Origin of the sequence: Parapedobacter lycopersici (genome assembly GCF_024643285.1) — a bacterium.
Classification (GTDB): Bacteria; Bacteroidota; Bacteroidia; order Sphingobacteriales; family Sphingobacteriaceae; genus Parapedobacter; species Parapedobacter lycopersici.
On the sequence record NZ_JAMSLW010000007.1, the window covers coordinates 115344 to 168126 of the forward strand.

Below are 52783 nucleotides of genomic sequence, written 5' to 3' on the forward strand. Positions count from 1 at the left end.
TCTTTCATATTCATCAGGATGACGATGGAAAGCAGGGCAAAGGCCGACGAGCAGTAAAACAGGACATCAAGGGAGTAGCGCTGACTGATGGCGCTGCCCACTGCCGGCCCAAGTGCCATGCCCATGCTGAAGCACAGGCCATGGATACCGGCTGCCTCACCCCATCGTTCACGAGGGACAATATCAGCCACATACGCGGCCGTTGCCGTGGGCTTGAACCCGGTGGAAAAACCGTGGATCAGCCGAAGAAAAAGAAAACCCGCTACGCTTCCCAGCACCGGATATAGAAATCCGCAAATAAAGCACACAATGGACCCAACGGCCATTACCGGTACACGTCCCACCGTATCGGTCAGCTTGCCACTGAATGGCCTGGAGATGCCGGCCGTAAGGGTAAATAGCGCAATGATCAGCCCCTTATACTCCGCACCTCCCATACTGCTCAGGTATGCAGGCAATTCCGGTATCAGCATATTGAAGCTGGTCGAGAAGAGCAGTGAGCTGAGGCAGAGTAAGGCAAATGGCAGGTTATAAATGGGATGCTTTCCAGTATGCATATCGTGAAACAGGGTTCCGCACCCCTTAGCCGTGAATCTGCTCTTTCCTGCCGTACGACTGGATCAGCTTCCCTTCGAAATCGAGCCATTCCACCCAGCGCGGATCAGTCAGCAATTTAAGTCCAAGCATAGCGACGTCGTTTTTGGGTAAGCCGCAAAATTAAGCTATTTAGTGTAATAAAAGGCGTTTATTCATCTTATTGAAAATCGCTACTTTTGCTTGATAACCAATGAGCGCTATGATTCACGCTATTCAAGCCTACAACGACACCCAGGATACGGAATACCGGAAAGTCTGTGACCTACTGTGCCGTGAGATTAGCCGCCACCTGCCTGATGCTGAACACAAGATCTGGCACGGACATCCGGTCTGGTTTCTCGAAGGCAACCCTATCGTTGGATACAGCAAACTTAAAAATTGCATCCGTCTGCTGTTTTGGAGTGGTCAGTCATTTGATGAGGACCGGCTGCAAAAAGGAGGCAGCTTTAAAGCCGCCGAGGCCTGCTATAATACAACGGATGAGGTCAATCTTTCCGACCTGGAGCGATGGCTCGGGAAAGCGCGGACCATTCAATGGGACTACAAACACCTGGTTAAGCGCAAGGGAGTGCTCGAACGATTAAAATAGTTTTTCCTTCCGTATTACAAACAATTTGTTTTCTTTGCTATCTAATTGCTTATATAAATTAAATTCAAGTCAGGGTATGAAAACAAAAATTTATGCTTTACTGGCCGTCATGATGTTGGCATTTACATTCAGTGCACCGGCATCGGCCAGAACGGAGGAAGAAAACCCGGGTAATAAAACGGAACTTACCCAAGCGGAAATTGACGCAAGACTAACCGAGATGCGTGCCCGCGTAGCCGAGATCAAAGCCATGGACCGCTCAAGCCTGAGCAAGGAAGAGCGCAGGGCCCTGCGAAAAGAACTGCGGGAAATGAACAGGCAGGCGCGCAGCTGGGGCTCTGGTGGCGTTTACCTGTCCGTGGGTGCCATCATTATCATCATACTGGTATTGATTCTGATCTTATAAAACCCTGAATTTCCTACCTGCCGGCCCACTACATCGTATTGAACCGGCAGGTAGGAATTCTTCGGGCCGCTTGCCGTCACTGCAGCACCTCAGCGCAACGCGCCTGTGCCGCAATACGAAACGGCTTACCGCAATGCGGCATTGATCTCATCCAGCAGGTATTCTTTCGGGTCGGAGCTGTATTCCCAGAACATAACACCGGCCATCCCGTGTTTTTTCACGTAATTACATTTATTGCGTACTGACCATTCATCGTCATACGTGATAAATTCCTGTGTTTCCTTATTGTAGATATAGGGAGCCTTGGCCTGGGCATCCCGGTATTTTTTATAGCCCTGCTGATTTTCCACGCTGTCTTTGAGCAACGTAAACCCGCCGCCCGACAGCCGCGATACCACACTGTCGCCCAGGCCATGTGCGGCGTCATCAGGGAGTTTATATTTACGGCCATAAAACGCGATCCCCATCACCAGCTTTTCGACTGGTACGCCCGCCGCCACAAACTCCTGAACGGCTTTATCAGCTGAATTTGTGCTGTTCGCCTTATCAGAAGCGAATAAGTTGGTGTGGTGCCCCGCCGTCCGGCCGGAATAATCATATGTCATCAGGTTTACGAAATCGAGGTACCGCTCAGCACGGCCCATCTCCGTGCTCTCCAGAAAGCTACTGAATGCCCCCACAGCCGTGGTGAGTAATTTCTCCTCACCGGTTTCGCGTTCCAGGGCATCCAGCTCCTTCCGTAGCTCGGCGAACATGGTTGTGAAATTCTCCTTATCCTCCGGCCGGTATACATTACCCTCATATCCTGGGCGGCCCGGATATTCCCAGTCAATGTCGACACCATCCAGGTTATGCTTCCGGATGATATCCACGGCACTGGCCGCAAAAGCCCGGCGCGCGGTATCGGAGCGCACCGCATCTGAAAAATTGCCGCTCCAGGTCCATCCCCCCAGGGAAATCAGTATTTTCAGGTCGGGATTCTGTAACTTAAGCGCCCTCAATTTCCGGAAATTAACGGTGTCCGTCTGCTCATTGGTAAGCACCGCACGGTTATTCACTACATTGACAAAGGCATAGTTGATGTGAGTAAGCTTATTAGCTGCAACGTTTTCGATATCGGCCAGGCCCCTGAAGCCACCGACGTAGCCGATGATTACGGGCAGTTTGCCATCCGCCGGAGGCGGGGGAGTGGTCATCGGGCGGCTCTCCGCAGCCGATGCGAGCAGCAGCGAAATGCCAAACAAAGTACTTTTAATCAGCATGGTATTCATTGGTTAGTTAATAAGTTAGTTAATATAGGCCATGGCAACAGGAGTCTGTACCGCCACGTGGAGTAAAGATAAGCGTTAGTTCTGGCTTGCCCTATATTTTTAGCCAAATTCTGTCGTAACGGCATCGTACCCAGCCCGATGGACAGGAGCATTGGCCATGGTCCGGGTTACCGACGGGATCGTCGTGTACTAAGGGAATACTATTGCACGACCTTATTGGCGCAGGCCGAGCTTGCAAAGGCTTCCGGCTTGGCTTTAAACACAAAACCCATGCTGAGGATATAACCCATGGCATCGTGAAGTGCCTGATTGGATTTGAACATGGGATTGGTATTGATATCGGCATGCACCTCCAGGTCCACATTATAACGGTCGAGCAGGTCGCACAGCGGATACGCAATCTCAATCGACCGCTGCACTTCAGCCAGCATACGCTCCTTGATGGTCATTTTAACGGATGTCCGGTCCTGATGAATGTACATGAAGCCGCCCTTTTTCTCGCGGACGAACACGATGACGGTAGCAAACTCGGTGGTGCCGCTTTTTACTTGGGAATCGGTGCCAATGCAGACTTTAAGTTTGTTGCCCAGGGCATATTCACGGGCGATACTGTTGGATACCTCATCGGCAATGGGTTGGCGCAAAGGTTCTCCGCTGAATTTTTTCCAGGTCATAAGATGGGAATTGGTGAAAGAACAAAATCAGGATAAAGATAAGCGCAAAGCTGCTTGTTATTAACAACTTAGTGTTATGTTTTTATTAACAACAATGAGGTTGTTAACATGTGTGGCTGTGGCTGCCGGCCCCTTTAACCTTCGGTCACTCCTTTGCCCCGTAGGCCAGGTCGCCGGCATCGCCTAATCCGGGTACGATATAGGCCTTGCTGGTGAGTTCACTGTCAATATCGCCGACCCACAGGTGCGCTTCCGGCAGAAATGCCCGTACATGGGCCACTCCCTCCTCACTGGCGATCGCTGTAGCGATGTGCAGGGTGTCAATACGGAACGCACCGAGCAGCTCCTGGCAGATCAGCACCATCGTTTTCCCGGTGGCCAGCATGGGGTCGGCCACAATTACCGTTTTCCCGGTGAGGTCGGGTGTGTTCAGGTACTCCCTGCGCAACTCAAATGTACCGCTCTTCTTCGCCTTGCGGTACGCCGCGATAAACGCGCATTCGGCACGGTCAAAAACGTGGAGCATACCCTGGTGCAGGGGCAGCCCCGAGCGGATGGCCGCAACCAGCACGGGCTGCGCGTTAAGCAGGGCGGTTTCAGCCGTACCCAACGGGGTTTCAATTTCCGTAGGTTCATAGGTTAGCGTCTTACTGATCTCATACGCCAGCACTTCGCCCAGCCGTTCCAGGTTACGCCGGAAACGCAGGCGGTCCGACTGTATTGCTACGCTGCGCAGCTCGGCGAGGAAATGATTGGCAATGGTATGTTGCTCGGTTAAGACATGGACCATGGGCGGTGCTATTCGTTGTTTTTGCTATCTTTGTATCTTGCCTTGCGGAGGAACGGGTTCCTGCCAGCTACCTGTCCGTTCATTTGTTCTTCCGCGGCGCACACAGCCGGCGGCCGTGTGTAAATAACGATCATTATGGCGCGTTTTCCGGCAATTACTTAAACAATTATGCGCCCATATGGTTTTTGGTTTAATCGCGATTTCCCATACCTATGAAATTTAAACTGACTTCGGAATATGTGCCCACGGGCGACCAGCCGGAAGCCATCCGCCAGCTGGTGGAGGGGGTTAATGCAGGTGAATTGTATCAGACACTGCTCGGGGTAACTGGATCGGGCAAAACGTTTACTGTCGCCAACCTGATCGAACAAACCCAGCGGCCGACATTGATCCTAAGTCACAATAAAACACTGGCGGCGCAGCTATACGGTGAGTTCAAGCAGTTTTTCCCCGAAAACGCCGTCAACTACTTTGTTTCATATTACGACTACTACCAGCCCGAGGCATACATCGCGTCGACGAACACCTACATCGAAAAAGACCTTGCCATCAATGATGAAATAGAGAAACTGCGCTTACGCACCACATCGGCACTCATGTCCGGAAGGCGTGATGTCATTGTTGTTTCCTCGGTATCCTGCATTTACGGTATGGGCAATCCCGAAGATTTCTCCCGGTCGGTATTCCGGTTCGGTGTAGGGACCGTCATTAGCCGGAACGCCTTTCTACACCGCCTGGTGGAGATTCTTTATGCCCGCACGACCACCGATTTCAAGCGGGGCACATTCCGCGTCAAGGGCGATACGGTTGACGTATTTCCCGCATACATGGATGAGGCCTACCGGATTTCCTTCTTTGGGGATGAGATTGACGAGCTGACCATCATCGATCCGATATCGGGCAAGACGCTGGAAAAAATGGAGACCATGTCGCTATTCCCGGCTAACCTCTTTGTGACCCCAAAGGAAAAGTTTACCCAATCGCTGTGGGCCATTGGCGAGGAGCTGGAACTCCGCAAAGAGCAACTGCTGCTGGATGGAAAACCACTGGAAGCCAAGCGGCTGGAGGAACGGGTGAATTATGATCTTGAAATGATGCGCGAACTGGGATATTGCAGCGGCATTGAAAACTATTCCCGGTTTTTCGACGGCCGGCAGCCGGGCATGCGCCCATTCTGCCTGCTGGATTATTTCCCCGAAGATTACCTGATGGTGATCGATGAAAGCCACGTAACCATACCGCAGCTCCGCGCCATGTACGGCGGCGATCGCTCACGGAAGATCGCACTGGTGGATCACGGCTTCCGGCTTCCTGCCGCCCTGGATAACCGGCCACTCAACTTCCCTGAATTTGAGTCGCTGGTGACGCAGACCATCTACGTCAGCGCCACACCGGGGGATTATGAACTGCAGCAGACGGAAGGCGTGGTGGTAGAACAGGTGATCCGGCCGACCGGGCTGCTGGATCCGCAGATTGAAATCCGGCCGGTCACCACACAGGTGGACGACCTGTTGGATGAGGTGGACCTGGTAACAAAAGAAGGCGGGCGGGTATTGGTAACCACCCTGACCAAACGCATGAGCGAAGAGTTGACGAAATACATGGCCAAACTGGGTATCCGCGTGCGTTACATCCATTCAGAAATCAAGACGCTGGAGCGGGTGGAGATCCTGCGTGGGCTCCGCCTGGGCGAATTTGATGTCCTGGTCGGCATCAACCTCCTGCGGGAAGGGCTCGATCTGCCCGAAGTGACGCTGGTGGCCATTCTGGATGCCGATAAGGAAGGGTTCCTGCGTTCAGAGCGTTCCCTGATCCAAACGATCGGCCGGGCTGCCCGTAACGATAAGGGCCGGGTAATCATGTATGCGGATTCCATCACGCAAAGCATGCGCGTTACCATCGATGAAACCAACCGCCGCCGTGAAAAGCAGATCCGGTATAACGAAGCCCATGGAATTACGCCGCGTACGGTGGGCAAATCCCGTGAAGCGATACTAGAACAGACGTCCGTGGCCGACTTCCGTGGCGGGGAAGCCAAAATCTATGTGGAACCCGAACCAACCGCCAGTATCGCTGCCGACCCGTTGGTGCAGTACATGAGCAAGCCACAACTCCAACAGGCAATAGATAACGTGCGGAAAGGCATGGAAAAGGCCGCCAAGGATATGGACTTTCTCCAGGCTGCCAAGCTGCGTGACGAGTTGTTTGCCCTCGAGAAAACGTTTGTGGAGTTGTTTGGCGAACGCTAGCCGCCGACAATCCTGCTCCGTAAGAAGAACACTGGAAATAACCTACAAACGCATTGCCGCATGCCTGTGCTATAACCCCGCTTGCCCGCAATTCAAATAGCCCGTCCGGTTACAGGGGTATCATATTGTACATAAAGTGTACAACATTGTCCACAAATCCCAATTCCCCAATGAATGGAGGCTAGGTTCTTTTCAATCAGCAAAATAAACAAAACACACTGATAATAAGCTAAATAAATATATTAATCACGCAAGTATGAATTAACATTGTAGCGTTTCGGCATCATATTTCGTAGTATACCTAAAACGATGTTTAACCGGGTCCGACCGGAGCCGGTCTTGCAGATACGATGTTCATTTTAGCGCAACGATTATGATCAGTGAAAAGGCAAATTACATTTTCGAGCAGGCCATAGCCGACTACCACGTATACGACGCGACGGACCAGCCTATAATCAGGCCCTACTTTAATCACCCGCTGGAAAACCTATTGTATAAAAAATGCTGGATTGACACGGTACAATGGCACTTGGAAGACGAGATACGCAATCCGCATATCGATCCCATTGTCGGGCTATCGCTGAAACGCCGGATCGATGAATCCAATCAGCTGCGCACAGATGTCGTGGAAGAAATCGACAGCTTCTATTTACACTATTTCACTCACGTAAAGCCCAGCAAAGACGCCCGCGTCAATACCGAGAGCCCGGCGTGGGCACTCGACCGCCTTTCAATCCTCTCCTTGAAAATATACCACATGCGGGAAGAAACCGAGAATACGGACGCTTCACCGCAGCACATTGCGTCCTGCATGGACAAGCTGATGGTGCTGCTCCGGCAGCGCAAGGACCTCTCCCGCAGCATCGATGAGCTATTGGAAGATATCCAAGCCGGACGGAAATACATGAAGGTATATAAGCAGATGAAGATGTATAACGATCCGATGTTGAATCCGGTGCTGTATGCCCAGGCCAACTCCAATGCATGAACAGGCCAGCATCGTCGTGTTCCGGTTTTCGGCGATGGGTGACGTGGCGATGGCGGCAGCCGTTGTCCGTGATTTTTGCGCTCAATATCCGCAGATTACCGTTATATTCGTGAGCCGGCCGACCTATCAATCTTTTTTTTCCGGAATCCGGGGCGTTACATTTCATCCAATACACCCAGGTACCGACCACCGTGGCGGACGTGGCTTATATCGGCTGTTCCGGGAATTAGCCGCTTACCGCCCCCTTGCGGTGGCCGACCTGCACCACAATATCCGTAGCCGTATATTAGCGGCATTTTTCCGTTTAGGGGGCATTCCTGTTCAGCACATCGATAAGGGCCGCAAAGAAAAAAAGGCGCTGACACGCCGCAAACAACGGATTCTGCGTCCGCTGAAACCAACGGTTGAGCGCTATGCCGATGTTTTCCGGGCACTCGGATACCCCGAATTTACTCTGCCTGCGAAACTGCAAAAGCAGTCGCGCCCGCTTCCTGAGCTGGCAAGGCGACTGTTTGCTGATCCGCAGTCCGCCAAGATTGGAATTGCACCATTTGCCCAGCATGCCGCCAAGACTTACCCGCCCGAACGCATGGAAACCGTGATTGCTTATTTGACCAAGCAGGGGCACGACGTTTTTATTTTCGGGGGCGGGGCGACAGAACAGCAGGCCGCAGCGGCCTGGGAAATCCGCCATCCCGGGGTGACCAGTTTAATTGGTCGGTTTCCCCTGCAGCAGGAGCTGGATATCATTGCACACCTCGACCTGATGCTGACCATGGATTCTGCCGGTATGCACCTCGCGTCGCTGATGGGTGTGCGGGTATTATCGGTTTGGGGCGGCACGCATCCCTATACCGGATTCCTGGGGTACGGACAGCGGATGGAAGACTGCATCCAGGTAGACCATCCCAACCGACCCAGTTCAGTGTATGGCAATAAGCCCTGCATCTGCGATGGCAAGGACAGCATGGAACTTATCGAACCACAGCTGATTATTTCACGCTTAAATGCATTGGGGTTATGAATATCGGTTACGATGCAAAGCGGATTTTCCACAATCGGACGGGGCTGGGCAACTATGGTCGCGACCTGATCCGGATATTGAGCACGCTCCACCCGGAGCACCGGTACTGGTTGTATAACCCAGGGCCAGCGGACCCGCCATTATACTTACCGGATGATGCGCAGGTAATCCAGCGGCAACCAGTTACATTTCTTGACCGGAAATTCCCGGGGTGGTGGCGGCGCAGCCGGATTGGCAGCGACCTGCAATGCGACGGGATATCCCTGTTTCACGGGCTGTCGGGTGAATTACCGGCCGGATTGCGTCGGAAGGGCATTCGCCAGGTGGTCACGGTGCATGACCTTATTTTTATGCGGTACCCCCAGTGGTACCGATCCCTCGACCGACAGATTTACTGGAAGAAATTGCGCCACGCCTGCCGGAATGCCGACAAAATCGTAGCCATCAGCGCACAGACCCGGGCTGACCTGGTGGAGTTTCTCGGCATCGATTCAGCCAGTATACAGGTTATTTACCAGGGTTGTGATCCCATATTCCGGCAACCGCATGATGCCTCCGGCCAGGCCGACGTCATACGCAAATACCGGCTTCCCCAAGACTTTATCCTGAATGTAGGGACAATCGAGCCTCGTAAAAACGTGCTTTCAGTCATAAAAGCGCTGGAAGGTACCGATGTACACCTGGTTATCGTCGGCCGGGCCACCACGCCGTATGCCAACGATGTGAAAGCATATGTGCAGCAGCATGGGTTAACGAGCCAGGTAACGTTTATCCACGGCGCATCCACGGCAGAGCTGGCCATGCTGTACCAGGCCACCAGCTTGTTTATTTACCCTTCGTTGTTTGAGGGATTCGGTATTCCCATCATTGAGGCTTTATCGGCCGGGACACCGGTTATTACCACGCGGGGCGGTTGCTTTCCCGAGGCCGGTGGTCCGCATACCTGGTATATCTCGCCGGATGATGTGGAAGAAATCCGACACGCCATTAGCACCCTGCTGACAGATACCGCACTGCGGCGGGAGGTGATAGCGGGTGGATTGGAACACGTGCGCCAGTTCGAAGATCATACGCTGGCCGACCAGTGGGTAACGCTGTATCAGGAAATCATTTCGGCGTAAAATCAACATTTTCTTATATTCGCGCTGACGATGACCCACTAACCAGGACACGCATGGCGGACGAAAAGAAAAGCATCTCGGTACTTATTCCGAATTATAATGGGCGTCAGCTTCTGGAAAAGCACCTGCCCTATACCTATGCAGCACTGGAAAATGCAGGCATCCCATTTGAAATCATTGTGGTGGATGACTGCTCCACCGACGACTCGGTATCGTTCCTCCGGGGGTGCTATCCGGATATCCGGTTACTGGAAAATCCGGTGAACCGGGGCTTTTCCGTTACCTGTAACCGCGGTATTGCGGCAGCGCAGCACGAATTGCTGCTGTTGCTGAATTCGGACATTCAGCTTACAGTCGATTATTTTGCCAATCAGTGGCCCTGCTTTATGCATGAAAATACGTTCGGTGTTGCTGGCCAGATCATCGACGCGACAACCGGCACAACTGGTAATGCTGGCCGGCTGCTGAAAAAATACCGGTACCGGATCAATACCAAACGTTTCTTTAAAACCACCACGCCCGGAAAACCCGTACCCACGGTGCAGCTTTCGGGGGCCAATGCCCTGGTCCGGACCGACCGGATCCGGCTGTTAGGCGGGTTCGACGAAATCTTTTCTCCCTTTTACTCCGAAGACACGGACCTCAGCCTTCGGGCATGGCGGATGGGCTGGGCCTGCTACTATGATTTCGGGTCAACCTGCACACACCTCGGCGCTTCCACCATCAAGGCCAAGCACTGCAGGCAGGAAATCAAAAAAATCTATTACCGCAATAAATTTATACTGAATGCCATCCACCGGCGGGGAGTCCCCGGCACCGGGTTCAGTATCCAACTGGTCTGTTTTGACGTGCTGCCCAAGCTCCTTGCGGGCAAGACCTGGATCTGGGATAGCTTTACTGCCTACAGGCGTTACCGGGCGGCCGTTATGGGTTCCCGTGAGCATCTGCGGGAGCTGATGCAGCGACAGGGTCGGCAAATTGAACTCGCTGACATCAACCGGCTGGTACTGGACGCTATCGCTGCCGAGGGACATACGATAGTCCGGTTATAACCGGGCGGCCGGCAGCAATCAAATACCAAAAAACGAGTGGGCATGTCCGGCCGGCTTCAGGTTCAGCCACTCCCTTCGCGAACGATCGAAATCCGCATAAGTAAAGTCGGCAATTTCTTCTGGTGTATAAGACAGCATCGATTCCGGTGTACCTTTCGTAATCACACCAAGGCCATGGTCGCAATCCAGCACAAAGACGTGGACATCCGGCCGGGTACTCCGGAGGTAAAGGATGGCTTTCCAGACATCACCGTTCCACTGACCGGTGAAATCACGGGCCTTCCATGCTTCGAACGAACCCGCTGCTTCCGGGGTAAGCGGGTTACAGTCATGCATAATAATCACCCCGTTATCGTCCAGGTAACGCAAAGTATTTTCCACATCACGCAGCGCAAACTGATACTCGTGCATGCCATCGACCAGCGCAATGCCTATTTTCCGATGTGCAAAAAGAGCGGGGGCATCCTCCGCGAAAAACCGGTCGCTGGTTTTCCGGAAATACCGGTTAAAGAGGTTGTAAGGGTTCAGGAAGGTCTTGCCCAGCTTCCGAAGGGCATCAAATTTAAATGCCGGATCGACGGCAATTTTAAAGGTGGCTTTCACACGGAACAATACTTTGCCGTTGAACACGCCAATCTCCAGGTAATTGTTTAGCTTATGCTTCTTGATCAGAAGCCGGATCAGGGATATTCGATTCATTGTGGTTGGTTAGTGGCCTAAAGCTACACAATATCATTTAAGAATACGTCATTTCGATTATTTATGTAATTTCGCTGCACAGTCGTCCACCCATGTGCAAAGCAATTGTCATTACGCCGGTAAAAGATTCCATTGAAAATACATTGGAAACGATTAAGGCTATTTATGCCAGCCAGACCAGCATAAAACATTTGGTTTACAATGACTTCAGTACTGCAGAAACCAAGCATACACTCGAAGAAAACCAGGCGTTATACGGGTACGAGCTGATTCACCTCGAAGACCTCACCGACACCCCCTCCCCGAACTATAAACTGGTGCTGCAGGATGCCCAACGGCGTGCGCTGGAAGCCGGACTGCCACTGATCGTTGTGGAGTCGGACGTGGAAGTGCAGGGGGCCACCTTTACGGAGCTTCTCGATTTCCTCAGCCAGCACACCAGCATCGGCCTCTTGGGGGCAATCACCGTGGGGCGCGAAGGGGAGATCAATTTTCCTTATCTGAAATTCAGGCGTTACACCAACCACCGGGGGTATATTGATACCCGGAAAAGCCTCAGTTTTTGCTGCACCCTGATGTCTGTCGAGTTGCTCAGGCGATACGACTTCGGCTTGCTTAAGCCGTCCAAAGACTGGTTTGATACGTTTATTTCCAAGCAATCACTCGCGCTTGGGTTTAAGAATATCGTGCTTACCGGCACGCGGGTGCTGCACAAGCCGCACGGTAGCCGGCCGTGGAAGCAACTCAAATACAGCAATCCGATTAAGTACTATTTTTTTAAATTCATCAAACGGCGCGACAAAATCTGATGAATCTTGAAGCCATTACAACGGTAAACGGTGTCCGTTTTGTGGTGTGGTGCTACTGGTCGGGCAGCGCAATGACCCCGAACCGCGCCCGGAGTTTCGACCTGCTGAAGCAGCACGTGGGGGTGCCGGTTTTTCTGGTTACACCGGGGAGCATGAATGAATTGGAAGTGGATGGACACCCCATTCACCCCGCATTCCGATACTTAAGTGCCGTTCATCAGTCAGACTACCTCCGCATTTACCTGTTACATCACTACGGTGGCGCATGGCACGACATCAAAGCCACCAATGTATCGCTGGAACCGGCATGGGCACATTTCAGCGACCCTGCGGTTTACCTGGTAGGTAGACCCGAGCGGGCAGGCGGACCGGCAACTGTATACGATGCGGAAGGGCGCTGGATGCCCGATTACTGGCAGGACCTCGTTTCCGTGACGGCATGGGTCGGCCGCGCAGGCACCCCGCTGACGGAGGCATTATACCGGCAACTGCATCAACTGCTGGATGCGCATCTTGCGCAGTTAAAGGCCCATCCGGCGAAACATCCGCGGGAAAAAAAGATAACCCCCCGGAATCCGTTGCATGCACTCTTCATCTGGGCAAAATGCCAGTTTACCGGCAGGAACAGCCGTTACCCGTTACCCTGGACCGTCTTTGGCAATATTTTCCATCCGTTGAATTACCGGTTCAGGGAACACATCCGGCGCGACTTACCCCGGGATGAGGTAAAAAATGCAGGCGTTTACCACCGGTAGGAAATGCAGTACGACCGGACCGCTATATGTCCCCCCCCGGACAAACAGCGACACCGTATTGTAGTGTGTGCACCGTTGCCTTAACCCCGCTTTAACAACCCCAGTGCCTTTAACAGGGTATTATACCGCCTGGAAAGCCGTTTCTGAAAACGGAGAGGGCCATTCAGCTGATCGTAAATGAAATCACGATGCTTGGTATTAATGTAATGGATGATCTTACGCTTGCGTTCATCGGTCATGCCTTTTCGCCGTGAAGTGGAACGGATACGGTAATAAAAACCCACCCGGGGCAATTTCACCACCCGGCCACCATCCTTTAGCATGGAAATCCAGAATTCCCAATCTTCACGGCCCCACACCATGTCCTCGGAATATCCGCCACAGGCTTCCCAGTCGGCCTTGCGGTAAATACCGCTCACAAAAATCATGTTGTTGTGGGCCAGCAATCCCAGGCTGAATGGCTTCAGTTTCCATGGGCCTTGCTTTTCGCCAAACTTCTCCGCTTCGCAGTATACTACCTTTACCCCCGGGTCACGCTGCAGTACCGTTACCGCATCGGCGATGTAGTCCGGCGAAATCAGGTCGTCCGCATCCAATGGCAGAACATATACCCCTTTCGCCTGGCGGATGCCGTTATTGCGCGCCTTCGATGGCCCGCTGTTCGGCTGGTGGATGTACCGGACCATCGGATACTGCTGCTCCAGTTCCCGGCCGACAATACCCGAATCGTCCGTAGACCCATCATCAACGATCAGGATTTCGATATCGGGGTAAGTGGATTGCAGTACCGATTCCACTGTCTGCCGCAGAAATGCTGCATGATTGTAGCAGGGAATGATGACACTGAAAGGCTCGTAATGATTCATGCCATAAGCAATTAGGATCCGTATTGATGCACAAAAGTAGCATTTATGCCCGTAACCCGGATAATTGGAACCTGTTTTGAGAAAATGGCGTGTTTCTTGCGGCCGGTGTATCGGATTGGCACTTGCATTCGTTTCTAATGTAGTCCGATCATCTTGCATGAAAGTAGCTTTATTAATATCAACATACAACTGGCCTGAAGCCCTTGAAATCGTATTGCTGAGTGTACTCCGCCAAAGCCGGATGCCAGATGAGGTACTGATTGCCGACGACGGCTCGGATGAACGCACCGCACGGCTTATCGAAACCTATCGCACGGAACACCAGCTGCCCATCAAGCATGTTTGGCATGAAGATCAAGGATTTAGGAAAAGCATCATCCTGAACAAGGCTGTTAAACAGGCATCGACCCCCTATGTGATCGAGATCGATGGTGACATCATCCTGCACCCCCATTTTATTGCCGACCACCTCCGGGCTGCGGAGCGGGGCTATTTTGTGCAGGGCAGCCGGGCGATGATCGGCGAACGGAAATCCGGGGAAATTCTCCGGACTAAAAAATGGAATATCCATGCATTTGCACCGGGTATGACCACGCGGTTTAATGCAGTCCGGTTTCCGTTACTGTCGGGGCTGTTCAAGACGGACCCGCAGAGTTCACACAATGTAAAAGGCTGCAACCTTGCTTTCTGGCTGGAAGATTACATCCGGATTAACGGTTATTACAATGGCTTTGAGGGATGGGGCTGGGAGGATTATGAATTTGCCGAGCGGCTGATTAACGCCGGTATCAGGAAAAAACGATTGAAATGGGCCGCCGTGGGCTACCATATCTTCCACGCGCTTTATTCCAGGGGCAATTTTGAACCGAACGAGGTGATTTACCGGGAAACGGTGAATAAGAAACTCAATTACCGGCAGCCGGGATATAAAAATTGAAAGCAATATGAGGAAACCTAAAATTGCCATGATCGTTCAACGCTATGGAAAGGGGGTAAATGGCGGGGCTGAATACCATTGCAAAGTACTGGCCGAACAGCTGGCACACCAATGTGATGTAACGGTCCTGACTTCGTGTGCGCTGGATTATCATGTGTGGGAAAATGTACTGCCTCCGGGAGAAGAGATTATTGACGGTATCCGCGTTTTAAGGTTTCCTCAAACAGGCACACGAAATAAAAAGGTCCTGCGGAGAATACACCGAAAGTTCAGAAAACGCCGATTGTATCAAAAAGTGTTAAAATCTGTCGGCTTATTATCCGCTTTCGAGCATTTATTCCCTGCGACGGGCATTGTTACCGAAGCGGAGGAATTTGCGTGGGCAAGCAATCAGGGACCATATCTTTTGGAACTAATCGAATTTTTAAAAGATAACCATCATCAGTTTGACGCCCTCCTGTTTTTTACTTATTTGTTTTATCCCACGATATATGGGTTACGGGTTGCCCCGCAAAAGTCCATTTTAATTCCCACCGCACACGATGAGCCTCCGATCTATTTTTCGATCTTTCGCAAGGTATTTGATAAACCCAAAGCCATTCTTTTCAATACATTGAGTGAACGTAATTTTATTCACCAGCGATTTGGTAATCAAGCCATATATCATGACATAACGGGGGTAGGAATCGACGTTCCCAAATTCAAGCGTGTCGATGTTACCGACTTTGTCCACCCCGACGAGCCATATTTGATTTATATCGGCCGCATCGACCGGGGAAAGGGTTGCCGCATACTGTTCGATTTTTTTCTGAATTTCCTCGACAAAAACCCCTCCTTCAAACATTTAAAACTCGTGATGGTGGGTCAGAAATTCATGGACATACCGGCGAGCGCCAATATTGTTGCCACCGGGTTTGTTTCCGAAAATTTGAAATGGTCGTTGCTCGAAAGCGCCCGGGCGTTGGTTATTCCGTCATTATATGAGAGTCTGTCACTCGTAACGTTGGAAAGTATGGCGATAGGTGTTCCGGTAATTGCAAATGAACGCTGTGAGGTGCTGAAAAACCACATAACGGATAGTAACGGCGGGTTACTTTATGAATCCTATGCGGATTTTGAAAAGGCACTTTTTACCCTGTTTGACCCAATCTTCGATTTGGCGACGATGAAGCGCCTTGCGGCTGACTATGTCAATGCACGTTATCAATGGGAACCTATTGTGGAGAAAACAATGGCAGCGATCGCTTACGTGGGGGATGGGCATACGGCAAAACGAGAAATAAACCAATGAAGTTGTTTAAAGAAACCGATGTCTGTGTGGTAATTCCGATCTTTAAAGAATACCTTACGGAAACGGAATCCATTTCTTTCCGGCAGTGTATTCAAATCCTGCATCGATATCCGATATTGGTTATCAAGCCCCGTTCATTAAATCAGGCCCTGTTGCCTTCCGGAATCACAGCAGCCATTGATTTCGACGACTCCTATTTTTCCGGATTGGCTGGTTATAACCGCCTTATGCTTAGTCCGGAATTCTATGGCACGTTTGCCGGCAGCTATCGGATGATGCTCATTTATCAACTGGATGCTTTTGTTTTTGAAGATCAGCTACTGTACTGGTGCAACAAGGGATACGATTATATCGGGGCCCCTTGGCCCCATGAGGTGGCCCCGCCGGATCTCTTCAAGAAAGTAAAAGTAAAACTGCGTCATTATTATGCGATCAAGACGAACAGAATAGACAGGGAAACACAGCTTCCCCATCGATATCAATTTGAGGGCAGTGTTGGAAATGGGGGCTTTTCATTGCGGAATATTCAGAAACTTTATGACATTTCTGTTCAGGCAAGGGAAACCATCGACCGCTATTTATCACACAACCATCACCATTATCATGAGGATATTTTCTGGGGAGTAGAAGTTAACCGCAAACAGAAACAGTTACGCATACCGAGTGTTGGCATCGCTAAAAAATTCTCCTTTGAAAATTTCCCCGAAAGATTGTACGCGGAAAACAGCTACCAACTCCCTTTCGGATGCCATGCCTGGGACCTTCATACTGAATTTTGGCGACCGATATTTAAACGGATCGGCTATCTTATTTAAGCCGGTTTATAAACGATATGTCCGTTTTTTAACGAGTTCAACATGTAATTTAAGGAAGGTTGCCCAGCCCGTCAGCTTAACAATCCGGGAATCCCATAATAACCGAAGCCTTTTTATTTTACTTAATCCGATCTGCCGGGCAATATGCAAGAAGAAGCGCATGTTGCGTTTCTCCAGAAATTTCAGCTGCTGCTTAGTTAATTGTACCGTCATTACGGGGAGCAGATGCTGCCATTTACGGTGCACACGCAGGGTAGCATCAAACCAATCCGCACCATAATAGCCTTCGGAGAAGTGCGTAATCAAAAATTGATTTGTTGCCATGACATCATAGTGCTGGCCGATCGCCAGGGAAATATCAATATCATATCCATGAAAGCCGGTCAGCAGGGCTTCATCAAATTCATGGTCGAGCATGATACTTTTCCTGCTGCATAACAGCACCCCGTCCAGTGCGGCGACTTTTTTTAGATTCGATTCATATTCGAGGCTGTGATCGGTTACCGGCCTGTCCGTATCATATTTGAAGTGCTGGATTACGCCAATCTGGTGTAACCAATGATATCCATCGTAGCAAAACCAGCTCGATGGTGCCCGGCTTTTATATGCACCGCCGGCTACACCCAATAGTCCTAATTTACTGTTGGATTCAAATGCAGCGGTTATACATTTTCCCCAGCCCATTGTTTCAAATCGGACATCCTCATGTACAAAGCAGAGCAAATCAAACCGCGCCCTTTTGGCCCCTTCGTTATAAATGCTGCAGATACCGCGTTCACCTTTTGCATTTTCAATGGCAATTAGTTCATAAGGTATCGCTATCGTCTCCTGGATGTTGCTTTTTATTTTTGACAACGCCCGGGAATCTACACTTGCAATAATTATCGAAACCATAAAAAGCTAAAGACTATTCGTTATTTCATCCAATAAACGATTGAACTTTTCCATTTGCGACCGCTTCGAAAACGGAAAATCCAACTTTTTCTGTTTTTCAGCCTTAGGGCCACGGCCTTGGTGCATCAGGTGTTTCATTGCCTGTATGAAATCCGCGACATTCCACGACGGCACAATATGTGCATTTGGCGGAGAAATTACCTCATCGGCAGCGCCGAAATCAAAGCACACAATGGGAATATCCAAATACGTGGCTTCAGCCGCAGTCAGCGAAAAGGACTCTTCCTTAGAGGTAATCAGGAAACCATCGGCAAGGGCCATATATTGATAATATCGATCGGTTTGTTGTCCGGCGAAAATCACCCGGTCGGCATAATGCAGTTTTACCCAGCGCTCGATGTACAGCGAAAATGACGAGTCTTCCAAATTTCCCAGCCAAATAATCTTATACTTTTCACCCTGCAATCCCTGCAGGATAGCCGGCAGGCAGTCCAGCCCTTTTAAATAGGTAGTACGGGCGGAGGCAACCCATACAAATTCATCGTCTTTAATTTGTAACGATTGTCGGTTTATGGTTTTGGAACGAAGCTGGTCATCTATTTTATCCGTATCCAGAAAATTATGCTGTATCCATAATCGGCCCCGGTAGTCAATTGCTGTTAAATGCTGCCTGACGGCATTTGAACAGCACACAACACCCGTTGTCCGGGTTAAGATATTTTGCAGGTGGCTCCGTGGAAAAAAGCCGTATGCAAAAAGTAATTCATGCACGTGCGTAACCACTTTAACCCCTAAACCGGCAGCAATTTCATAGACTTGGGGAGGTATAGCAATGGTATTCAGGTACCAGAAATCTGCTTTGATCTGCTTTTGTAACTGATGAAGCTGGTAAGTAAGGAGGTCTCCGCCTCTTTTACGTATCCATTTCCGAAGTAGCTTTACCTTCCAGTTTTGGGTAAAGCGGTATGGTAAATAACAGGGAATATGATCGGGCACTTCCTGAACCAGCTCTCCTTTTTCGAAAACAAACAGGTGTGGATTGTAGCGCTCGCGGTCCAGTCCTCGTATGAATTCCAAAAGCATGATTTCAGATCCGGTACGACTGAAAAACGGAGAAAAGAAGAGAATGACCTTTTTACTGTTGTTTTGCTTCATCTGTTGGGTACCCGGGTAGCCAATGAATTAACGCATAAAGATAGCAATATTTTGCATCTTCGTAGAAAGCCAACGGATAAGTGAAAGTGATGAAAGAACGATTTGAAGCGCCGGGCATTACTGTATTAATGACCGTATATAACGGTGAGAAGCACATTGCTGAGGCGGTGGCCAGCATCCTGAATCAGGATTTTGGTGATTTTGAACTGTTGATCATTGATGACGGTTCTACCGATGGCACAGCATCCGTTATCGCGCAATTTAATGATCCCCGGATCAGGGTGCTCCATAACGGCGCGAATAAAGGGGTAGCCTTTTCAAGAAACAGCGGACTTTACGCAGCACGCGGACAGTATATTTCGATACTGGACAGCGATGACATTGCGCTTCCCAATCGGCTGTCCCTGCAGTACCGTTTCTTAACGGCTAATCCAACGGTGGCCCTGTGTGGCGGTCAGGCTATCCTCATTGACGGTTCGGGCAACCAAACCGGCACATTTGAGCAAGTGCCTGTCGGCAGCGAGCATTTAGCCATGCACTTGTTATTCAGGGATATTTTTATCAATCCAAGTTGTATGTTCAGGCGGTCGGTCGCACTTCAGCTGGGCGGGTACCGTGATCTGGGTGTAGCGGAAGATTTTGAGTTTTATTACCGGATGTCAAACGCCTATGTATTAGCCAATCTGCCCGATTTTCTCATCAAATACCGCATCCATCAGCACAATATTTCCGTGCTAAGGGCTGAAGAATCAAAGCGGGTCGAGCGAATGATATTTTCCGATATGTTCAGGCAACTGGGCCTTCATGGAGAAGAGCGGTTGCTGGACGTTCATCACAGCTTGTTTTTACGGACATGGGAGCGGTTTCGTCCCCGTGATTACCTGAATTTGCTTATCCGGTTAAATACCGCCAATAAAAACAGCAATAAATACGATATTGATGCATTTGCATCTTACTTGTTTGATCAATGGGTGATGATATTATCGCAGGGGAAGTCGCGGAGAACGGTTATCTTTACGTATTTTAATCCGGCCATTTTCCAGTGGAGATTCTTTCGGTGGCGGGTCTTCCTCAAGCTGTTGCGCAGGTGATAAGGATCAGCGGAAACAACAAGGGCAATAACCGATACGGCATGAATAACAAACGAGCTAACAGCTTACTACACACATCCGGATTTGCGAGATCAGTGATTCAGGAAAAAGAGGATCGGGTAAATGAAAATAGTCAAATTTCTTGGTGGTCTCGGTAACCAGCTATTCCAGTATGCTTTTTTTTGTGCCTTGCGACAAAAGTTCCGCAATGTCAAAACAGACCTGTCCGAATTCAGTTCATATCGGCTCCATAACGGGTATGAGCTGGATCGGATTTTCGGGCTCCAGCTGCCCCGGGCCTCCCCGTTCGAGCGGAAGCTTTTCGATCAGCAGGATCGAACGTGGATCCAACGGAAACTACGACGGCTGTGTGGCACCAAGAATGCCTATCAGGAAGAAAAAGTACCTTTTGGTTATGACGGATCCGTATTCGAGGACCCGAGGCATCGTTATTACTGGGGGTATTGGCAGCATATTGATTACATTAAACCGGTCGCTGACCAGCTTCGTGTGGATTTCCGCTTCCCCGCATTTACGGACCAGCGGAATGCAGCAATCGCTGAAACCCTTACTGCCGAAAACACCATAAGTGTACACGTGCGCCGCGGTGATTACCTGGGTGACCCGGTACTGGGCGGTATCTGCGACGAAGCTTATTACAACCGGGCATTGGCTTATGCCCAACGGCAACTCCCCAATCCACGATTCGTTTTTTTCTCTAATGATATTACCTGGTGTAGGGAAACATTCCGGATGGACAACACACTGTTCGTTGACTGGAATACCGGTACGGAAAGTTTCCGGGATATGCAACTGATGAGCTTATGTAAACATCACATCATCGCAAACAGCAGTTTCAGCTGGTGGGGCTCGTGGCTAAACAGCTCCCCATCAAAACAGGTGATAAGTCCATCAAATTGGATCACGAATAACCACCTTGATGTATCCGGCATTTTGTTGCCGGACTTTATCAAAATGTAGTGAACGGATAAAACGCAGTTCCTGAAGAAAAACAGGTCGCAATATGCAGCCTGTGTGCCATTGAAGCCGGTGGGAGCCGGTGTCAGCAGGCCGGAATACGGGATGCCAGATTAGTATACCAGGGATCTACCCGGACGGCTGGGAACACACAAAATTCCAATGGATTTATTTTTATCAGCAAACCATAACTGGTTTCCAATAATTTATTTCTACCTTTATAAGCAATTAATTAATTTTTTTATTTATTCAATATGCCATGCAAGAAGGCAAAGTAAAATTTTTCAATGAAACCAAGGGTTTTGGTTTTATCACTCCTAACGATGGTGGACGTGATGTTTTTGTGCACACTTCCGGGCTGAAAAGCCAAATCCGTGAAAATGATGAAGTCTCATTTGAAGTGGAACAAGGAAAGAAAGGTCCGAGTGCAGTAAATGTGAAATTGATTTAGTTCTATTTTTCAGATATTGTATTGACCATCCGGTGAATATTTGCCGGATGGTTTTTTTTTATATCTGTTAAATATTGAGAGTACTGTTATGTCCAAAACCAGCTTTAGTAGCACAAACAAACCTTTTGCACAAACCCTCCGCCTACGCGTAAACGATTATTTCAGGCAAAACAACCTGGCCAACACCGGAAACCGGAAATTATACATCAAAAGTGCGATCCTGGTATCCACCGCGGTCGGTATCTATTTTTCCCTGGTATTCCTGTCGATGCCCGTATGGATCTCCATCCTGCTGTGTATCGTGCTTGGTGTCAATTTTGCCACGATTGGTTTCAATATTATGCATGAAGGCGGCCATCAAAGTTTTTCCAAGAGCCGTTTACTAAATAACTTATCCGCCTATACACTCAATATGCTGGGCGGCACCATTTATTTCTGGAAACAGAAGCACAACATCAGCCACCACACCTATACGAATATCGACGGGCTTGACCACGATATCGACGTTAAGTTCATGCGTATGCATGCCGATCAGCCATTCCGCTGGTTCCACCGGTTCCAGTTCGCCTATTGGTTTTTGCTCTACGGCATTTCTTATGTTGCCTGGGTGTTATATCAGGATTTTGAAAAATATTTTTCCGGCAAAATGGGCGTTAAAGGAGAAAAAGCCATCATGCCCATTCGGCAACACCTGATTTTCTGGAGCACAAAGCTTACTTATGCAGCCGTATATTTCGTAATCCCGATTGTTTCAGTCGGGTGGATTCCTGCGCTTGCCGGCTGGTTGATTGCCGGTATCTCCTGCGGCTTCTGCCTCGCCGTCGTGTTTCAACTGGCGCATGTGGTAGAAAGCACCCAGTTTCCGGTGGCCGATGCCGAATCGGGCAAGATTGAGCAGGAGTGGATGATACACCAACTCCGTACCACTTCCAACTTCGCAACCGAAAGCCGGATCGTATCGTGGCTGCTCGGCGGACTTAATTTCCAGGTGGAGCATCATTTATTTCCCCGCATCAGCCATGTGCATTATCCCGCCATTAATAAACTGGTAAAGGCAACCTGCAAGGAATTCGGGGTCACCTACCTGGAGTACCGCACGGTGGGACTTGCATTTGCATCGCACCTCCGGCATATTTATAAGCTTGGCAAACACCCCGCGGTAAATACATAGGACCGCTTAACATCGTAAAAAGGCTAATTTTCTTATTTTTGTAACATGAAATACACCGCGCAGTAATGGTCGCAAATTCCCATATGGATGAAGCAAGCCCCTTGGGCGTTTTTATCGCGCGCTTCGAAAGCGCACTTCGAGACGCGTTCTATGAACACGCAGATATTAACCAGCTCAGTCTTCAGCGGGGACTGCCCGCCTCCGTGTGGACGCGGATCATGGATGCGGTGCCCCTATCGGTAGCCATACCGAAAGCATATGGCGGCCGGGGCTGCATTGTCAAGGAATGCCTGGCGCTGCTTTCCGCGGCTTCCTATGAATCGCTGCCGCTGTCACTTACCTTCGGCATTAACATCGCCCTGTTTTTGGAGCCGGTGGCCAAATATGCCAGTGAATCGGTAAAAGAACCCATATTCAGCCGGTTTCTGACGGACCAGTGTATGGGCGGCTTAATGATTACCGAACCGGACTACGGAAGCGACGCCCTCAACATGCGCACCTCGCACCGGCAGGAAGACAGTGGGTATCACATTAAGGGCGTTAAGCACTGGCAGGGACTTACCGGACAGGCAGATTTCTGGCTGGTAACGGCGAGGGCCCAGCTCCCCAATGGCGAATTGGCCCGGGATATCGACTTTTTTATTACGGATCATGCGGTGCCTGAACAGCGCATCGAAGTAAAGGAATTATACAACAACCTCGGATTGTACATGATTCCCTATGGGTTAAACAACATCGATATCCGGGTACCGGCCCAGCAGCGGCTGACTCCGCACAGCACCGGCATTAAAATGATGCTCGACATCCTGCACCGAAGCCGGATGCAGTTTCCGGGAATGGGCATGGGGTTCATCCGTCGGATGCTGGATGAAGCGGTGACCTATTGCCGCCAGCGTATGGTAGGCAGTGGCAACCTCCTGGCACTTGACTCGGTTCAATTCCAGCTTTCGCGGATCCAGTCGGCCTACACCATCTGCTCAGCGATGTGTCACCGCAGCACAAAAATCAGCGGCATACAGCACGAACTGGCGACTGAGGGCCTGGAGGCGAATACGATGAAGGCACTGGTGACCGACCTGATGCAGGAATCCGCCCAACTGTGTCTACAGGTATCGGGTGCCCGGGGATATAAAATCAGCCATATTGCGGGTAGGGGGATTGTGGATAGCCGGCCTTTCCAGATCTTTGAAGGCTCAAACGAGATGCTCTACAGCCAGATCGCGGAAATCGTTACCAAGAAAATGCGCAAGGAGAAGGAAACCAACCTACTTGCCTTTCTTTCCACTTTTGAACTGACCGGTACTGCAACGGATGCCTTCAGGAAACAGCTGGATTTCAGCCTATCGGACAGGCTTCCCCAGCGGAAACTCGTTGATCTGGGAAAAATTATCAGTCGGGTTATTGTAAGTAACTACGTATTGGCTATTGCGGAGCAGGGGTTTCGGCAGGATCTGGTGCAGAGCTGCATCGAAAATATCCGCATGGATATTGCCCACCTGGTATCCAATTTAGACCTGGATAGCCGGTCACGGGTCATTGACGACTACGCCATCGACAGCAACTGGGTGCAATTCAGCTGATTGGTTTTGTAACCTGCTTTAAGAATCCGGCAAGCTTATCTACAGCTTTTCCGGCTGAGCATGTATATATACATGCGGTAACGCCGGTCCGTGGCAACCGTTGAATTAATACAGGGCCGTGTAGATGGAGAACAGCGAGGTGATGATAATGAGACTGCCTACCGCGATAAAAAGCGTTTTCTTCGACACCTTCTTAACGATCAGTGCGCCGAGCGGCGCGGCCAGCACCCCACCGAGAATCAATCCCAGGATGATCTGCCAGCTGTTGATGCCTGTGAAATAAATCAGCACCCCGGCCGTCACGTAAGTGACAAAAAACTCCGCAGTATTGACCGTACCGATGATGGTACTAGGGGAATTTCCTTTCCGGATGAGGTTCGACGTAACGATAGGTCCCCAGCCGCCGCCGCCGATGGCATCCAGAAAAGCACCGAATGCCGCCAACGCGGGTGCCCCTTTCGTATTCTCTTTCGTTTCCTGTTGTTTTTTGAACGCCTTCAGCAGAATCAGCACACCCAGTATCAGCAGGTAAGCGCTGACATAAGGCCTGATCAGGTCGCCATCGATCACGGAACCCAGCAGGAAAGCACCCAGGGAAGCAAAAATCACCCCGGGGATAATCAGCTTAAAGAATAACCGCTTATCAAAATTGCCGAAGCGGATATGCGACAGGCCTGAAACCCCGGTCGTAAAAACCTCAGCCGTATGTACGGCTGCCGAAGCCAGTTTAGGCGGCAGCCCGTAGCTCAACAGCAACGTGCTTGAAGTCGCTCCATAAGCCATACCCAATGCACCATCTACCAGCTGGGCCAGGAATCCGGCCAGGATAAACCAGAAGAATGTTTCGTCGAAAACCAGGTCGCTGGTACTGGCATAAGGGAGGTACCGGACAACCACGATGCCGACTAATATCAGTTTCAGCAAAACAATTCCCAGGGAAATCTGCTTGGTGGTAATCCGGTTTATCTGTCGGATGGAGTATGCTTGTGCCTTCGCAAATTGATTCATATATCGTTCGTTATCGCCCGTTTTTCCGCGATCGACCGGCCTTTGGTACACCACTAAATCGACCTTTTTGGTCGACAAATATACGACACAAAACCATTCCTACCAAACAAGTAGGATATTAATTGAAAAAAAACACTACCGGAGTTCCGCGATCGATTTATCCAATACCGGGAGCATGGCCTGGCGTACTTCGCCGAACAATCGCCTGATCCGGCATGTCTTTTCATCAAGGCACTCCACGCATTTTTCATAGAAATTTTCTGAAACGCACGGAATTAGGGCAATGGGTCCATCAACAATCCGGATAATATCCGATACTTTGATTGATTCGGGGCTTTTCAATAGCCGGTAACCGCCTTCCGCGCCCCGCTCGCTCTTCAGTATCCGGTGCTGCCGCAATTCCCGGAGGATGTTTTCCAGGAACTTATAGGGGATTTTCTCCCGGTCGGCGATGGCCTTCGCCGATACGGGGGCGGCGCCTTCATTTTGATGCAGGTACAGCAGCGCTTTTATGGCGTATTTTGCCCGTTTCGATAGCATGATGCAAAGGTAATAACTTCTTTGCTATGGCTGAAATGGACGGCGATGCCGTGGATACCTCAACGCTTGTTCAGTCGCGCCTCTTCCAGATCGAAACTGTGCTCCAGGTCGCGGATAACCTGATCGTCATACCGTTTTTCCTGCGCAATCTGATGGAGCGACCGACGGCGCAGTTCCAGTAACTCAAGGGCAATTTTCCGCTTCAGCCGCCGCACGGACGCAAGCTCGCTTTTTTTCTCCGTTTCATTCAGGGCCAGTTCCGTAGCCTGGATACTGCGGACAAATTGCTCCTTGATCCGTGCAATGGTTTCGTACGTGGCCATCTCATCCGCGTAACGGCTGTCCATATGGGCCACCGACTGCTTGGCCAACCGCAGCCGGATAGACTCCGTCTGCTCCTCAATGGGCATTACCTCGTCAATCTCCTCCACTTTTAGCAGGCGAAGGAAAATGGGCAGTGTAAGCCCCTGGAATACCAGCGTCACCAGGATCACCACGAAGGTAATGAACAGGATCAGGTTGCGCTGGGGGAAAGGTGCGCCGTTCTGCAACACCAGTGGGATGGCCAATGCCGATGCCAGGGATACCACGCCGCGCATGCCTGCCCAGCCGAGGATGAACGGCAGCTTTAGGCCAGGGCTCTTCTCTGCCGCCCGCACACGGGCGCTCAGCCACCGCGGAAGAAAGGCGGCCGCGTAGACCAGCACAATCCGGATCAGGATGACTATTCCGGAGATGAGCAGCGCGTACCGGATGGCCTCCTCCTGTGAGTAGTCGCCCAGCTCCCGGATAATCACCGGCAGTTCAAGACCGATGAGGATGAATACAAAACCGTTAAGCAAAAAGCCAACGGTTTCCCATACTTCCTTCGTCTGCATCCGCGTATGATAGTTCAGGTAGTCTTTGGAACGAAAGGAGAGAAAAAGGCCCCCACTGACCACAGCCAGCACACCGGACCATCCCAGTTCTTCCGCTACGATATACATGAGGTAAGGCGCAATCAGCGTGATCGGCGTAGTGATGCTCGAGGATTTGACCCAGTAGCGGAGCACCAGGTAAAGGATATGGCCAATGACGAGCCCCACAAACACACCCATTACGGCCAGCACCATAAACTGCGTGGCCGCCTGCTGCATTACAAACTGCCCGGAGATAACTGCCGCCAGCGCAAAGCGGAATACCGTAAGCGAAGCCGCATCATTCACCAAGCTTTCCCCTTCGAGGATCGTGAGGCCGCGGCGCGGCATGTTAACCCCTTTCAGCACCGAGGTAGCCGCCACCGCGTCCGGCGGTGAAATGATTCCGCCCAGCAGGAATCCAAGAGCCAGGGTAAAGCCGGGGATAATGTTAACCGAGAAGTAGGCTACGGCCAGGGAAGTGGCAAATACCAGCCCGAATCCCATGATCAGAATGGACCGCTTCCATCGCCAGAAATTGTTCCATGACGTATACCAGGCGGCCTCAAAAAGCAATGGCGGCAGGAAAATCAGGAAAACCATATCCGGGTCGACGGTGATCACCGGCGTGCCGGGAATGAAGCTGATGGCAAGTCCGCCAATCACCAGGAAAATCGGATAAGAAATATGGATGCGTTGGCTCAGCAGGTAGAGCAGCGCCATGGCGAAAAAGAGTGCCAGGATGAGTAGGAGCCGATGTTCAATCATAATCGAAAATACAGATTTTCCGATAAAACGATGCATCTTCAAAAACAGTGGTAAAATAGCTGACTTATCCGACTTCTACGAAACTCGGTATAGTTATTGCGTATCCGGTCTCTAGTTAATCAAATTCAAGTATTTTTATGAAAAAATTTCCATTAGTTGCGCTTTTAGCGGTTGTAGTTACCCTTTCCTTTGTAAGATGCAGTAAAGATGATGATGGCGGCCCGGCCGGCTCACACCGGGTTGTTTTTAAAGCAGTAGCCTCTGAAAATGCCCAGATTTCTACCGTGGTTTATACCAACGAATCCGGCGACCCTACTACCGTAACCGGCGTTGATGTCTCCACCTGGACCAGCGAAGAACTGACTTTCCCCGCCGCTACACCTATTGTTATCGTTGGAGCAAATGGCTCTACCACCGACCGTGAAAACGGAGAGCTGACCGTACAGATTATCGTTGATGGCGAAGTGGTGAAAGAAAATACGTCTACCGGACCAATCTTGTCTGCGCAGACATCATTTGAATTCAAATAAACCAATCATTTCCAAAGCTGGCTGCCCAGGGGTAGCTAGCTTGTTTTTTCAGATGACAATTTAGGCTGTTTGTATTACATCCGGCTAGGCAATTAGCCCCGAATTAAAACGACCTTGATGTCCGATTAAGTTAGGCTAGATCGTTGTATATCGTTTTAGCAGATACCTTTTCCACAACACATAAAGTATCGTCAGTAAACCTAAAATCAACACGGTATATACGCCCTGTGTCGCCGCATCCTCTTGTGCGATTTGGATCACAAAAAGACCGATTAAAACTTGCAAGACGCCATAACTAAAAGAAATGAGCAAGCGGTTACCTCCCGCCTCATTAGCGAGATACTGATAGAGGTGGCTGCGATGAGCTTCAAAAATATTCTCGCGTTTCATCAGGCGGTGTGCAATGGTAAGTACACTATCCGCTCCGTATACTGCTAAAAAGAGTATATATACCGGATTACAGGTTTGTATAATGAGGCTGATTAATGCAAATAGCAAAATAAAACTCATGCATACACTCCCTACATCGCCCGCAAAACATTTCGCTTTTTGGCGGAAGTTGAAAAATGCAAACACACCATTCGCCAGGGCTACGCAATACAGCAATCGCTCATCGATAAACGGCTGCTGGCGATTAACCCACCAAAGGAGGAACAGAACTGCAAAGCTATACATGGCAGTAATACCGTTGATGCCATCCATGAAATTATAGGCGTTAATGGTCCCAATAATTAAAATCAAGGCTATTGGCAACATAAACCAAGGCAGCGCGAAGAGCCCTAATTGAAAACACATGAGTAATACCGCGATCAAGTGAATAGCTAAACGTATTCGGTTGGATAGTGTAAAGACATCATCCAAGAAACTAATTATCGTGATTGCTGTAAGGCCAAGAAAAAACCAGGGATAGTCAAAACCCGACCAGATAAACCACGCTAAGGCACCGAGGTAAAACACTACGCCACCGCCGCGTATAGTGATTTTAGTATGGCTACTCCGTTGATTAGGTTTATCGATGATATTGAAACGATCGGCGATGCGGAAGTAAAAGAGTTCGGCGATGAAAAGGAGTATGATGATAAGCCCGTAGATCATGGGGTAAAATAGTCAAGTTTTATAAGTGCTAATCGAAGCTTCTTAGAGTATTAAGCAACCCTTCACGCGCGGATATTGGCATTTGGTCAATTTTAAGTGCATGTTTTATTCTTTCGTTACTCACTTCATAGCTTTCTGTTAATTTTTTCAGGCGCTCACTGTTCAAGGGGAGCTTAAGCGAATCCCCAAGTTTAGCCACGCTGCGAATCAAATCGGAAGGGATTTTCCATAATATTGCTTTTTTACCTTTAGCTTCTCCAATCAATTTGATTAATTCATTGGTAGAAAGTGTCTGATCATCAGCTAAATTATACGTACCACCAGGTATATCTGGGTTTTTGAGTATCCGTTTGATGATGAACTGTAGATTACCGATAGATAAGAAAGAGCGTTTGTTTTCGAAAGCAGCTAATGGATATGGAATGCCTTTGCTCACTACGTTGTATAGTAAGTTAAGATTACCTTTGTTGCCTGGCCCGTGAATCATACAGGGGCGAAAAATAAATAAGCGTTTGGCGGCGGGTAACAATTGACTGTTTAAGTATTGTTCGGCTTGCCACTTCGATTGTCCATAAGGCGTTTGCGGACAGGAAACAACGCCTTCATCTAATACACCTACTATCGTATCCACAGCGGCTTTCACGCTACTAAAATAAATAAAATCTCGGGCGTTACTTTGCAAAAATCGCTCAAACAACTGCTTGGTTAGCCCCGTGTTGATCTCAAAATATTCTTGTGCAGCACTCGTGTTTTTAGTGTCGTGAGCTTTGCCGGCGAGATGGATAATTGCATTGCATTGAGTATGCAAGTTTTGTTCCCATTCGTCCCGTAGCGACAAACGTATTATTTCAAAGCCGTTCTCCGCAAGGAAAGGTTGAAGATTTTGGCCTACGAAGCCAGAAGATCCAGTAAGAATTATGCGCATAGTAACCTTTATATGAAACGGAAATTATACTTGTTAAGTATTTAACTAACCTGAACAGGTTTTAATATACATGATTTTCGCGAGAACTATTAATATTTTGTTTTATTTCAAAGAAAATACTAATTCGAACTGATAAGTAATTATATGAATTAGTCGCGGCTTAATCTGACAGTTACGATTAGAGACTGTCAGATCAAGTAGTGGCTATTACATTTTATCCTAATTTTGTAACTCTTGAGTTGATTTTGGTTGCCCGGTAATCCGATTTATATTCTATACGGAGTTGATACCGTGTTGGCGATTATTTATCGGATTTTTCAGAGGGAAAACATTCTTAAGCGCGTAGGGCTTGCTCCAGTATAAGTGCGGCCATATTTTTAGCCTCATCTTCTGAACAACCTAAGTACGATGTAGTTAACGATATAGTATAGTGACAAATGAAAAGATTGCTTTTCGATGTCCCTGTAAATATGCCAATGATACTTAACCAGCTTCCACTTATTACTTGAAATAGAATTTCTTCTTATCCTGTATTTAGCTAATATCTCAGGAATACAATAAGCAAATTCCACTTTTTTTAGCAATTGAAGCCAAAGAGTATAATCCTGGCGATTACGGATGTCGATCATGTATACCTTACCAAAACATAAAGTATCGTACATTGCAGTTAAACATCCTATCTTATTTGACTTCATCGTGGATCGATAGGTGACTTTCGCAGGAAAATAATCCATCCTTTTTAACAACGATCCGTCTTCGTCGATTTGCTCATAAAAAGAAAAGGTAAACGGTGCCGCAGCGGAAGTCATAAACCGCAACTGTACTTCTAATTTATTTGGAAGCCATACATCATCGCTATCTAAAAAAGCAATATAACGTCCTTTCGCCGCCTCTATACCTCGGTTGCGCGTTTGTGCAGGACCTAAATTCGTTTTGTTTCTAATTAAGTGAATACGCGCTTCCGTTCGTTGATATTGCTCTACAATTTGGGGGCCGCTATCCGTGGAACCATCGTCAATGATAAGGAGCTCCCAATTTTGATACGTCTGTTGAACTACACTGTCTATTGTTTCGCTAACATACCGCGAGCCATTATAAAGTGGTGTTATTATAGATATGCAAACGTTATATTCATTCGTACGATTTTCCATCTTGATTTTGGCAACAACAATATTGGGCTATTAAAATTGTACAAAAGTAGATAAAATTACATTTAAGCCTATGATTATTCCGCCGGGGTTTTAATATAATCATATTGCAACCTTCTATAATCCCTCCCTGAAACTCAGTAATTACTGGACAATCCAATTGGCCATTTCCTTTTTGTAAAGCGGCTGTATAGCTTCTTTATAACATCCTTAAGCATCCCGCTGATCAGCCACCGACTTCTTCCCCCTCCAGTTGTCGTAGCCAATATAGCTTCAGAATACCTAAGTCTTCTTTACTTCTTCCATTTGAAAAAGTGGCCTGATAAATACCTAATTTGCCGGCAGCCTCCATCTACATGGGTATCCGTCTGCGGTTGCCGAAACGCAAACGTTGCATTTCATGAATTTCGATTTTTCATGATACAATTTACGTTGTTTTAGACACTCTTGTCCCCTTTCATTTAATTTAGGAAAGTCTCGTTTTCCGAGGGAATATTCTATATCAAAGTATTTTCAGAGGATTCCAATTCTAGAAATGTAAAGTCATAATATTTCATTATACATTTTTAAATATGATTTTGAAATTTTCTCCCAATTAAACTGTTGTATATCATTAAAGTTAATCTCATAATTTGGATAATTACTAATGATGGTCATGAGCCCCTCCTTAATAGACATAACAGAATGTGGATTAACTGTTTCGCCAACATTTTCGAGAATGCCATCAATTGCCTCACCTTTTCCCATTAAGATCGGCAATCCTTGGGATAACGCTTCAATATATACAAGTCCAAAAGTTTCATTATACGAAGGCATGGCAAAAATATGGTTTTCTCTAAATATTTGGATTAAATCATCTGTATTTTCGACGAGCCCCTTATATTCAATAAAATCATTTTTCTGAATTAATTGCATAATTTTTCTTTCCATCCTACCTCTTCCTCCAACAACACAGAGTCGTATCTTAGGAAACAGTTCTCTTAATTGTATGATAGCGGCTATTAGCTCTTGAAGCCGTTTTCTTTTAATAAATGTGCCAACGTACAATACTTTATTGGGCATTAAATCTCTCTTGGGCAAGTTATTGTCTAACCAGATTCTATTAACTCCGTTATATATTGTGCAACTCTTCGAGCGAACAAGTGAAGAAAAACATCTTAGAAAGTAATGAGAAAGAAATTTCTTTTCTATCGCCTTACTAATAAAAATAATTTGGTGTGCGTTTTTAACCACTTTAAGTGCCAGAAGAAGAAGGTCAGGTCTAAACTTAAGAAAGACATCAACATCTGTGCTCCTCACAGTCACTATGTAAGGTATATCATATTTTTTAAAAATCTTATATGCGAGAGCTCCGTCACTAAGTAAAGTAGTTGCATGGCTTAGGCCAATACCTTTAACTTCGATCTGATCAATAAGGCTCCTGAATAAAAAGTTTATTTTAGTATTAAATAGTAGCCTATGATATGTCCTTAAGAGGCCAGAATATATTATTGATGATTTCTCTGTTTTAAAAGAGAAATCATTTTTCTGCATTCTTCTCCGGTCACGCATGGGACTAAAAATTACCTGTCTTACATTATGGATATCAAGCTGCGTATATAGTTCTTTGTAGACCCCTGAACCCAGAAAATCATTGCAAATATGTAAAATCGCTTTATTTTTCACGTTAAGCCAGTTTTGTAAGAATGATATAATCGTAATATCCCTTCGTGTTGACTCCCATTTAATTAAGATAAGTTCTAATACGATTAATTTAGGAATAACATAAAGAAGCACCTAAAACACAATGTAATATCGCTCTAATATTTGAATCGCTGCCGGTAACAATAAGGAATCAATCAGCTGACTTTAATATTGTCCTTCTGTCAAAACCATCATTGCATTCTGATTCGCCTGGGCCGCATCTGCCGATCTTGACTTAGACTCATGTGAATTTGCTATTACATTCGAGCTTTCGTTTTTCGAGGTATTGAGTCGATTATATTTACGAGAAGCCCTGCTCCTGATGCCTGAGAATGCGCGGTTTAAATCGCCCCCCTTTATTTGCTGATAGGTCCATTCTCGATCATTGTCCGCATATTGTAATAGCCATTCGTAGCCCGTCCGTATACTTTTCCCAGAAGGGGTTCGATAATTCCATAAGTCAATATTCATATGCTCCGCTAGACGCGCTATGCGAAACCAATAGTTCAAATTTGCAGTACTATAGCTCCACGCGTTTGTCCTTGATAATTCTTTCGGCTGACGGCCATCTTGTTCAAACTGGGTTTCTATCAATTCTGGGATTGGTCCTTTAAGTGCCTCTAGTGCTCGCGATTTGTTCCCGGTAAATAAGGCGTAAGTAACAAGCTGCATGTAATATGCCGTTCCTATATTATTTTCTAGCATTCTCGCCCCCTTGCCAATCTCACTGGTTGTCATCCAATTGAGAAATTCGCTAAACCATCCTTTCATACCACTCAGATCATTCTTGGTAAAGCTCTCCGAAGCTGACAATAACTGAACGCCGTCAATTAGATCTACAAATGATCTCGTATCTATTAACCCTTCTTTTCTTCCCTCCGATACACCTGGAATTACCTGGGAATGGTTCAGATTTGGATTCATACGTGTATCACTATTCAGAAACCATGTACGTAATCGTCTCAAGCCGTCAGCAACGTACTTTTCTTCGCTAGTATAATAATAGGCAACACCCAAAATCTTAATGGCTTCACTAAGTTCATTCATATAATGAAAATCCCTTATTTTACTCACTTCAGGATTTACGTTCCCATCCTTGCGGATATAAGGGATGCCCTTAGGCTTAGTAGGGTCTGGCCACCAATATGTTCCTCGACTTAAGTAATCGTGCTTATTCCCGCTCGGCGGAACAGCAGGTTTCTGCATTACTGAGTGCACAGGTGTCTCCATAACACTATCCGCTTGGCGAACTATATTATCCAAAGCGCTTTGCAAAACTGCGTTGCCTTCTTCGATTTTAGTCTTATTTTCCTCCATCAAGGAAGACTCTATCACAAACGTCCGTTGGGTTTGGCAGCTTTGACATCCGATAGGAAAAAATAAAAACACTAAAAAAACCAGAGTAATATCATTTTTATTGAAATTCATATTTATGTATTATCTAAACGTTATATCCCTCCAAACACTCCGGTACTAATTCATGAATAAAGTTAACTAGTTGTGTATAGTTTGTATCCGCATTAAAACTGTTATACCAAGTCTCATAAGCGTGCTTTCGTTTATTTACGTAACACGGACTTTTAAATCTTTCCAAAAGTCTTGCCAATTCTTTCATCGAAAAATCCCGATCAATTAAATATCCATTTTTCTCATTAATTATTTCATTTACTCCCCCGACGTCAGTACCAATTGCAGGTATCCCAAAAGAGAAACACTCCATGATGGTAACCGGTAAGCCCTCGTGAGTAGAAACGTTAACGAACCAATGAAAATAATTCTTTTGATATATCTCTATTAAATCCTCTTGAGCCATTTGTCCATGCAATGTAACATTAATGTTTTTATTGGCATGTTCTGTAATGTATCTTTTAAGTTGGGGCATTGATTCACCATCACCTATATGGTGCCATTCAATTAATATATTTGGATTCACCTGATTTAACGCATCTAAAATTAGGTGCACCCGTTTTAGTGGATATACGTGACTACAACTAACGATCTTTAGTATATTTCCAAAATAAATTGTACAATTATGCGTTCTGTTTATTACTCCTAAGTAGCTTAGTCGTACTTTCTCTGGAGATAAATTATAGTGTTCACGCAGTAGGTGCTGTATATCGCGCGATATGGGAAGCAGGTAGTCTGAAGAATTATAAATTGCCTGCCTAATAGGCAAGAAGCCTTTATTTCTATCTAAATAGAAGTCTGCGCCGTGCATTCTTGTTAGCTTAAAAAAATTGTCACAAAGCGAACTAGTAAACAATGGAACTTCTGCCCAATAAGAGTAAAGAATAGAATCTTTTGGTAAGTCCTTCCGCATACGACGAAATTTTTTAACTGAAAGACGATAGATCAATAAGGAATTAAACCACTTCTTTAGTTTAAATCGACTGTGATATACTTTTTGTGAGAAAAAATCAGAAAAATAGTCTCCAAATCCACTCCCATTAAATAAACCCAAAATCACTCTGGTAAGCCCCTGGGGCAAAACGACATCCCAGACCCGTACGTTGGGCGGTGTATTCCTAATATTCAAATTACCATATGGATTGTAAAGAGGAACTATATATACCTTATCGAAGCCTTCAGCTAAATAATTTAATTCGTTCTCAAAATACGTTTCTCTACTACCATAAGGATACGAAGCAGTAAAGCAGACTATTATCTTTTTATTTTTCATAGTATTTGAATAATGAGCCGTCCCATTTTTCAATTAACTTACGTATGCCCTAACAGATCTAATTCCTAACTTAAGAGTTTAAGTGTCGTTTGAAATAATCAAAGAATCAGATAGCTTTTAAATTTAAACCCTCATATTTAACTAAAATTCACCTATCAAAAGTCTCACAAGATTTAGCTATCGTTCCTCAAAGACAATCGCCGCTCAACTACCGTTGCCATCAAAAACAATGCGAAATATTCACTTGCTGACACTAGTCCCTTTATGTGAAAAATGCAAATCCAAAAAAACATAAAAAGAAAAGCCTTTTTTACAACACCACGACTTGTATTTTTTATCAAAACCCTATATAGTAAGAATTGTGCGACGAAGTAAACCAAAGTAGCTATGATCCCAAAATAAAATATCAGCCGTACATATCCTACATCCGACCCCATATAATAGCTCCCATCCTTATTTATCATTAACCCGTCACCGACAAGCCAAGTATAAATATTATCTGGGAAAACATACATACTCAAAGTTGCATCAGAAGATGTGGTAGTTAGTTCCCCAGAATCAAAATAATTGATGAATAATTCAAATACAAACCTAAATATGATTTCAAATCGCTCCGGTCCTAAAAAATAATTCCCCAAGGAATAAAAAAGAAGAAACATGACGATTAGAGTAGGGACACCAATATATATTAGTCGGAAAAAGTTTTTTTTGTCAATATAAATAGCTAATAATACTCCTAAAAAAATAGCAAGGAAAAAAAACCTTCCCGTCATCACACCAGCCAAAGCAATAAGGCTCAAAGAAACAATATATTTAACACGTTTTCCGTAGAATGCCGAATCTTTGCAATAGGGCAATACAATCAGAATAAGAAAAGCAAAGCCATACTTTACAACACCAGAGAAAAATGCTGCTCCCCACCCAATAAATCGTTTGGTCAATAGATTCGTACGCACAAAGAGCCCCCGGTTTACTTCCTCATTCAGAACCGACAAATAGAAATCAAATGCAGCTGAGCTTACAAAAAAAATAAGCGAAATAATCGCCTGTATTACAAACAAATAGACAATTAAATCAAATATTTTTACAATCGAGAAGGAGTTTCCGTATTGTTTTAATCCTAAGAAGATGATGAGCAGAGCCGATAAAAAATTAAAATAGATATCTAATAACTGTATAAACAAGTAAGAATCACTGCCATTGGGCCCATTAAGTTTAGCGATAAGAGTTAATATAATGATAGCGAGATTGATGAACATTACCGACCAAACCTTCTTGTTGGTAAAAAGATGGGCGTGTCCAAATTTGGGAAGAAGAAAAAGTAACATCAATCCCAATAGTTGAAGAACACGGTCAAGCGGCAGCGGAAGATATTTTATGAATACCGGAAATAGGTAAAAAAATGCACATACTATTAAAATCAGGTTTTTCATGTATGTTAACAAAGATGCTCTCAGTGTGTTCAGTGGTGTTAATAGCTTCGCTTAGCTCTCAGTAGAATTTCGAAATACTTGCCCTTTTTTTTCAAACAAAAATATACGCAAAAGATACTTCACCCAAGTTAAAAAGCGCTTAGTTTTATTGTCGATCAAACACAGATCGCTAGTAGCGGGTTTTGCACCTCTCCTATAATCGATTATCATCTTATTATAAATTGCCCTAGCTAAGAAAAAATCTATTGCTTTTAATAGTCGTACATCTTTTGATTGTTGGCGAATGTACTCAATACTTCTAACTGAACAAATTTCGCCAACAGGGTTACGAGTATTGTCCGTCACTCGATTTACAGTTTCTCGATGATAATGTGCTAATTTTTCATTTATCCAAACATTACCTTCACTTGCGGAAAGGCATCGAATCCAAGCGTCAATATCCCCCCCTCGTTTACAACGCCCCTCAGGAAACATGCCGACCTTTTTTATCAACGATTTTTTTAATGTGACGGCGCTTGTCCAAATAAAGTAATTTTGGGAAAAAAAATCTGTTAATGTGAAATCAACGTATTTATCAACTATTTTCTCAAAGTACGAATTTATAACTGTACTCTCGGCATAAATGCTGTCCCAATTGGTCGAAATGATTTCATATGTAGGAAATTGACGTATTGCCTGTTCCACACATTCTAAATAGGTTGACTCCCACTCATCATCTGCATCCAGAAACGAAATCCATTCGGAACTGGATTTATCTATTCCCAAATTCCGTGCTGCATATCCCCCAGGCCCTGGAGTATCTCTACTGAAAATCTTTATCCTCTCGTCTGCAAATCCACTCAATATTTCATAGGAATTGTCAGATGAAGCATCGTCTATTATGATAAATTCAAAATCACTATAACTCTGTTCCAACACTGATTTGACTGATCGATAAAGGTGAGGAGCCTTATTATGGACAGGCATGATGATTGAAAACTTCATAGTTATTGATTAATTAATGTCAAGTTTATTTTCACCTACCGTGTAGGTTGTCCTGTGTTATCTTTACTCAATTTTTCTCATTTCATAATGGCTTCCACATTCTTAATGTGTCACAGGTCAATTTTCCACTAAACAGATGCTGGTTTAACTTTATTTCGTTTATTGGCTTTTCCCACCATTTTAACATTTGTAAACAATCTACTGTTTCCTCATCAAACCGTTGTCCAATTACTTTGGCCGGAGAGCCCGCGACTATAGTGTATGGCGGTATTTCCCCTCTTACAACACTGTTAGCGGCCACAATTACGCCATTGCCGATTTTTGAGCCAGAAAGAATAACACATTGAGTCCCAATCCACACATCGTTACCAATAAGTATTGGGCCATTTGAATATATATCAATCTCCCGCGAAGAGTTAAATAGGTTTTGATGTATATGATAGGTACTAAGTGTGTCGATATTGTGATTGAACTCCTGAATAGAAACATTTCTGGCGATACTCGTAAAAGAACCAATTTGCACTTCGTTAATGTGGTTAATTATATCTGTATTTGGTCCATTAATAGATGTATACCGTCCTATCGAAACACGCTGACGGGCGAAAATAGTAACATTATCAATAATTCTGCAATTATCTCCCACCTCAATTAGACCTCGTGCAGTCAGCCCCTTAATTATAGTATTTGAGCCTATTCTCGCCTCTCCATCTAGATCATATATATTGGTGTTTTTTAACCTTAACGCCAAAGATCGAAGAACTCGATTTTTAATTCTCTCGAATATTAAGTTCATTTCTCGATGTTTTTAACTTTTAATATCATAGTAGATAAGCAGCAATTTATATATAAATAACCATTCGTTTCTCTCATTTGGTAGTTCTAAGTCTCGAAAATGAAAACCAATCAGTTCCATTTAAATCCCAATGATCTTCTATAGATTAGTAAACGCCTCTTCGTCAATTTAACATCCTTTTCTCCCAATTATGCCTCTACCCGCCCTTCTCTAAAAATAGTGGTGATTAACCTTAGCAGTGTATCCTCCTCTTTTTCGATGTGAACATGAAGAAAGTCCAAATCAAGATAATGACTGTAAATCTCCGTCCCCGTTTCGTCGATTATTATTGTCGGTACCTCGAGTAAAATTCCTTCAATTATAGATCCCGAAAACTTAGAAATATGTACGCTTGTATTCTTTAAAATAAGAGGCAAAGGTAGGCGAGACGCCGCATCAATTTCTACTTCCTCAATTTTTCCGATATTTTGGAGCTGTTCTGTAACACGGCTTCTTGATGATGGCATCCTTGGGTGAAGTCTAATCCACCATTGAAATTCAATAGGAGTATTAACAATGGTTTCCAGAATAAAGTCATCCAACTCGTCCTGTTGCAGAGTATATAATATTATTCTCTTTTTAGGGAATTGGAATTCGACCTTTTGAGAGAGTTGAAATTGAACCCAAGGATTCCCGCCTAAGATCGCTGATTGACCGTTTTCAGCATCTAACCACTTTTCTATATTGTGCCTGGACCCAGCGTCCCAACACCAAAATATTCTAGGTAGAACATTTAACCCGTTAGGCGGATAATTGCAATAAGTATACATGGGGTGGAGTGAGCCTTGCCCGCCGTGCTGAACATCGTAATTGACTATATTAACCTTATTACTCGCGAAATGGAGGGCGAACATTGCATTATTATAATAACACAACCCGAATATTTCTTTAAAGTTATATTTAGATATTAATAACGAAAAAAAACCCGTCATTGCCGCCAATTCTCTTATTCGTTTAGATACATACAGGTTAAACTTTTCTGTATCTATATTTGTCGATATCGCAAGTTTCTTCTTAAAATCCGACCAACCTGGTTGATACAAGATCTTTTTTTTCCTAAACTTGTTTAAAAGCAAAAACCCTAACCGGTAATCCTCGAAAAACAGCAGCCGATGCTGATCAGGATATATTTTTGTTTGATCTCGGATTCCGTATTCCAATTCTAACACGTCATCATTCCCATTATTTATGATCGGGTGAAAGTATCTATTTATAAAACGTCCCTCCCAATTCACACGATGAGCAGAATACCCACAATACATTTTTGTAATAGAAAGGTTTTGCGATTGGCATTTTAAACGAAAAATACGGAATAACGACCTTATTAATGCAAAGACGTTGAAACCAAATGACTTTCTACCGGCCGATTGGGGGTCTTGCTTCGTATCGGATTTTTTGTAATAGTAAAAAAAAAGGTCTCGCTTAACAAGAGGCCATATGTCAATCTCCCCAAATTTCCAATCGTATACTGGAATCGTTGATTCAATATCATTAAGTAACTCGATAAAATCCCTTCTATTCAATTCCATCTAATTTGTTATCATTTATGATGAAAACTTCCTAATAAATAACACTCCTAAAATTAACACAAAAAAAGACAAAATAATTTTTACTGCAATTCCTGTCTCAACAATAAAAAAGGAAGTAATTGTAAGGAAGATTGTAATACCCAACCAAATCATTTGATAATAAGGCACTTTGTTAATTCTTTTTGAAGCAGACAAATAATAACCAGAGTAACCCATATACATTAATGATATAAAAGTGTTTATAGCGGCTGCCTTATATCCGAAAAATGGTATAAGACTAAAATTTAAAATTACATTTAATAGGCCAGCAATAAAAGTCACCTTTAATAAGCTTTTTGTCTTTTCTTCATAAAACAACTTATTATTTGCTCCTAAATACATCGGACGATAATTATAAGCCATTAAAATAATTATGCCTATTGGGTAAGTCGATTGCAGCTCCCTATTCTTAAGCAGCAATTGGAAAATTTCCTTCAACCAAATTGCTGCCATGAATGTTAGCATAAAATATCCGACTTGCAAGACAAAAACGAGATTTCTCGCTTTCAGATCGTCACCGTCTTTATAAGATGCATTCATCAACGGACTAATGGCAAAACCAGCTGCTGTGCCTAATTGTTTAAATAGATTACCAATAGTATAAGCAGCATTATATAGACCTATATTGCCTGTGGATATGCCTACCACTTTCATGATCAGACGATCTGAAGTCTCTAAAAGATAAGACGCATAATAATGTGGAACGGTTGGGAGAGAGGTTGTTAGTGACTGTCTAATATATCGCCATTTAAAGTTGAAAATCGGCGTTAACTTTAATTTGAAATTAACGGGAATAAAATACGACGCTTGACTTAAAATAGTTGATATACCTGTCGATATAAACCATCCCATATATCCCAACCTTAACACAGCAATAAAATAAATATTCAACATAACCGTGATCAGCCCGAATATAGCCGAGCGAACGGCTATCTGTAAAGGCCTTTGTTTAAGTTGAAAAAATGCTATTCCAATTATCGAAGTAGGACCGAAAAGAATCGCTGGAGCGATGTTTAAAGCAATTATCGCCCACCGATGTTCGATAGCTTCCTGAGGAACAAACCACCACAGAATTAACCATAACAATAGCGAATAAGGAAAGTTCCAAAGTATTAAAAAACCATAAATTTGCCGCCAACGCCATTTAAATTGTTGCGGACTTTTATAAAAGGTATTAACCAAGATTATTCGAAGGCCTAATGTATTCAAAACTGCCATTGAACCCGCCACAGCAGTTATTATACCGTAAACTCCGAAATCAACTTCAGTGAGATATTGAGTAATAATTGGAAGAGACAACACACTTGCAACTCGTGTAATTTGAGGTGCTAAACCATAAATCGCTGTATGAGAAAATAGCTTCCTTAACATCTAGGTGTATTCCCTTTTATTAAAAACTCAACATAGTCGAAGTCTTCCTTAGTATCGATATCTAACGAATTTACTCGGTCCATTAAATACGCATAGGAGCGATCTGTGAAATAAAGGTCTTGTTCAATAATTCTTGTCTTAAAAATATAGATAGCCCCGTTTGGATAGTAGGTGGGTTGATTTTGCTGTCGATTAGTAGAGTAATTATCAAAAATAGGGTGTATTAACCCGTTAGTGTCAACATATTTATGCCACACAATGGGATGATCTTCTTTGCAAAAGCTAACAACTGAATCGGCATCCCTACTCAGAAATAAGCCGATAGCATTATCGATATCTTTACTGGTTCTCAAAGGGCTTGTAGGCTGTAACACAGCAAATTGGTCGACAGAAACATTATCCGATTCAGACAACATTTTAACTACATGCTTAAATACATCAATGGAGCGGGCGGTGTCAGTTGCTAATTCAGCTGGGCGTAAAAATGGGCATTCTGCACCAAACTTCTGTGCGATCTGAGCAATTTTCTCATCATCGGTACTAACGATAACTTTATCAATATGAGACGATTTCTTTGCCGCTTCAATTGTGTAGGCAATCAAAGGTTTACCATTGAGTTCCAAAATATTTTTATGGGGTAACCCTTTTGATCCACCCCTCGCAGGGATAATTGCTAACATTCTATGTGTCTTGAATTATAGTTTAATATGCTTAATGTCTTCTTGAGCCTTTTTAAAATCCTCGTGTTTGCCGATATCTAACCAATAGCCATTAATAGGATACGTAGTTAACTTAAGATTCATTTCAATAACTTTATCCATCAAATTGGTAATGTCGAAAAATTGATTCCTGGGAATCATTTTTAATAGACTTCTTTTCAAAATATAAATTCCGGCATTTGAGTAGTAGGTATAACGCGGCTTTTCCTTCAACGATTTAACAATTTGTTTTTCATCGGTTTCAAGTACAGCATACGGAACATCTACCTGATAAGAAGTTGCAGCAACACACATATCAGCATCCGCAGCTTTATAACCTTTATAAAAATCAGCAAAATCTATATTAGTCAATAAATCGCTATTCATCACGATAATGTCGTCAAATTCAAACTTATCCACCAAAAGAATGGAACCAATTGTACCTAACGGCCTATCTTCCTTTACATATTTGATGTTAATCCCTTTATCTTTGCCGCTTCCAAAATATGCCTCCAATTGCTCGCCCAGATAATTAATACTAAGGCTGATATTCTTAATGCCTACTTTTGCGAGTCGATCGATATTATACTCAATAATTGGTTTGTCTCCGACCCTTAATAAGGGCTTGGGAGTATCCTCGGTTAAGGGCCTCAGTCTCCTTCCTTCCCCACCAGCCATCAAAACGGCATCAGCCGGGATAAGCGTACTTCGAGTTCTGAAATTTACAACATCAATAATCTGGTTCTTGTGATTCAAAACCGGAACTACTTTGAAATTTTTCTTTTGATATTGTTCCAGAATATCTACCGCATAATCGTTTTCGCGAACAAAAGCCGGATTCGGTTGAATAAAGTCTTCAATATTGTTTTCAAATCCTAATCCGCGAATGAATCCTCTTCGTAGATCTCCATCCGTAAGTGACCCCATCAGCGTCTTATTTTCATCAACCACAAAAAGAATTGCATCGGGGGCGATCATATCCAGTTGTTTTAGCGCATCTCGGACTGTCGAGCTGTGTAATATGGTGTGTTGGTTCATCATTTTAATAGATGTTGTCAAATGCGTTTATCAATTTCTCTGTTATCTTTTTTGCTGCATCTCCTGTTCCGTAGATATTCTTTTTTGACAGTTTTGGTAAGCTCGGTATGTTTCCTAATGCAGTCAAAATCTCCTGTTCATCAATTTTTACGTCAATGACATTTTTACCACGCTCTCTTCCCTTTTGGCGATCGCCTATATTAATTACGTATTTAGCAAATGATGCTGCTTCCACGATTCCGCTTGAAGAATTGCCCAGCACACATAAACATTTTCTCAAAGCGGTGTAATACCCTTCTGATCCCAATGATTCAACTACGAAAATGTGTTTGCTTTGCTTGGCTGCGTGATTGATTTTCTTTCGAATTTCTGAACCCGCAGTATCTGCATTGGGCATCGTAACCAACACATTTGATGGTAGTCTTAAAAGGACATTTTCTATGATTTTGGCATAATCCCTATTTTTTTCAAACCCGACTGTTTCAGGATGGAAGGTAAACAGTATGTAAGGAGCTGAAAGATCAAATCCATATTTTCTTTTAAACGAATTTGTGGTTAGTGTTTTTATTTGCTTTATATTGTCTATTGCCAATGAGCCCGTAAAAAAAATATTTTCTTTGCTACCAATGATATCTGCAACCCTTTCTGCGTTTTTTTTTGTATTCGTAAAATGATACCTTGACATTAACGACAACGTATGCCTATATATATTATCTATTGCTCCTTGGGTTTCTTCTCCCCCACTAATATGGGCAATTGGAATATTGAAAGGAACGGACGCAGATACAGCAGCAAACATCTCATATCGGTCTCCTAAGCAGAAGACTAAATCAAACGCGCTATCTTTCCAGAATGCTGCAAATTTATCATGAACTTTCCCTATAATTCGGACTATTGTCTCGGGAGAGTCACCATCAATTATGGTATCTATTTCTTTGTATACGTTAAACCCGCGTTCTTTAATGTAAGAAACCGTATAACCATGCTTGCACGACAGGTGTGTACCGAAAACTACTATTTTAACACGAAATCTATCATACTTCGCGAGCTCACTTAGTAACGGCATATAAAAACCGAAATCCGCCCGCGAACTTGTCAATATCGCTATTTCCATTCGATATCTTTTAGTTGCAGCATGGCATCCTTAGTCATATCCGACCTCAATTTACATCCGATAATTTCATCGATTAAAATTGGACTGATGCCATTCCCCGGTCGTTTAACAGTTAAATCATCTTCAGAAAGGACGTGTCCTTTCCGCAAATTACGCGCTATATGTACACTTTTACGTGCGATCTCGATATTCTTTCGCTCTGATTCAGATGGTGTTTTTGTTCCATTTCCTAATGCTTGTTCGATATTTCGAATTGCATTAATCATTTGCTTTAATTCTGCAGGATCCAAAGATGCTCGGTGATCAGGCCCCTCCATATTCTTATCTAAAGTAAAATGCTTTTCAATCACCTTAGCGCCTAATGCTACCGCGGCGACCGGAACTTCGATTCCCAGTGTATGATCTGAATAGCCAACGGGGGTTGCAAAAGCATTTTTAATTGTCAACATCGCTTTTAAATTGACATCTCTCATGGGAGTCGGATATTCCGTATTACAATGCAACAATGTAATGTTGTCTTTCGAGGTTCCCGCTTTTACAATGATATCTATTGCACGCTCAATCTCACCAAGTGTTGACATTCCAGTTGAAAGGATCACCTTTTCGTTATAACCTCCTATTTTTTTTAAATAGGGAAAGTTGGTAATTTCTCCTGAAGGCACTTTCCAGATTCCCTTATTTAAATCCGCTAAAAATTCAATGCTATCCATATCAAAAGGAGTGGATAAAAATTGTATTCCTTTCTCCCCGCAATATTTTTCCAGATCTCTGAAATCATTAAATTTCAATTGGAGTTTTTTTACCATTTCCAACTGGCTCTCCTCTTCTCCAGTTACCGCTTTTTGATAATCTGCTTTTATAGCATTTTTTGATATCACATTCTCTGCTATAAATGTTTGAAATTTCACAATATCAGCTCCGGCATCCACAGCGGAGTCAATCAATTTTTTTGCCAATTTAATGTCACCATTATGGTTTACACCGGCTTCAGCTATAATTAAGACTTTATTGTTCTCCATCATTTTCTAATAAATATTTTATTACTCTCGCAGGTGAGCCCACAGCCACTGCATGATCAGGTATATCTTTGTTTACCACAGAATTTGCCCCAACTACACTGTTTTTCCCAATAGTAACACCCGGTAATATTACCGAGTTAATCCCAATCCAACACCCTTTTTTTAACTTAGTTATTCCTACCCGGTATCCTTGTTCTTTGATTGGTCTTGTAACATCATCAAACAAATGCGTACTGCTATATATTGAAACATTAGGTCCCAGCAAGACATCATCCTCAATGACAACTTTTGAGTCTGGATTGCCCGGATAACTTGAGATAATCGTTCCTCCTGGAATAATTACATTTTTACCAATTTCGACATTCCGTGTTCCAATAATAGTGGCAAATGGTCGGATTTCTGAATTATAACCGATGTTGCTAATTTTCTTCTTTTGAAACCACAACCTAATAGGCTTAATAAATAACAACCAATGGGTCAAATACATATCGGGTCCAATTTTTGGATAAAATAACATGAATTTAAGATGCTTAATCATTTAGCCACTTTTTTAGCTTCGTTATATCCAACTTAAAATTACTCCTGTTCCCTTGACTGAGAAGAATAATCTTAGACGCCTCATTACCTTTTTCCTCAAGAATTCTACGTGCGATTTCTTTAGCCGTAATAAATTCATCGCTAACGTTAAAGATTCCAAACGCTCCTTTTTCGGCGAAACGCCTAACATATTCGCATAATTTTTCAATCTTAATTTGATTAATGAATCTTTCTCCATTCGCATACAAGGTCATCGTATTTTTTTGCTTCAATTCCTCTTCCAAAATCGGGATTAAACGTGAAGTGTTCATTCCTTGTCCATAAATAACACCAACCCTTAAATGTAAGACTGCGATATTAGTCCCTTCTAATAAATAGTTAAAAATCGTTTCAACATTCAATTTTGAAAGCCCATAAAAACAATCTGTATTCTTTGAAGGGTCCAATTCCGAATCCTCAGAAAAGGTTCCACCTGCATTCGGATAAACGGAAGAGCTTGAAAAATTAATCAGCTGCTTTATCGAGGTCTTTTGTATCGCTTCGGATATATTTTTTGCCATTTTAGCATTATCAAAAATTACCGAAAGGTCTTTCAGATTGCCTGCACCAGCTAAAACCGATGCTGTATGAATTATGACATCGATCTTATTTTTCAAGATAACATTAAATAAACGATATGTATCTTCTTCATTAACCAGATCGGCTTTATAGCATTGGTCATTAATAGCAGCTCCACTTCGGTATGTCCCCCAAACTAAGTCTCCCCTATTGCCGAAAAAATGGAAGAGATTCCTACCAACAAATCCATTGACACCTGTTATTAAAATTCTCATTTCTCCGAAGTAAAAAACTCGTCATAATACCTGACCACTGTTCCTTCTCGTAACTCAAAATCTAGCTCGCGGTCAAATAGCAGGGTGTTGAGAATATACTCTACCTCCCTAAAACCAAAAAGCGAACGAATATATGTTGTGCCGGAATGGCGTCCATTTATTTCAAATATCTTAGGTATACCATTCTTGTCAATTCTCAGTTGAAAATTACATGCGCCAAAGGGTTTCAAAACGCTGGCTGCCCCTATCAAATAATCTGTAATAATTTGAGGAAAGTTTTCACTGTAACGGGAGATAAATGTATTGCCAGCTTTAAGACTTCTATTTAAAACGATTGCTTTCTTTACCGCATTGTTTAAATAAATGACACCACAAGTAAATTCAGTTTCTTCTGTTCCAATACATTCTTGAATTACCGGGTCCTTTACTGCGTTTATGGCAGTATTAAGCTGATCTTCATTTTCCACCTTACTTACTCCAACGCTACGCGCTCCTTTTCTGGGCTTCACAATTAAAGGAAAATGTAATTCAGCACTTTTCAATTCACTGGGCAACCACGATTGTGGGTGATAAAGGCTATTATCTTTTAAAAATTGGTAAGTTAGGTACTTATCGTCAGCAATCCGTATTACATCTTCCGAACTCACCATTACAATAGCTTCTGTTTCTTGTTCAATAGCTTTTTTATATTTTGCGAATAATGGTAATTCAAAATCAACACCAACAAACAAAACTCTTATGTCGTTATCTTGCAAGTGTCTAATAACAAACGCCAACCATTCACGTTCTATCACAGGTGATTTTAAAATATCTGGAAGGATATAATTCCTCTTACACCAAAAGGCCCCCACAGTATTTCCAAAATAATCGAAGCCTATTAAAGTAATTTGACCACTCAAATCGGAGCGTATAATCGATTTTATTATAGCTTGGCCAATTAGACTTCCCGTACCGGTTACACCAATATTTATTTTATCCATAGTATTATTTTCTTTTTGATAAAATATAATCTATACAAATCTGAGGGTATTGATCTACTTCCATTTGATTGATCAATTGGTTAGATGAAAATGATTGCCGCTTTAACTCCACTTTATTACCCTCAGGGTAGAAAAGCGCATAGTTTATTTCATCAATGTTTACTCTGCTTTGTCCAACACTACCTACATTGATCAGCGAAAAACCATTTATTGTTCTCTCAAATATCCTGTGTGAGTGCCCAATAAAATAATTTTCGTCTAAAGACAGCTCCGTATCTTCAAATATATAAGCATCAAGAATCGTATGACAGAATATAAAATTGCTTAATATATAACGTTGTTCATATTTTTCAATTTTTTCTGTCCTTTTAAACTTTGGATAGCAAAAGTTGAAAAATGCCAGCGCAACAGGATGCGTTCCTAAATATTCTCCCGCAATAAATGCCTCTTCATGATTCCCCTTTAAAAGCACTTTATTCTCAATCGTCTCTAATAATTCAACGCATTCATTGCTCCAGGGCCCGTAATTCACCACGTCCCCCAATGAGATCACTAAATCCGAATCGGCTTCTTTCTTTAGGACAAATTCCATAGCAGGCAAATTGCCGTGAACATCACTAATTACCAAAACCTTCATCGCTAGCTTTTATTTCTTACACTACTTGGTATATTCACGGCCCTGTCCGCTAACCAGCGACTGTTTTCCAGTTCATCATGTTGGCAACGTTTAAACATTGGCAACGTATTCATCAAATCCCAAACAGGTCTTGTCATGACACCATTTTCATTTGTATCCTTCAAAAAAGATGTCTGCGCGTCTGTACTTTCAAACAAAATTACATTTAGCCAATAATTGGCTTTTGCATGCCCTATCTCTCTAACAAACTGAACTACTCCCTCCTTCTCAAAAAAATCGTGATAAGAATCTGCCAATGTTCGTTTGTCTTTCAAAAACGATTCCAGTTGCTCCAATTGGGCGCACGCCAAAGCAGCATTCAAATTGGGCATTCTATAATTGTACCCGATTTCATCGTGTGTAAATCGCCAAGCGTGTGGTAATTTCGCCTGAGTAGTTAAATGCTTAGCACGTTTCGCCAACTCCTCATCATCGGTTATCAACGCACCGCCGCCTCCACAGGTAATTGTTTTATTGCCATTAAAGCTGAATATTCCTACTTGCCCAAATCTTCCAGTATGCCTCTTTTTGTAATAGCTGCCAAGCGATTCCGCGGCGTCTTCTATCACAATAATATTCCATTCATCGCAAATGGAAACTACTTCATCAATACGTAATGGGAGGCCAAATGTGTGCATTGGCACACAAGCCTTGATTCTCCTCCCCGTCGTTTTATTATAAGTAAATCCATCTCCCCGTTTTTCAGCATTAATCTCTAAAAATGATTTCAATTTTAGTGGCGACATACCCATTGTATCGCTATCCACGTCAATAAAAACAGGTATAGCGTTACAATAGCTGATCGCATTCGCAGTAGCAATAAATGTCAATGCTTGCGATAGCACTTCGTCATTTGGCTGAACATCATTTACCAATAGAGCCATATGCAATGCATTAGTCCCACTAACACAGGCTACAGCATGTTTAGCTCCTGTGTATGCAGCGATCTCTCTTTCGAAACGATTCACAAACTCTCCAACCGAAGAAACAAAAGTAGAGTCAATGGTTTCACTTAAATATTTTTTCTCATTCCCTCCAAAATGGGGTGCATGCAGCGGTATAAAGCTATTTTCATTATTAAAGGCTTTTCTAATAAATGCAATTATATCTTGTGTATATTGTTCCATTACATCTTCGAATCTAAATATTTTCCGGTTTCTTTATGGTCGAAATTGGGAATCATGTAATTGAACAAGTCGACAATCTCTTCCTTATTCCAACGCCTTTTTATATGCATTGCGTTAATAGCACTTTCAAAACGATCAAGTTTATTTTCTTCTACGTTTAATTCATTTTTTATAATCCCCAAATTTTCAAATCGCGTCGTGTCCAGCACTTCATTTTCAGTATAAAACTCTTCGAAATCTTTCTCTCCTGTTGTGTCACTCGCGGTAAATAGACACGGCCATTTCCGTTCTGCCGATAATGTGTTTACCAATTCTCTGGCCTGATCTTCATCTTTGCACAAATATGGCTCATAACCAATTTCTCTTAAGTATTTCTCCGCAATCTCAGCGAATGTTATTAAATGCAATTGCTCACTTAACTTCGGAAAAAATATGTCCCGATTTTCACCAAAAACGCAAGACATTAGACATAGCTCACCTGATTCTTTTGGAATAACAAAATAACGTTTGATGTCATTGGGAGCAACAATTGGTTGTTTTTTTTCGAGGCGTTTATTGAATCCGTGCAGGAGTGACCCATCAGAAAACGCTACATTCGCGAAACGAGCTGTAGAAATTATGATATCTTGACTCCTACGCATCAAAAACATCTCCATGATCCGTTTGGATGCTCCCATCATGTTAACTGGGTTAGCGGCTTTATCAGTAGAAACACAAAAGTATTTCTTTATCCCTTTATTGATGCATTGCTGCAAAGTCTTGTCAGTGTTAAAGACGTTTACATTAATCATTCGCATCAAGGTATAAGGATCTTTTTCACTTCTGACGTGCTTTAAAGCCGACAAATTAAGAACATAATCGTATTCACCATCTGCTTCCCAAAAAGCGTCGTATTCTATGGATCCTATATCAAGTACAAATGTTTGGAAATCGCCATCGATGTAACCGAAAGAACTACGAATATCTCGGACAAGCTCCACCATATTATTTTCGCTAATATCGACAACATGGAGCTTTTTGGGGTTTCTCTTAAAAATCTCTTTAGTGGTCGCCTGGCCTATTGAGCCCGCACCTCCAAGTATTAAAAAACTAGACCCGGCAATCACTTGTGTAAGATTATCTTCATGATTAGTTATATCGTTTGTGAAAAGCTCATCAGAACGTCCAATTAATGATAAAAAATCCATTGCTTTATTTATTATTTATTGAATTACCCTATTATTTACCGGCCGTATAATTGCTAAAATGCTGTGTCGTGGAGGGATCGTTACGGCTGTTTACCAACGCCGATGGCGTAGCGTGTGATCTCCATCTAGGCGGTGCATACTGCATTGCCCAACCACAAATCTTGATCGGAGTGTTCTCCGAGGGAAAGATCGGGTTGGCCCTAGCAATGTTCACTTTATCACCGACGAAAAAAAACTGGCTCTGTCGTGCCTCGAAAGTCGCTCCTTCAAGCTCCTGCTCGTATACCGGCAGCTTCACTATATCGTCATAGCTCCTTAACGCAATATAATCACCGCTGAGGTCCAGGTATTTTTGAGTCTTCCTCGACATGGTGAAGCCACCAACATAACCAGCCCCGACGCTACATATATTTGTCATCCTCATTTATTGGCTTGAATATGAATATCATAAGCGGCGAATAAATTACAGCCGGCCGTCAACAAGATCACGATTGAGGCAAGCTTTGGTATCGAAAATTACCCCATTACTTCGCTTAATTTTCTTAAAATCGAAAGTTAAAAACTCTCGATGTGCTACTGCAACAACCAGGGCGTCATAGCTAGCGGTTTCATCCAATTGAGTCAAGATTCCGATACCATATTCATGTAATACTTCATCAGCGTCCGCCCACGGATCATAGATATCAACGTCTAATCCAAAGGAAATTAACTCATGATAAATATCCACCACACGAGTATTACGTACATCCGGGCAATTCTCTTTAAAGGTAATTCCCATAATCAACGCTTTAGATCCTTTGATTTTATGATCTTTCTGAATCATAAGTTTAACTATCTTATCGGCAACAAATGATCCCATATTATCATTAACACGACGACCGGATAGGATAACCTGTGGATGATATCCTAGGGACTGGGCTTTATGTGCTAAATAATAGGGGTCTACTCCAATACAATGCCCCCCTACTAAACCCGGTTTATATTTGAGAAAATTCCATTTTGTTCCAGCAGCTTCGATCACGTCATTGGTATCAATACCAATTCGATCAAAGATTAGTGCTAACTCATTCACGAAAGAAATATTCAAATCTCGTTGTGCGTTTTCGATCGCCTTGGAAGCCTCTGCTACCTTGATATTGGGAGCCTTGTGTGTTCCTGACTCAATAATGGATCGATAAAGCTCGTCAACGCGGTTGGCCGTTTCGGGCGTTGAACCGGAGGTTACTTTTTTGATTTTCGTTAAGGTATTGACCTTATCTCCGGGATTAATCCGCTCGGGAGAATACCCAGCAAAGAAATCGTGATTGAATTTTAAACCGGACACACCTTCTAAAATCGGCACACAGTCTTCCTCTGTACAACCAGGATAGACGGTTGATTCATAGATAACAATATCTCCCTTTTTTAGTATGGATCCCAACATCCTGGATGCATTAATAAGCGGCCGCAAATCAGGTGCCTTGAATTGGTCAATAGGTGTAGGCACGGTTACAATAAAAATATTGTACGCTTTTAAAGCGTCAACATTTGAGGAAAAAGAGAGACCAACATTGTTACCTTCCTGCTTAAAGGTGATAACAGTTCTCAAAGAGACCAAATCAGCTTCTTTTGTACGGTCTTTCCCTTCACTGAGTTCGGTAACCCGGTCTGTATTGATATCAAATCCCAATACATCATATTTCTTACCGAATTCAATAGCTAACGGTAAGCCAACGTATCCTAATCCAATAATAGCAATTTTCGCATTTTCCACAATTTTCGGTTCAGCATTACTGTTCATATATCGTTTTATATAATTATTCTCCTACCGCATAATACTGGAATCCGATTTGGTCAAGTTTATTTGCTGCGAGGATTTTC

The 52783-nt window shown here is 44.3% G+C and carries 52 protein-coding genes (1 of these 52 running past the window's edge); 18 read left to right on the forward strand and 34 right to left on the reverse strand.

The features are described 5' to 3' along the window. Positions 1–557, reverse strand: the 5' portion of a protein-coding gene (locus tag NEV57_RS14810; protein WP_257659124.1) for an MFS transporter. 628 nt of this gene lie to the left of the window's left edge; only the first 557 of its 1185 coding nucleotides appear in the window; its start codon is at positions 555–557; its stop codon lies off the left edge, out of view. A 239-nt stretch (positions 558–796) separates the two neighbouring features. Here NEV57_RS14810 and NEV57_RS14815 point away from each other — a divergent pair, with 239 nt between their 5' ends. Together NEV57_RS14815 and NEV57_RS14820 are read left to right on the forward strand one after the other, a co-directional pair. Next, entirely contained in the window at positions 797–1186 is a 390-nt protein-coding gene (locus NEV57_RS14815) for a DUF1801 domain-containing protein (protein WP_257659125.1), read from the forward strand. A gap of 76 nt (positions 1187–1262) precedes the next feature. Further along, complete coding sequence (locus NEV57_RS14820; RefSeq protein ID WP_257659126.1) at positions 1263–1592, forward strand: OmpH/Skp family outer membrane protein; 330 nt, start codon at positions 1263–1265, stop codon at positions 1590–1592. Between the two features lie 125 nt (positions 1593–1717). On the opposite strand, the gene NEV57_RS14825 is transcribed toward NEV57_RS14820, so the two are convergent. From NEV57_RS14825 to upp, 3 genes are all read right to left on the reverse strand, one after another. Then, entirely contained in the window at positions 1718–2854 is a 1137-nt protein-coding gene (locus NEV57_RS14825; protein WP_257659127.1) for a glycoside hydrolase family 18 protein, read from the reverse strand. Between the two features lie 209 nt (positions 2855–3063). Beyond that, entirely contained in the window at positions 3064–3537 is a 474-nt protein-coding gene (locus NEV57_RS14830; RefSeq protein ID WP_257659128.1) for a ribonuclease H-like YkuK family protein, read from the reverse strand. 145 nt (positions 3538–3682) lie between these two features. After that, the gene (gene upp, locus NEV57_RS14835) at positions 3683–4327 is read right to left on the reverse strand and encodes a uracil phosphoribosyltransferase (RefSeq protein ID WP_257659129.1); all 645 of its coding nucleotides are present in this window, start codon (positions 4325–4327) and stop codon (positions 3683–3685) included. Between the two features lie 212 nt (positions 4328–4539). On the opposite strand from upp, the gene uvrB reads away from it, so the two are divergent. The 5 genes from uvrB to NEV57_RS14860 all read left to right on the forward strand — a co-directional run bounded on the left by uvrB (position 4540) and on the right by NEV57_RS14860 (position 10761). Further along, positions 4540–6576, forward strand: a complete 2037-nt coding sequence (gene uvrB, locus NEV57_RS14840) for an excinuclease ABC subunit UvrB (RefSeq protein WP_307876457.1) — start codon at positions 4540–4542, stop codon at positions 6574–6576. Positions 6577–6949: 373 nt separating this feature from the next. Then, positions 6950–7564, forward strand: a complete 615-nt coding sequence (locus tag NEV57_RS14845; protein ID WP_257659130.1) for a DUF4254 domain-containing protein — start codon at positions 6950–6952, stop codon at positions 7562–7564. Beyond that, positions 7539–8588, forward strand: a complete 1050-nt coding sequence (locus tag NEV57_RS14850) for a glycosyltransferase family 9 protein (RefSeq protein ID WP_257659131.1) — start codon at positions 7539–7541, stop codon at positions 8586–8588. Before NEV57_RS14845 ends, NEV57_RS14850 begins: the two co-directional genes overlap by 26 nt. Next, complete coding sequence (locus tag NEV57_RS14855) at positions 8585–9709, forward strand: glycosyltransferase family 4 protein (RefSeq protein ID WP_257659132.1); 1125 nt, start codon at positions 8585–8587, stop codon at positions 9707–9709. The genes NEV57_RS14850 and NEV57_RS14855 overlap by 4 nt, the downstream gene beginning before the upstream one ends. A 53-nt stretch (positions 9710–9762) precedes the next feature. Further along, positions 9763–10761, forward strand: a complete 999-nt coding sequence (locus tag NEV57_RS14860; RefSeq protein WP_257659133.1) for a glycosyltransferase family 2 protein — start codon at positions 9763–9765, stop codon at positions 10759–10761. Between the two features lie 18 nt (positions 10762–10779). Here the strand turns inward: NEV57_RS14860 and NEV57_RS14865 are convergent, their stop codons facing one another. Beyond that, positions 10780–11460 carry a class I SAM-dependent methyltransferase gene (locus NEV57_RS14865; RefSeq protein ID WP_257659134.1) on the reverse strand — a complete coding sequence of 227 codons (681 nt, stop codon included), beginning with the start codon at positions 11458–11460 and terminating at the stop codon, positions 10780–10782. A 92-nt stretch (positions 11461–11552) separates the two neighbouring features. Here NEV57_RS14865 and NEV57_RS14870 point away from each other — a divergent pair, with 92 nt between their 5' ends. Next, positions 11553–12269: a hypothetical protein gene (locus NEV57_RS14870; protein ID WP_257659135.1), complete on the forward strand. Its 717-nt coding sequence runs from the start codon at positions 11553–11555 to the stop codon at positions 12267–12269. Beyond that, on the forward strand, positions 12269–13024 hold the full coding sequence (locus tag NEV57_RS14875; protein WP_257659136.1) for a capsular polysaccharide synthesis protein: 756 nt from the start codon (positions 12269–12271) through the stop codon (positions 13022–13024). The genes NEV57_RS14870 and NEV57_RS14875 overlap by 1 nt, the downstream gene beginning before the upstream one ends. An 80-nt stretch (positions 13025–13104) precedes the next feature. Here NEV57_RS14875 and NEV57_RS14880 read toward each other — a convergent pair whose 3' ends face one another. After that, positions 13105–13890 (reverse strand): glycosyltransferase family A protein, encoded by a 786-nt coding sequence (locus NEV57_RS14880; protein ID WP_257659137.1) that lies wholly within the window; start codon positions 13888–13890, stop codon positions 13105–13107. 157 nt (positions 13891–14047) lie between these two features. Here NEV57_RS14880 and NEV57_RS14885 point away from each other — a divergent pair, with 157 nt between their 5' ends. From NEV57_RS14885 to NEV57_RS14895, 3 genes are read left to right on the forward strand one after another with little or no spacing between them, the layout of a single operon-like run. Next, on the forward strand, positions 14048–14827 hold the full coding sequence (locus NEV57_RS14885) for a glycosyltransferase family 2 protein (protein WP_257659138.1): 780 nt from the start codon (positions 14048–14050) through the stop codon (positions 14825–14827). A 7-nt stretch (positions 14828–14834) separates the two neighbouring features. Continuing rightward, entirely contained in the window at positions 14835–16118 is a 1284-nt protein-coding gene (locus NEV57_RS14890) for a glycosyltransferase family 4 protein (protein WP_257659139.1), read from the forward strand. Then, complete coding sequence (locus tag NEV57_RS14895; protein WP_257659140.1) at positions 16115–16933, forward strand: DUF5672 family protein; 819 nt, start codon at positions 16115–16117, stop codon at positions 16931–16933. The genes NEV57_RS14890 and NEV57_RS14895 overlap by 4 nt, the downstream gene beginning before the upstream one ends. A gap of 6 nt (positions 16934–16939) precedes the next feature. On the opposite strand, the gene NEV57_RS14900 is transcribed toward NEV57_RS14895, so the two are convergent. Together NEV57_RS14900 and NEV57_RS14905 are read right to left on the reverse strand one after the other, a co-directional pair. Next, a complete protein-coding gene (locus NEV57_RS14900; RefSeq protein WP_257659141.1) occupies positions 16940–17827 on the reverse strand; it encodes a glycosyltransferase in 888 nt (295 codons plus the stop codon). 6 nt (positions 17828–17833) lie between these two features. Further along, positions 17834–18982, reverse strand: a complete 1149-nt coding sequence (locus NEV57_RS14905; protein WP_257659142.1) for a glycosyltransferase — start codon at positions 18980–18982, stop codon at positions 17834–17836. Between the two features lie 89 nt (positions 18983–19071). Here NEV57_RS14905 and NEV57_RS14910 point away from each other — a divergent pair, with 89 nt between their 5' ends. From NEV57_RS14910 to NEV57_RS14930, 5 genes are all read left to right on the forward strand, one after another. Beyond that, on the forward strand, positions 19072–20073 hold the full coding sequence (locus NEV57_RS14910) for a glycosyltransferase family 2 protein (RefSeq protein ID WP_257659143.1): 1002 nt from the start codon (positions 19072–19074) through the stop codon (positions 20071–20073). A 123-nt stretch (positions 20074–20196) separates the two neighbouring features. Further along, complete coding sequence (locus NEV57_RS14915; RefSeq protein WP_257659144.1) at positions 20197–21054, forward strand: alpha-1,2-fucosyltransferase; 858 nt, start codon at positions 20197–20199, stop codon at positions 21052–21054. Positions 21055–21310: 256 nt separating this feature from the next. Further along, positions 21311–21502 (forward strand): cold-shock protein, encoded by a 192-nt coding sequence (locus NEV57_RS14920; protein ID WP_257659145.1) that lies wholly within the window; start codon positions 21311–21313, stop codon positions 21500–21502. Between the two features lie 88 nt (positions 21503–21590). Beyond that, positions 21591–22673, forward strand: a complete 1083-nt coding sequence (locus tag NEV57_RS14925) for a fatty acid desaturase family protein (RefSeq protein WP_257659146.1) — start codon at positions 21591–21593, stop codon at positions 22671–22673. Positions 22674–22756: 83 nt separating this feature from the next. Then, positions 22757–24253 (forward strand): acyl-CoA dehydrogenase family protein, encoded by a 1497-nt coding sequence (locus NEV57_RS14930; protein ID WP_257659147.1) that lies wholly within the window; start codon positions 22757–22759, stop codon positions 24251–24253. Between the two features lie 105 nt (positions 24254–24358). On the opposite strand, the gene NEV57_RS14935 is transcribed toward NEV57_RS14930, so the two are convergent. The 3 genes from NEV57_RS14935 to NEV57_RS14945 all read right to left on the reverse strand — a co-directional run bounded on the left by NEV57_RS14935 (position 24359) and on the right by NEV57_RS14945 (position 27465). Then, positions 24359–25261, reverse strand: coding sequence for a sulfite exporter TauE/SafE family protein (locus NEV57_RS14935; RefSeq protein ID WP_257659148.1), 903 nt, complete (start codon positions 25259–25261; stop codon positions 24359–24361). A gap of 135 nt (positions 25262–25396) precedes the next feature. After that, positions 25397–25801: an RrF2 family transcriptional regulator gene (locus NEV57_RS14940; protein ID WP_257659149.1), complete on the reverse strand. Its 405-nt coding sequence runs from the start codon at positions 25799–25801 to the stop codon at positions 25397–25399. 59 nt (positions 25802–25860) lie between these two features. Further along, the gene (locus NEV57_RS14945; protein WP_257659150.1) at positions 25861–27465 is read right to left on the reverse strand and encodes a Na+/H+ antiporter; all 1605 of its coding nucleotides are present in this window, start codon (positions 27463–27465) and stop codon (positions 25861–25863) included. Between the two features lie 137 nt (positions 27466–27602). Here NEV57_RS14945 and NEV57_RS14950 point away from each other — a divergent pair, with 137 nt between their 5' ends. After that, positions 27603–27995, forward strand: coding sequence for a hypothetical protein (locus NEV57_RS14950; RefSeq protein ID WP_257659151.1), 393 nt, complete (start codon positions 27603–27605; stop codon positions 27993–27995). A 135-nt stretch (positions 27996–28130) separates the two neighbouring features. Here NEV57_RS14950 and NEV57_RS14955 read toward each other — a convergent pair whose 3' ends face one another. The 23 genes from NEV57_RS14955 to NEV57_RS15065 form a co-directional block, all read right to left on the reverse strand. After that, a complete protein-coding gene (locus NEV57_RS14955) occupies positions 28131–29090 on the reverse strand; it encodes an MraY family glycosyltransferase (RefSeq protein WP_257659152.1) in 960 nt (319 codons plus the stop codon). A gap of 28 nt (positions 29091–29118) precedes the next feature. Next, a complete protein-coding gene (locus NEV57_RS14960) occupies positions 29119–30015 on the reverse strand; it encodes an NAD-dependent epimerase/dehydratase family protein (protein WP_257659153.1) in 897 nt (298 codons plus the stop codon). A 383-nt stretch (positions 30016–30398) separates the two neighbouring features. Further along, positions 30399–31166, reverse strand: a complete 768-nt coding sequence (locus NEV57_RS14965; protein WP_257659154.1) for a glycosyltransferase family 2 protein — start codon at positions 31164–31166, stop codon at positions 30399–30401. A gap of 540 nt (positions 31167–31706) precedes the next feature. Beyond that, positions 31707–32828, reverse strand: coding sequence for a glycosyltransferase family 4 protein (locus tag NEV57_RS14970; protein ID WP_257659155.1), 1122 nt, complete (start codon positions 32826–32828; stop codon positions 31707–31709). Positions 32829–33011: 183 nt separating this feature from the next. Beyond that, positions 33012–34274 carry an alginate lyase family protein gene (locus NEV57_RS14975; RefSeq protein WP_257659156.1) on the reverse strand — a complete coding sequence of 421 codons (1263 nt, stop codon included), beginning with the start codon at positions 34272–34274 and terminating at the stop codon, positions 33012–33014. Between the two features lie 13 nt (positions 34275–34287). Then, a complete protein-coding gene (locus NEV57_RS14980; protein WP_257659157.1) occupies positions 34288–35526 on the reverse strand; it encodes a glycosyltransferase in 1239 nt (412 codons plus the stop codon). Between the two features lie 173 nt (positions 35527–35699). Next, a complete protein-coding gene (locus NEV57_RS14985) occupies positions 35700–36959 on the reverse strand; it encodes a hypothetical protein (RefSeq protein WP_257659158.1) in 1260 nt (419 codons plus the stop codon). Positions 36960–37010: 51 nt separating this feature from the next. Beyond that, positions 37011–37943 carry a glycosyltransferase family A protein gene (locus NEV57_RS14990; RefSeq protein WP_257659159.1) on the reverse strand — a complete coding sequence of 311 codons (933 nt, stop codon included), beginning with the start codon at positions 37941–37943 and terminating at the stop codon, positions 37011–37013. 82 nt (positions 37944–38025) lie between these two features. After that, on the reverse strand, positions 38026–38736 hold the full coding sequence (locus NEV57_RS14995; RefSeq protein WP_257659160.1) for a CatB-related O-acetyltransferase: 711 nt from the start codon (positions 38734–38736) through the stop codon (positions 38026–38028). A 188-nt stretch (positions 38737–38924) separates the two neighbouring features. Then, positions 38925–40304, reverse strand: a complete 1380-nt coding sequence (locus NEV57_RS15000) for a hypothetical protein (protein ID WP_257659161.1) — start codon at positions 40302–40304, stop codon at positions 38925–38927. Between the two features lie 15 nt (positions 40305–40319). Continuing rightward, positions 40320–41714, reverse strand: a complete 1395-nt coding sequence (locus NEV57_RS15005; RefSeq protein WP_257659162.1) for a lipopolysaccharide biosynthesis protein — start codon at positions 41712–41714, stop codon at positions 40320–40322. After that, positions 41708–42394 (reverse strand): acylneuraminate cytidylyltransferase family protein, encoded by a 687-nt coding sequence (locus NEV57_RS15010; RefSeq protein WP_257659163.1) that lies wholly within the window; start codon positions 42392–42394, stop codon positions 41708–41710. Before NEV57_RS15010 ends, NEV57_RS15005 begins: the two co-directional genes overlap by 7 nt. A gap of 15 nt (positions 42395–42409) precedes the next feature. Beyond that, a complete protein-coding gene (locus NEV57_RS15015) occupies positions 42410–43453 on the reverse strand; it encodes a nucleotidyltransferase family protein (protein ID WP_257659164.1) in 1044 nt (347 codons plus the stop codon). Between the two features lies 1 nt (position 43454). Next, entirely contained in the window at positions 43455–44564 is a 1110-nt protein-coding gene (gene neuC, locus NEV57_RS15020; protein WP_257659165.1) for a UDP-N-acetylglucosamine 2-epimerase, read from the reverse strand. Further along, positions 44555–45586, reverse strand: a complete 1032-nt coding sequence (neuB, locus tag NEV57_RS15025) for an N-acetylneuraminate synthase (protein WP_257659166.1) — start codon at positions 45584–45586, stop codon at positions 44555–44557. The genes neuC and neuB overlap by 10 nt, the downstream gene beginning before the upstream one ends. Beyond that, positions 45570–46121 carry an acyltransferase gene (locus NEV57_RS15030; RefSeq protein ID WP_257659167.1) on the reverse strand — a complete coding sequence of 184 codons (552 nt, stop codon included), beginning with the start codon at positions 46119–46121 and terminating at the stop codon, positions 45570–45572. Before NEV57_RS15030 ends, neuB begins: the two co-directional genes overlap by 17 nt. Beyond that, positions 46114–46953 (reverse strand): NAD-dependent epimerase/dehydratase family protein, encoded by an 840-nt coding sequence (locus tag NEV57_RS15035; protein ID WP_257659168.1) that lies wholly within the window; start codon positions 46951–46953, stop codon positions 46114–46116. The genes NEV57_RS15030 and NEV57_RS15035 overlap by 8 nt, the downstream gene beginning before the upstream one ends. Continuing rightward, on the reverse strand, positions 46950–47933 hold the full coding sequence (locus NEV57_RS15040) for an ATP-grasp domain-containing protein (RefSeq protein WP_257659169.1): 984 nt from the start codon (positions 47931–47933) through the stop codon (positions 46950–46952). Before NEV57_RS15040 ends, NEV57_RS15035 begins: the two co-directional genes overlap by 4 nt. Positions 47934–47937: 4 nt before the next feature. After that, complete coding sequence (locus tag NEV57_RS15045; RefSeq protein WP_257659170.1) at positions 47938–48570, reverse strand: metallophosphoesterase family protein; 633 nt, start codon at positions 48568–48570, stop codon at positions 47938–47940. 2 nt (positions 48571–48572) lie between these two features. Continuing rightward, positions 48573–49736, reverse strand: coding sequence for a LegC family aminotransferase (locus NEV57_RS15050; protein ID WP_257659171.1), 1164 nt, complete (start codon positions 49734–49736; stop codon positions 48573–48575). Next, positions 49736–50923 (reverse strand): UDP-N-acetylglucosamine 4,6-dehydratase, encoded by a 1188-nt coding sequence (locus NEV57_RS15055; RefSeq protein WP_257659172.1) that lies wholly within the window; start codon positions 50921–50923, stop codon positions 49736–49738. The genes NEV57_RS15050 and NEV57_RS15055 overlap by 1 nt, the downstream gene beginning before the upstream one ends. Before the next feature lie 31 nt (positions 50924–50954). Then, entirely contained in the window at positions 50955–51293 is a 339-nt protein-coding gene (locus tag NEV57_RS15060) for a hypothetical protein (protein ID WP_257659173.1), read from the reverse strand. 93 nt (positions 51294–51386) lie between these two features. Next, positions 51387–52703, reverse strand: a complete 1317-nt coding sequence (locus NEV57_RS15065) for a nucleotide sugar dehydrogenase (protein ID WP_257659174.1) — start codon at positions 52701–52703, stop codon at positions 51387–51389. Positions 52704–52783 lie beyond the last annotated feature (80 nt).

Bases quoted from the DNA above. Each gene is read 5' to 3' on its own strand.
- NEV57_RS14960 (WP_257659153.1), bottom strand. From the start codon at position 30,015: ATGCGCATAATTCTTACTGGATCTTCTGGCTTCGTAGGCCAAAATCTT.
- NEV57_RS14900 (WP_257659141.1), bottom strand. From the start codon at position 17,827: ATGGTTTCGATAATTATTGCAAGTGTAGATTCCCGGGCGTTGTCAAAA.
- NEV57_RS14880 (WP_257659137.1), bottom strand. From the start codon at position 13,890: ATGAATCATTACGAGCCTTTCAGTGTCATCATTCCCTGCTACAATCAT.
- NEV57_RS14910 (WP_257659143.1), top strand. From the start codon at position 19,072: ATGAAAGAACGATTTGAAGCGCCGGGCATTACTGTATTAATGACCGTA.
- NEV57_RS14935 (WP_257659148.1), bottom strand. From the start codon at position 25,261: ATGAATCAATTTGCGAAGGCACAAGCATACTCCATCCGACAGATAAAC.
- NEV57_RS15060 (WP_257659173.1), bottom strand. From the start codon at position 51,293: ATGTCGAGGAAGACTCAAAAATACCTGGACCTCAGCGGTGATTATATT.
- NEV57_RS14890 (WP_257659139.1), top strand. From the start codon at position 14,835: ATGAGGAAACCTAAAATTGCCATGATCGTTCAACGCTATGGAAAGGGG.
- NEV57_RS14895 (WP_257659140.1), top strand. From the start codon at position 16,115: ATGAAGTTGTTTAAAGAAACCGATGTCTGTGTGGTAATTCCGATCTTT.
- NEV57_RS14945 (WP_257659150.1), bottom strand. From the start codon at position 27,465: ATGATTGAACATCGGCTCCTACTCATCCTGGCACTCTTTTTCGCCATG.
- NEV57_RS15000 (WP_257659161.1), bottom strand. From the start codon at position 40,304: ATGGAATTGAATAGAAGGGATTTTATCGAGTTACTTAATGATATTGAA.
- NEV57_RS15005 (WP_257659162.1), bottom strand. From the start codon at position 41,714: ATGTTAAGGAAGCTATTTTCTCATACAGCGATTTATGGTTTAGCACCT.
- neuC (WP_257659165.1), bottom strand. From the start codon at position 44,564: ATGGAAATAGCGATATTGACAAGTTCGCGGGCGGATTTCGGTTTTTAT.
- NEV57_RS14965 (WP_257659154.1), bottom strand. From the start codon at position 31,166: ATGGAAAATCGTACGAATGAATATAACGTTTGCATATCTATAATAACA.
- NEV57_RS14905 (WP_257659142.1), bottom strand. From the start codon at position 18,982: ATGAAGCAAAACAACAGTAAAAAGGTCATTCTCTTCTTTTCTCCGTTT.
- NEV57_RS15030 (WP_257659167.1), bottom strand. From the start codon at position 46,121: ATGATTAAGCATCTTAAATTCATGTTATTTTATCCAAAAATTGGACCC.
- NEV57_RS14870 (WP_257659135.1), top strand. From the start codon at position 11,553: ATGTGCAAAGCAATTGTCATTACGCCGGTAAAAGATTCCATTGAAAAT.
- uvrB (WP_307876457.1), top strand. From the start codon at position 4,540: ATGAAATTTAAACTGACTTCGGAATATGTGCCCACGGGCGACCAGCCG.
- NEV57_RS15040 (WP_257659169.1), bottom strand. From the start codon at position 47,933: ATGGATAAAATAAATATTGGTGTAACCGGTACGGGAAGTCTAATTGGC.
- NEV57_RS14885 (WP_257659138.1), top strand. From the start codon at position 14,048: ATGAAAGTAGCTTTATTAATATCAACATACAACTGGCCTGAAGCCCTT.
- NEV57_RS14990 (WP_257659159.1), bottom strand. From the start codon at position 37,943: ATGAAGTTTTCAATCATCATGCCTGTCCATAATAAGGCTCCTCACCTT.
- NEV57_RS14920 (WP_257659145.1), top strand. From the start codon at position 21,311: ATGCAAGAAGGCAAAGTAAAATTTTTCAATGAAACCAAGGGTTTTGGT.
- NEV57_RS14980 (WP_257659157.1), bottom strand. From the start codon at position 35,526: ATGAAAAATAAAAAGATAATAGTCTGCTTTACTGCTTCGTATCCTTAT.
- NEV57_RS14940 (WP_257659149.1), bottom strand. From the start codon at position 25,801: ATGCTATCGAAACGGGCAAAATACGCCATAAAAGCGCTGCTGTACCTG.
- NEV57_RS14845 (WP_257659130.1), top strand. From the start codon at position 6,950: ATGATCAGTGAAAAGGCAAATTACATTTTCGAGCAGGCCATAGCCGAC.
- NEV57_RS14995 (WP_257659160.1), bottom strand. From the start codon at position 38,736: ATGAACTTAATATTCGAGAGAATTAAAAATCGAGTTCTTCGATCTTTG.
- NEV57_RS14865 (WP_257659134.1), bottom strand. From the start codon at position 11,460: ATGAATCGAATATCCCTGATCCGGCTTCTGATCAAGAAGCATAAGCTA.
- NEV57_RS15010 (WP_257659163.1), bottom strand. From the start codon at position 42,394: ATGTTAGCAATTATCCCTGCGAGGGGTGGATCAAAAGGGTTACCCCAT.
- NEV57_RS14930 (WP_257659147.1), top strand. From the start codon at position 22,757: ATGGATGAAGCAAGCCCCTTGGGCGTTTTTATCGCGCGCTTCGAAAGC.
- NEV57_RS15015 (WP_257659164.1), bottom strand. From the start codon at position 43,453: ATGATGAACCAACACACCATATTACACAGCTCGACAGTCCGAGATGCG.
- NEV57_RS14820 (WP_257659126.1), top strand. From the start codon at position 1,263: ATGAAAACAAAAATTTATGCTTTACTGGCCGTCATGATGTTGGCATTT.
- NEV57_RS15055 (WP_257659172.1), bottom strand. From the start codon at position 50,923: ATGGATTTTTTATCATTAATTGGACGTTCTGATGAGCTTTTCACAAAC.
- NEV57_RS14875 (WP_257659136.1), top strand. From the start codon at position 12,269: ATGAATCTTGAAGCCATTACAACGGTAAACGGTGTCCGTTTTGTGGTG.
- NEV57_RS14985 (WP_257659158.1), bottom strand. From the start codon at position 36,959: ATGAAAAACCTGATTTTAATAGTATGTGCATTTTTTTACCTATTTCCG.
- NEV57_RS14955 (WP_257659152.1), bottom strand. From the start codon at position 29,090: ATGATCTACGGGCTTATCATCATACTCCTTTTCATCGCCGAACTCTTT.
- NEV57_RS14860 (WP_257659133.1), top strand. From the start codon at position 9,763: ATGGCGGACGAAAAGAAAAGCATCTCGGTACTTATTCCGAATTATAAT.
- upp (WP_257659129.1), bottom strand. From the start codon at position 4,327: ATGGTCCATGTCTTAACCGAGCAACATACCATTGCCAATCATTTCCTC.
- NEV57_RS14850 (WP_257659131.1), top strand. From the start codon at position 7,539: ATGCCCAGGCCAACTCCAATGCATGAACAGGCCAGCATCGTCGTGTTC.
- NEV57_RS14830 (WP_257659128.1), bottom strand. From the start codon at position 3,537: ATGACCTGGAAAAAATTCAGCGGAGAACCTTTGCGCCAACCCATTGCC.
- NEV57_RS15045 (WP_257659170.1), bottom strand. From the start codon at position 48,570: ATGAAGGTTTTGGTAATTAGTGATGTTCACGGCAATTTGCCTGCTATG.
- neuB (WP_257659166.1), bottom strand. From the start codon at position 45,586: ATGATGGAGAACAATAAAGTCTTAATTATAGCTGAAGCCGGTGTAAAC.
- NEV57_RS14950 (WP_257659151.1), top strand. From the start codon at position 27,603: ATGAAAAAATTTCCATTAGTTGCGCTTTTAGCGGTTGTAGTTACCCTT.
- NEV57_RS15065 (WP_257659174.1), bottom strand. From the start codon at position 52,703: ATGAACAGTAATGCTGAACCGAAAATTGTGGAAAATGCGAAAATTGCT.
- NEV57_RS14855 (WP_257659132.1), top strand. From the start codon at position 8,585: ATGAATATCGGTTACGATGCAAAGCGGATTTTCCACAATCGGACGGGG.
- NEV57_RS15035 (WP_257659168.1), bottom strand. From the start codon at position 46,953: ATGAGAATTTTAATAACAGGTGTCAATGGATTTGTTGGTAGGAATCTC.
- NEV57_RS14915 (WP_257659144.1), top strand. From the start codon at position 20,197: ATGAAAATAGTCAAATTTCTTGGTGGTCTCGGTAACCAGCTATTCCAG.
- NEV57_RS14925 (WP_257659146.1), top strand. From the start codon at position 21,591: ATGTCCAAAACCAGCTTTAGTAGCACAAACAAACCTTTTGCACAAACC.
- NEV57_RS14815 (WP_257659125.1), top strand. From the start codon at position 797: ATGATTCACGCTATTCAAGCCTACAACGACACCCAGGATACGGAATAC.
- NEV57_RS14825 (WP_257659127.1), bottom strand. From the start codon at position 2,854: ATGCTGATTAAAAGTACTTTGTTTGGCATTTCGCTGCTGCTCGCATCG.
- NEV57_RS15050 (WP_257659171.1), bottom strand. From the start codon at position 49,736: ATGGAACAATATACACAAGATATAATTGCATTTATTAGAAAAGCCTTT.
- NEV57_RS14975 (WP_257659156.1), bottom strand. From the start codon at position 34,274: ATGAATTTCAATAAAAATGATATTACTCTGGTTTTTTTAGTGTTTTTA.